The sequence below is a fragment of the Mitsuaria sp. BK041 genome, from assembly GCF_014193085.1.
Taxonomy (GTDB): domain Bacteria; phylum Pseudomonadota; class Gammaproteobacteria; order Burkholderiales; family Burkholderiaceae_C; genus Roseateles.
This window is the reverse complement of sequence record NZ_JACHYT010000002.1, coordinates 1-55,800: the sequence shown is the minus strand read 5'-3', so window position 1 is coordinate 55,800 and position 55,800 is coordinate 1. Positions and strand designations below refer to the sequence as shown.

General features: G+C 69.5%; 50 protein-coding genes (1 of these 50 only partly in view). 30 read left to right on the top strand and 20 right to left on the bottom strand.

The genetic code is table 11. From position 1 onward, the window contains the following. On the bottom strand, positions 1-441 hold the 5' portion of the coding sequence (locus FHT38_RS16125) for a DUF2975 domain-containing protein (RefSeq protein WP_091725507.1). The gene continues 111 nt to the left of window position 1, outside the view; 441 of the gene's 552 nt are visible here — the first part of the coding sequence; its start codon is at positions 439-441; its stop codon lies beyond the left edge, outside the window. A gap of 224 nt (positions 442-665) precedes the next feature. Here FHT38_RS16125 and FHT38_RS16120 point away from each other — a divergent pair, with 224 nt between their 5' ends. The 4 genes from FHT38_RS16120 (at position 666) to FHT38_RS16105 (ending at position 3,379) form a co-directional block, all read left to right on the top strand. After that, on the top strand, positions 666-1,724 hold the full coding sequence (locus FHT38_RS16120; protein ID WP_183492550.1) for an aldo/keto reductase: 1,059 nt from the start codon (positions 666-668) through the stop codon (positions 1,722-1,724). A gap of 81 nt (positions 1,725-1,805) precedes the next feature. Continuing rightward, positions 1,806-2,309: an aminoacyl-tRNA deacylase gene (locus FHT38_RS16115; RefSeq protein ID WP_183492549.1), complete on the top strand. Its 504-nt coding sequence runs from the start codon at positions 1,806-1,808 to the stop codon at positions 2,307-2,309. Between the two features lie 6 nt (positions 2,310-2,315). Further along, positions 2,316-3,032 carry a glycerol-3-phosphate 1-O-acyltransferase PlsY gene (plsY, locus tag FHT38_RS16110; protein ID WP_183492548.1) on the top strand — a complete coding sequence of 239 codons (717 nt, stop codon included), beginning with the start codon at positions 2,316-2,318 and terminating at the stop codon, positions 3,030-3,032. After that, entirely contained in the window at positions 3,029-3,379 is a 351-nt protein-coding gene (locus tag FHT38_RS16105) for a RidA family protein (RefSeq protein WP_091725488.1), read from the top strand. Before plsY ends, FHT38_RS16105 begins: the two co-directional genes overlap by 4 nt. A gap of 121 nt (positions 3,380-3,500) precedes the next feature. Here FHT38_RS16105 and FHT38_RS16100 read toward each other — a convergent pair whose 3' ends face one another. The 4 genes from FHT38_RS16100 to FHT38_RS16085 all read right to left on the bottom strand — a co-directional run bounded on the left by FHT38_RS16100 (position 3,501) and on the right by FHT38_RS16085 (position 7,594). After that, a complete protein-coding gene (locus FHT38_RS16100; protein WP_091725483.1) occupies positions 3,501-4,151 on the bottom strand; it encodes an L-threonylcarbamoyladenylate synthase in 651 nt (216 codons plus the stop codon). A 41-nt stretch (positions 4,152-4,192) separates the two neighbouring features. Beyond that, the gene (locus tag FHT38_RS16095) at positions 4,193-5,059 is read right to left on the bottom strand and encodes a 3',5'-nucleoside bisphosphate phosphatase (protein WP_091731333.1); all 867 of its coding nucleotides are present in this window, start codon (positions 5,057-5,059) and stop codon (positions 4,193-4,195) included. An 89-nt stretch (positions 5,060-5,148) separates the two neighbouring features. Further along, complete coding sequence (locus tag FHT38_RS16090) at positions 5,149-6,987, bottom strand: bifunctional diguanylate cyclase/phosphodiesterase (protein WP_183481676.1); 1,839 nt, start codon at positions 6,985-6,987, stop codon at positions 5,149-5,151. A gap of 145 nt (positions 6,988-7,132) precedes the next feature. Next, complete coding sequence (locus FHT38_RS16085) at positions 7,133-7,594, bottom strand: host attachment protein (protein WP_183492547.1); 462 nt, start codon at positions 7,592-7,594, stop codon at positions 7,133-7,135. A 169-nt stretch (positions 7,595-7,763) separates the two neighbouring features. On the opposite strand from FHT38_RS16085, the gene trxC reads away from it, so the two are divergent. Continuing rightward, positions 7,764-8,222: a thioredoxin TrxC gene (gene trxC / locus FHT38_RS16080; RefSeq protein WP_183492546.1), complete on the top strand. Its 459-nt coding sequence runs from the start codon at positions 7,764-7,766 to the stop codon at positions 8,220-8,222. A gap of 24 nt (positions 8,223-8,246) precedes the next feature. On the opposite strand, the gene recJ is transcribed toward trxC, so the two are convergent. Together recJ and FHT38_RS16070 are read right to left on the bottom strand one after the other, a co-directional pair. Then, complete coding sequence (gene recJ, locus FHT38_RS16075; RefSeq protein ID WP_183492545.1) at positions 8,247-9,995, bottom strand: single-stranded-DNA-specific exonuclease RecJ; 1,749 nt, start codon at positions 9,993-9,995, stop codon at positions 8,247-8,249. After that, a complete protein-coding gene (locus FHT38_RS16070; protein ID WP_183492544.1) occupies positions 9,992-10,924 on the bottom strand; it encodes a hypothetical protein in 933 nt (310 codons plus the stop codon). The genes recJ and FHT38_RS16070 overlap by 4 nt, the downstream gene beginning before the upstream one ends. A gap of 103 nt (positions 10,925-11,027) precedes the next feature. On the opposite strand from FHT38_RS16070, the gene FHT38_RS16065 reads away from it, so the two are divergent. Together FHT38_RS16065 and ppk1 are read left to right on the top strand one after the other, a co-directional pair. Continuing rightward, positions 11,028-11,879, top strand: coding sequence for a UDP-2,3-diacylglucosamine diphosphatase (locus FHT38_RS16065; RefSeq protein ID WP_183493565.1), 852 nt, complete (start codon positions 11,028-11,030; stop codon positions 11,877-11,879). A 153-nt stretch (positions 11,880-12,032) separates the two neighbouring features. Further along, on the top strand, positions 12,033-14,093 hold the full coding sequence (ppk1, locus tag FHT38_RS16060) for a polyphosphate kinase 1 (protein WP_183492543.1): 2,061 nt from the start codon (positions 12,033-12,035) through the stop codon (positions 14,091-14,093). 227 nt (positions 14,094-14,320) lie between these two features. Here the strand turns inward: ppk1 and FHT38_RS16055 are convergent, their stop codons facing one another. Then, on the bottom strand, positions 14,321-15,835 hold the full coding sequence (locus FHT38_RS16055) for a Ppx/GppA phosphatase family protein (RefSeq protein WP_183492542.1): 1,515 nt from the start codon (positions 15,833-15,835) through the stop codon (positions 14,321-14,323). Between the two features lie 168 nt (positions 15,836-16,003). On the opposite strand from FHT38_RS16055, the gene FHT38_RS16050 reads away from it, so the two are divergent. Both FHT38_RS16050 and FHT38_RS16045 read left to right on the top strand, forming a co-directional pair. Next, positions 16,004-16,930, top strand: a complete 927-nt coding sequence (locus FHT38_RS16050; protein ID WP_183492541.1) for a dienelactone hydrolase family protein — start codon at positions 16,004-16,006, stop codon at positions 16,928-16,930. An 89-nt stretch (positions 16,931-17,019) separates the two neighbouring features. Further along, on the top strand, positions 17,020-17,796 hold the full coding sequence (locus tag FHT38_RS16045) for a ZIP family metal transporter (protein ID WP_091725455.1): 777 nt from the start codon (positions 17,020-17,022) through the stop codon (positions 17,794-17,796). 57 nt (positions 17,797-17,853) lie between these two features. Here the strand turns inward: FHT38_RS16045 and FHT38_RS16040 are convergent, their stop codons facing one another. The 4 genes from FHT38_RS16040 to FHT38_RS16025 form a co-directional block, all read right to left on the bottom strand. Next, entirely contained in the window at positions 17,854-18,312 is a 459-nt protein-coding gene (locus tag FHT38_RS16040; RefSeq protein ID WP_091725452.1) for a universal stress protein, read from the bottom strand. 131 nt (positions 18,313-18,443) lie between these two features. After that, entirely contained in the window at positions 18,444-19,352 is a 909-nt protein-coding gene (locus tag FHT38_RS16035) for a sulfurtransferase (RefSeq protein WP_183492540.1), read from the bottom strand. A 6-nt stretch (positions 19,353-19,358) separates the two neighbouring features. After that, on the bottom strand, positions 19,359-20,255 hold the full coding sequence (locus FHT38_RS16030) for a DMT family transporter (protein WP_183492539.1): 897 nt from the start codon (positions 20,253-20,255) through the stop codon (positions 19,359-19,361). Between the two features lie 128 nt (positions 20,256-20,383). Continuing rightward, entirely contained in the window at positions 20,384-21,502 is a 1,119-nt protein-coding gene (locus FHT38_RS16025; RefSeq protein WP_091725445.1) for an aromatic ring-hydroxylating dioxygenase subunit alpha, read from the bottom strand. Between the two features lie 390 nt (positions 21,503-21,892). Here FHT38_RS16025 and xseB point away from each other — a divergent pair, with 390 nt between their 5' ends. Genes xseB through dxs form a run of 3 tightly spaced genes read left to right on the top strand, consistent with a single transcriptional unit; the run spans position 21,893 to position 25,023 of the window. After that, a complete protein-coding gene (xseB, locus tag FHT38_RS16020) occupies positions 21,893-22,153 on the top strand; it encodes an exodeoxyribonuclease VII small subunit (protein ID WP_091725443.1) in 261 nt (86 codons plus the stop codon). Further along, positions 22,154-23,041, top strand: coding sequence for a polyprenyl synthetase family protein (locus FHT38_RS16015; RefSeq protein WP_091725440.1), 888 nt, complete (start codon positions 22,154-22,156; stop codon positions 23,039-23,041). It begins immediately after the preceding gene. A 23-nt stretch (positions 23,042-23,064) separates the two neighbouring features. Further along, positions 23,065-25,023, top strand: a complete 1,959-nt coding sequence (gene dxs / locus FHT38_RS16010; protein WP_183492538.1) for a 1-deoxy-D-xylulose-5-phosphate synthase — start codon at positions 23,065-23,067, stop codon at positions 25,021-25,023. Positions 25,024-25,106: 83 nt separating this feature from the next. Here the strand turns inward: dxs and FHT38_RS16005 are convergent, their stop codons facing one another. Continuing rightward, a complete protein-coding gene (locus tag FHT38_RS16005; RefSeq protein ID WP_183481646.1) occupies positions 25,107-26,045 on the bottom strand; it encodes a LysR family transcriptional regulator in 939 nt (312 codons plus the stop codon). A gap of 121 nt (positions 26,046-26,166) precedes the next feature. Here FHT38_RS16005 and lysA point away from each other — a divergent pair, with 121 nt between their 5' ends. The 3 genes from lysA to ahpF all read left to right on the top strand — a co-directional run bounded on the left by lysA (position 26,167) and on the right by ahpF (position 29,955). After that, positions 26,167-27,429 carry a diaminopimelate decarboxylase gene (lysA, locus tag FHT38_RS16000; protein WP_183492537.1) on the top strand — a complete coding sequence of 421 codons (1,263 nt, stop codon included), beginning with the start codon at positions 26,167-26,169 and terminating at the stop codon, positions 27,427-27,429. A 202-nt stretch (positions 27,430-27,631) separates the two neighbouring features. Beyond that, positions 27,632-28,195: an alkyl hydroperoxide reductase subunit C gene (ahpC, locus tag FHT38_RS15995; RefSeq protein ID WP_091725431.1), complete on the top strand. Its 564-nt coding sequence runs from the start codon at positions 27,632-27,634 to the stop codon at positions 28,193-28,195. A 206-nt stretch (positions 28,196-28,401) separates the two neighbouring features. Continuing rightward, positions 28,402-29,955 carry an alkyl hydroperoxide reductase subunit F gene (gene ahpF / locus FHT38_RS15990; RefSeq protein WP_183481641.1) on the top strand — a complete coding sequence of 518 codons (1,554 nt, stop codon included), beginning with the start codon at positions 28,402-28,404 and terminating at the stop codon, positions 29,953-29,955. Positions 29,956-30,034: 79 nt separating this feature from the next. On the opposite strand, the gene rarD is transcribed toward ahpF, so the two are convergent. Beyond that, positions 30,035-30,940, bottom strand: a complete 906-nt coding sequence (rarD, locus tag FHT38_RS15985; RefSeq protein ID WP_183492536.1) for an EamA family transporter RarD — start codon at positions 30,938-30,940, stop codon at positions 30,035-30,037. Positions 30,941-31,073: 133 nt separating this feature from the next. Between rarD and FHT38_RS15980 the strand changes: the two genes are divergently transcribed. Both FHT38_RS15980 and FHT38_RS15975 read left to right on the top strand, forming a co-directional pair. Continuing rightward, positions 31,074-31,343 (top strand): MoaD/ThiS family protein, encoded by a 270-nt coding sequence (locus FHT38_RS15980; protein WP_091725423.1) that lies wholly within the window; start codon positions 31,074-31,076, stop codon positions 31,341-31,343. Between the two features lie 87 nt (positions 31,344-31,430). Further along, positions 31,431-32,513, top strand: coding sequence for a sialidase family protein (locus FHT38_RS15975; RefSeq protein WP_183492535.1), 1,083 nt, complete (start codon positions 31,431-31,433; stop codon positions 32,511-32,513). 34 nt (positions 32,514-32,547) lie between these two features. Here the strand turns inward: FHT38_RS15975 and FHT38_RS15970 are convergent, their stop codons facing one another. Then, positions 32,548-33,276: a pseudouridine synthase gene (locus FHT38_RS15970; RefSeq protein ID WP_183492534.1), complete on the bottom strand. Its 729-nt coding sequence runs from the start codon at positions 33,274-33,276 to the stop codon at positions 32,548-32,550. Positions 33,277-33,567: 291 nt separating this feature from the next. Continuing rightward, positions 33,568-34,050 carry a YchJ family protein gene (locus FHT38_RS15965; RefSeq protein ID WP_183492533.1) on the bottom strand — a complete coding sequence of 161 codons (483 nt, stop codon included), beginning with the start codon at positions 34,048-34,050 and terminating at the stop codon, positions 33,568-33,570. 80 nt (positions 34,051-34,130) lie between these two features. On the opposite strand from FHT38_RS15965, the gene FHT38_RS15960 reads away from it, so the two are divergent. The 3 genes from FHT38_RS15960 to FHT38_RS15950 all read left to right on the top strand — a co-directional run bounded on the left by FHT38_RS15960 (position 34,131) and on the right by FHT38_RS15950 (position 38,324). Next, complete coding sequence (locus tag FHT38_RS15960) at positions 34,131-36,563, top strand: UvrD-helicase domain-containing protein (RefSeq protein WP_183492532.1); 2,433 nt, start codon at positions 34,131-34,133, stop codon at positions 36,561-36,563. 151 nt (positions 36,564-36,714) lie between these two features. Further along, positions 36,715-37,035 carry a helix-turn-helix domain-containing protein gene (locus FHT38_RS15955; protein ID WP_147242296.1) on the top strand — a complete coding sequence of 107 codons (321 nt, stop codon included), beginning with the start codon at positions 36,715-36,717 and terminating at the stop codon, positions 37,033-37,035. A gap of 59 nt (positions 37,036-37,094) precedes the next feature. Then, a complete protein-coding gene (locus FHT38_RS15950; protein WP_183492531.1) occupies positions 37,095-38,324 on the top strand; it encodes a HipA domain-containing protein in 1,230 nt (409 codons plus the stop codon). A 1-nt stretch (position 38,325) separates the two neighbouring features. Here FHT38_RS15950 and FHT38_RS15945 read toward each other — a convergent pair whose 3' ends face one another. The 4 genes from FHT38_RS15945 to FHT38_RS15930 all read right to left on the bottom strand — a co-directional run bounded on the left by FHT38_RS15945 (position 38,326) and on the right by FHT38_RS15930 (position 42,886). Then, entirely contained in the window at positions 38,326-40,545 is a 2,220-nt protein-coding gene (locus tag FHT38_RS15945) for a PhoX family phosphatase (RefSeq protein ID WP_183492530.1), read from the bottom strand. 125 nt (positions 40,546-40,670) lie between these two features. Beyond that, entirely contained in the window at positions 40,671-41,507 is an 837-nt protein-coding gene (locus tag FHT38_RS15940; protein WP_091725401.1) for a BPSS1780 family membrane protein, read from the bottom strand. Next, positions 41,504-42,487, bottom strand: coding sequence for a homoserine kinase (locus FHT38_RS15935; RefSeq protein WP_183492529.1), 984 nt, complete (start codon positions 42,485-42,487; stop codon positions 41,504-41,506). The genes FHT38_RS15940 and FHT38_RS15935 overlap by 4 nt, the downstream gene beginning before the upstream one ends. 54 nt (positions 42,488-42,541) lie before the next feature. Then, positions 42,542-42,886, bottom strand: a complete 345-nt coding sequence (locus FHT38_RS15930) for a hypothetical protein (RefSeq protein ID WP_091725396.1) — start codon at positions 42,884-42,886, stop codon at positions 42,542-42,544. A 114-nt stretch (positions 42,887-43,000) separates the two neighbouring features. On the opposite strand from FHT38_RS15930, the gene polA reads away from it, so the two are divergent. The 10 genes from polA (at position 43,001) to FHT38_RS15880 (ending at position 55,444) form a co-directional block, all read left to right on the top strand. After that, positions 43,001-45,778: a DNA polymerase I gene (gene polA / locus FHT38_RS15925; protein WP_183492528.1), complete on the top strand. Its 2,778-nt coding sequence runs from the start codon at positions 43,001-43,003 to the stop codon at positions 45,776-45,778. Positions 45,779-46,045: 267 nt separating this feature from the next. Further along, the gene (locus FHT38_RS15920; RefSeq protein WP_183492527.1) at positions 46,046-47,314 is read left to right on the top strand and encodes a lipoprotein-releasing ABC transporter permease subunit; all 1,269 of its coding nucleotides are present in this window, start codon (positions 46,046-46,048) and stop codon (positions 47,312-47,314) included. Between the two features lie 10 nt (positions 47,315-47,324). Beyond that, complete coding sequence (locus FHT38_RS15915; RefSeq protein WP_255488828.1) at positions 47,325-48,056, top strand: ABC transporter ATP-binding protein; 732 nt, start codon at positions 47,325-47,327, stop codon at positions 48,054-48,056. Positions 48,057-48,162: 106 nt separating this feature from the next. Further along, complete coding sequence (gene purU / locus FHT38_RS15910; protein WP_091731323.1) at positions 48,163-49,053, top strand: formyltetrahydrofolate deformylase; 891 nt, start codon at positions 48,163-48,165, stop codon at positions 49,051-49,053. Positions 49,054-49,097: 44 nt separating this feature from the next. Beyond that, positions 49,098-49,925, top strand: coding sequence for a TatD family hydrolase (locus FHT38_RS15905; protein WP_183481605.1), 828 nt, complete (start codon positions 49,098-49,100; stop codon positions 49,923-49,925). Continuing rightward, on the top strand, positions 49,918-50,445 hold the full coding sequence (locus tag FHT38_RS15900; protein WP_091731318.1) for a DNA-deoxyinosine glycosylase: 528 nt from the start codon (positions 49,918-49,920) through the stop codon (positions 50,443-50,445). The genes FHT38_RS15905 and FHT38_RS15900 overlap by 8 nt, the downstream gene beginning before the upstream one ends. Positions 50,446-50,473: 28 nt before the next feature. Next, on the top strand, positions 50,474-51,325 hold the full coding sequence (locus tag FHT38_RS15895) for a spermidine synthase (RefSeq protein ID WP_183492525.1): 852 nt from the start codon (positions 50,474-50,476) through the stop codon (positions 51,323-51,325). Between the two features lie 77 nt (positions 51,326-51,402). Next, positions 51,403-53,253 (top strand): GspE/PulE family protein, encoded by a 1,851-nt coding sequence (locus tag FHT38_RS15890; RefSeq protein WP_183493564.1) that lies wholly within the window; start codon positions 51,403-51,405, stop codon positions 53,251-53,253. Positions 53,254-53,457: 204 nt separating this feature from the next. After that, positions 53,458-53,925: a tripartite tricarboxylate transporter TctB family protein gene (locus FHT38_RS15885; protein ID WP_147241798.1), complete on the top strand. Its 468-nt coding sequence runs from the start codon at positions 53,458-53,460 to the stop codon at positions 53,923-53,925. Between the two features lie 10 nt (positions 53,926-53,935). Then, positions 53,936-55,444 carry a tripartite tricarboxylate transporter permease gene (locus FHT38_RS15880; RefSeq protein WP_091725382.1) on the top strand — a complete coding sequence of 503 codons (1,509 nt, stop codon included), beginning with the start codon at positions 53,936-53,938 and terminating at the stop codon, positions 55,442-55,444. Positions 55,445-55,800 lie beyond the last annotated feature (356 nt).

The window sequence follows — 55,800 nt, the reverse complement described above, 5'->3', positions numbered from 1 at the left end:
CTGGAACGACAGGTAGCGCTGGCCCGGCGGATTGCCCAGCGTCAGCGCGAGCACCGTGGCCGTGTCGGTGAGCGGCATCGCCACCGCGATCGCCACCACCGACTGCCCCATGCGGCGCAGCAGCCGCGTCGCGGCGTCGGTGAAGACCTCGCCGCGCAGGTAGCCGCCGAACAGGCGCCACAGGCACCACAGGGCATACAGCGTCAGCAGGGCCAGCGGCAGGTTCACCGCCAGCGCCGCGCCGCGCGAGATCACGTCGAACTGCAGCGCGTGCGACAGGTCCCACTCCTTACGCGCGGTGCGCTCGATCATGGCCGGGTGGGTCCAGAACACCGCATGGAAGCCGACCACCGTCGCCATCGCGATCAGCGCCATCGCGCGCACGCAGTGGGCGATCCAGCGAATGCGCTGCAGGCCGGCGGGGATGGGGGAAGGGCGCATGGCTAGGCGGTGGCGTTACCGTGATGTGGCAAGAAATTACTGTAAAACAATAATTTCCAGTCGGCAACCGGGAGGGAGAGCCCATTGCGGCCATGTGGCGCACGGGGCAGACGGAAGCGGTGCACATGCGGGCGAGCAGGGAACCGGTGCGCCGCCCGCGTCGGGCACACTGGCCGTTTGCCGCGGCGACGGAGCCGCGCGGCACCTTACGGAGCACGGACAAGATGGAGCGCATCACCCTCGGACAGTCGGACCTGTCGGTCACCCGCATCGGCCTGGGCACGATGACCTTCGGCGAACAGGTCGACGAGGCCGGCAGCCACGCGCTGCTGGACCGCGCGGTGGCCGCGGGCATCAACCTGCTGGACCTGGCCGAGATGTACCCGGTGCCGGCGCGCGCCGAGACCTTCGGCAGGACGGAGGAGATCGTCGGCCGCTGGCTGCAGGCGCGGCCGGGACTGCGCGAGCGCCTGGTCATCGCGACCAAGGTCGCCGGGCCCTCGCGCGGTTATGACTGGATCCGCGACGGCAGCCAGGACCTGACCGGCGCGCAGATCGTCCAGGCCTGCGAGGACAGCCTGCGGCGGCTGCGCATCGACACCATCGACCTGTTCCAGATCCACTGGCCCGCGCGGCACGTGCCGATGTTCGGCGGCGTCTACTTCGAGCCGTCCAAGGACAAGCCGGTGGCGTCGATGTTGGAGCAGTTGCAGGCGCTGGACCAGCTGCGACGCGCGGGCAAGATCCGCCACGTCGGCCTGTCCAACGAGACCGCGTACGGGGTCGGTGAATTCGTGCATCTGGCGCAGGTCCACGGCCTGCCGCGCATCGTCAGCGTGCAGAACCCCTACAGCCTGGTGAACCGCGTCGTCGAGAACGGCCTGGACGAGGCGCTCTACCGCCACCAGGTCGGCCTGCTGGCGTATTCGCCGCTGGGCTTCGGCACGCTCACCGGCAAGTACGACGCGCATGGGCTGGGCGATCCCGCCAGGCCGGGCCGGCTGGCGATCTTCGACAGCATGAAGAAGCAGCGCTGGGCGCGGCCCGAGACGCTCGAAGCCGCGCGCCGCTACAACGCGCTCGCGGCGGAACTGGGCATGACGCCGGCGACGCTGGCGATGGCCTGGGTCACTTCGCGCTGGCAGACCGGCAGCGCGCTGATCGGCGTCACGAACGCGGTGCAGCTCGACGAGAACCTCGCGGCGCTCGGCCGCACGCTCGACGCCGAGGTCAACGCGCGCATCGACCGCATCCGCTGGGAGATCCGCGACCCGGCGCAGTGAGCAGGCGGCGCGCCACGTCCACGCCGGCGCAGCAAGCTCGTACAAGCGGGCCTTCGCCGCCAGCGCCGACAATCCGCGCCCATGAGCAAGAAATCCGTCCACGTCAGCGAGACGCTCGCGACACAGATGCTGCGGCAGCACGGGGTCGCGTTTGGCGAGCATGTCTACGACTACGTCGATCACGGCGGCACCGGCGAGTCCTCCAAGCAGCTCGGCGTGCCCGAGCACGAGGTGGTCAAGACGCTGGTGATGCAGGACGAGAAGGCGCAGCCGCTGATCGTGCTGATGCATGGCGACTGCACCGTCAGCCTCAAGGAACTCGCGCGGCAGATCCCCTGCAAGAAGGTCGAGCCCTGCAAGCCGGACGTCGCCCAGCGCCACAGCGGCTACCTGGTCGGCGGCACCTCGCCGTTCGGCACCCGCAAGGCGATGCCGGTGTTCGTCGAAGCCAGCGTGCTCGCGTTGCCGCGCATCCTGATCAACGGCGGGCGGCGCGGTTATCTGGTCAGCATCGAACCCCGGGTTTTGACGGAGCTGCTGGCGGCCCGCCCGGTCGAGTGCGCGCTGAAGTCCGCGGCAGAATAGCGCCCCATGCAAAGTGTCCTGTTCCCCTTGTTGGCCGTCGTGGCTGGGTACCTGATCGGTTCGCTGTCCTTCGCGGTGATCGTCAGCCGGCTGATGGGCCTGTCCGATCCGCGCAGCTACGGCAGCGGCAATCCGGGCGCGACCAACGTGCTGCGCTCGGGCAACAAGGCCGCGGCCATCCTCACGCTGGTCTTCGACGCGCTCAAGGGCTACGTGCCGGTGCTGCTGGTGCTGAAGTTCGGCGCGCCGTATGGCCTGGAGGAGGGCGCCGCCGCGCTGGTCGGCCTGGCCGCCTTCATCGGCCACCTGTGGCCGGTCTTCTTCAAGTTCGTCGGCGGCAAGGGCGTCGCCACCGCGGCGGGCGTGCTGCTCGCCCTCAACCCCTGGCTGGGCCTGGCGGTGCTGGGCGTGTGGATCGCGATGGCGGTGGTGTTCCGCTATTCGTCGCTGGCGTCGCTGAGCGCCGCGGTGGCCGCGCCGCTGCTGCAGATGCTGGTCTGGGACGTCGGTCCCGAGCTGCCGGCCATCGCGCTGATGAGCCTGCTGCTGGTCTGGCGCCATGCGGCCAACATCAAGAAGCTGATGGCGGGCACCGAGAGCAAGCTCGGCCAGAAGGCCGCGCCCGCGGCGGCCGCGCCGGCCGTGAAGTCCCATCGCCACGAGCAGTCGCGCGAGAAGCGCGATCACAAGTCTTCCCACAAACCCAAGCAGCACAGCAAATGAGCAGCATCGAACGCTTCGACGTCGGCCCGCGTCTCTCCGAGATGGCCATCCACAACGGCGTGGTCTACCTGGCCGGCCAGGTGCCGTCGGACGCCAGCGCCGACATCCAGGGCCAGACCGAGCAGGTCCTGGCGATGATCGACCAGCTGCTGGCCCGTGCCGGCAGCGACAAAACCAAGATCCTGCGCGCGCAGCTGTACATCGCCGACGTCAAGGACCTGGCCGGCATGAACGCCGCCTGGGACGCCTGGGTGCCGGCCGGCCACACGCCGCCGCGCGCCACGGTCGAGGCCAAGCTGGCCAAGCCCGAGTGGAAGATCGAAATCGTGATCACCGCCGCGGTCTGACCCTCGACGGTGCGAGACGCACCCCCCAATGCAAAACGCCGGCTTCGCGCCGGCGTTTTGCTTGGCGCGCTGGAAGCGCCGGTGGGCGTTTGTCGCTTGTCGTTGATCGGCGGCGCCGTCGTCAGTCCTCGGCCTCCGCCTCCTCGAGTTCCAGGCCCAGGCAGGCCGGATCGCCGCAGCCGCGGCGCACCAGCACCGGCGGTTCCGCGGTGAGGTCGACGACGGTGGTCGGCTTCATCGGGCAGGCGCCCGCGTCGATGATCAGCTGGATCTGCTTGTCGTAGCGCGCGGTGATCTGCTCGGGATCGTTGAGCGGCTCGTGCTCGCCAGGCGGGATCAGCGTGGTCGCCAGCAGCGGCCCGCCCACCAGCGCGAGCAGCTCCTGCGTGACGCGGTGGTCCGGCACGCGCAGGCCTATGGTGCGGCGCGAGGGATGCGACAGCCGCCGCGGCACTTCCTTCGTCGCCTCCAGGATGAAGGTGAAGGGGCCCGGCGTGGCCGTCTTGATCATCCGGTACTGCTTGTTGTCGACGCGTGCGTAGCTGCCCAGCTCGCTGAGGTCGCGGCACAGCAGCGTCATGTGGTGCTTGTCGTCGACGCCGCGGATGCGGCGCAGCGCCTCGGCGGCGGCCTTGTCGTCGAGCTGGCACACCAGCGCGTAGCTCGAGTCCGTCGGGATCGCGCCGATGCCGCCCTGGCTCAGGATCTGCGCCGCCTGGCGCAGGAAGCGGGCCTGCGGGTTGTCGGGATGGACTTCAAAGATCTGGGCCATGGTCCTCGCCTGGGGCAATCGGTGTGCGGGCCGGGCCGGTATCAGGCCGGCCAGTGGATGCGGTACTCGAGCGCATTCCACACCGGCTTGAGTTTGCCCGAGAGGTGCTGCTCGAGCCGGCCCAGGTCGACGCGGCTTTCCTCCGGACTGTGGAAGTCGGAGCCGCGCGAGGCGAGCAGGTCGAATTCGAGCGCGGTGTCGGCGTACTGGACCATCTCCGCCGCCGTGTGGCTGCCGGTGACGACCTCGATGCCGCGACCGCCATGGGCCATGAACTCGGTGATCAGCGCATATTCCTCGGTCGGCGTGAAGCCGTAGCGCCCCGGATGCGCGATGACCGCGATGCCGCCGGCGTCGACGATCCAGCCCACCGCGTCGCGCAGCGCCGCCCAGCGGTGCGGCACGTAGCCGGGCTTGCCCTCGGTCAGGAAGCGGCGGAAGACCTCCGGCACGTCGCCGCACTGGCCGGTCTCGACCAGGAAGCGCGCGAAGTGCGTGCGCGAGATCAGCTCCGGATTGCCGGCGTGCCGGAGCGCGCCCTCGTAGGCGCCATGGATGCCGACCTTCGCCAGCCCCTCCGACATCTCCCGCGCCCGCGCGCCGCGACCGCCGCGCGTGGCGCGCAGGCCCTCGACGATGCGGGGATCGTGGTGGTCGAAGCCCAGGCCGACGATGTGCACCACCTTGCCGGCGAAGGTCACCGAGATCTCCACGCCGGTCAGGTAGGCCAGCCCCAGCGCGCGCGCGGCCTCCAGCGCCTGCTGCTGGCCGCCGACCTCGTCATGGTCGGTCAGCGCCCAGAGCTCGACCCCGTTGGCCTTGGCGCGCGCGGCCAGCGCCTGCGGCGACAGGGTGCCGTCGGAGACGGTCGAGTGGCAGTGCAGGTCCGCGTTGGTCTGCGGGTGCAGCGCGATCCGGGCCGGCACGTGCGCGGGCGCGAAACCTGGCGCGGGCGTCGGATCGGCGGGAAGGGCGGTGGTCGCGAGGGGCGGGGTGTTCACCCGGCCGATTCTAGGAGCGGCGCCATGTCCGGGATGGCAGCACTGGAACGGCGGCGGTCGACGAAGTAGCGGCTCGGGCCGGTGCCGCACTTGGCGACGTGCTTGGGTTCGGTCAGCGCGGCGGACAGCGCGCGGACGCTGTCGAAGGCGCCGGGCTGCACCTGGATCACGCCGGCGCTGAGCGTGGGCAGCGGGTTGAAGGACTCCTGGTTCTGCCGGTTCAGCGTGACGTAGCCGCCCAGCGCCTGGTGCTCGGCCGAGAAGAAGGGACGGATCTGGCGGTCGAACTCGCGGCAGACGCGGGTGATGCGCGCGGTCCAGTCCGGCGAGCCCAGCACCATCACGAAGTCGTCCCCGCCGATGTGGCCGACGAAGTCCAGCACCGGATCGGCGGCGGTCTGCAGGATCTGGGCGCAGAGCTTGATGATGTCGTCGCCGGCCGCGTAGCCGTAGACGTCGTTGAAAGGCTTGAAGTGGTCGATGTCCCAGGCGACGACGACGAACTCCCGGCCCTCGTGCAGCAGCGCGTCCAGGTGCTGGTCGGTGGGCACGTTGCCGGGCAGCAGCGTCAGCGGGTTGGCGTAGCGCGCGCTGTGGACCTGCAGGTCGGAGACGGCCTTGAGCAGGTCGGTGCTGCGGCCGGTGCCGAAATACTCGCCGCCGCGGGTGACGATGAAGCCGTCCACCATCAGGCGGTCGTCCAGGCTGGAGATCGCGTCGCTCATCTCGCGCAGCGAGGTGCCGGCGTCGAAGATCAGCGGCTGCGCATCCATCAGCGCGGTGCAGGAGCGCTTCTCGTGGATGTCCATGAAGTAGCGCTCGGCGCTGCGCTTGAGCACCTGCAGCGAGCGCAGGATGCCGATGGGCCGGTTGGCCTCGTCCAGCACCGGCATCGAGAACAGCTGCTCGTCGCGCTGGAACATGTCGGCGACGGCCTGGCAGTTGAGCTTGGGCGTGACGGTGTGGCTGCGCCGGGCCAGTTGCGCGGCGGTGGTGATGGCGTCGGGCGGCAGCCGCATCCAGTCGGCGTTGCGGCGCCGGTGCTCGGGGGCCAGCAGCGCGTCGACCTCGGCGCGCAGCGCGGCCCGCGGCGCGGCGCTCGGGCGTGCGAGCAGGTAGCCCTGGCAGACCGGCACGCCCAGGCGGCGCAGCACGGTCAGGTCGCTGAGCTGCTCCAGGCCTTCGGCCACGACGGTGCAGCCGGAGCTGGCCGCCATCTCCAGGATCGAGCGGACGAACTGCTGCTTGAGCGGCTCCTGCGCGATGCCGTCGATGAAGTGGCGGTCGATCTTGACGAAGTCGGGACGGATGTCCATCCAGCGCTTCAGGCTGGCGAAGCCCTCGCCCAGGTCGTCCAGCGCGACGACGAATCCCAGCTCGCGCAGGCTGCGCATGCTGTCCTGCAGCCGTTCGGGCTCGAGGATGGGGCGGGTCTCGGTCAGCTCGATGACCACGCGCGACGCCGGCAGGTCGAGCTGCGCGAACTCGCGGGCGATCAGCGCGCCGCGGTCGCTGGTGGCCAGCAGCGTGTCGGCGGTCAGGTTGAGGAAGAGCTGGCCGGGCAGCTTGAGTTCCTTGAAGCGGCGCAGCGCGCGGCGCACCACCAGCCGTTCCAGCTCCACCAGACGGCCGAGCCGGGCCGCGGCCTCGAACAGCACCAGCGGCGAATGCAGCGGCGTGTCCGCCGGCCCGCGCGTCAGGGCCTCGTAGCCGAGGATCTGGGCCCGCTCCACTTCGACGAGCGGCTGGAAATGGATGTCCAGCGCGCCGTCACGGATCAAGGCGGACAGGGCGATGCTCAACGGGTCGGGCGGCTGCAGGTGGGTGGTGGGCATGGGGAGGACCGCGGCGAGCGGGGCGTCGCGCGGTGTCCCCATTCTGGGCGGCCTCTATGTCATCGCTTTGACAAACAGTTACAGCATGACCTGCGCGTGAAATCCGCCGCGATCGCGGCCTGTCCAGCGCTCGATTCCTGATCGCTCAAGGCCGTTGCTTGCTGAAGTCGCGCTCGGGGAAGAGCCGCGTCGTCAGCTCGCCCAGGCTCTCGTGGACGACGTCGACGTTGGTCTCGTCGATCACCAGCTTGGCGACCTGGGGGCTGAGCGCCTTGCGCAGCAGGCCGAGGAAGCGCGGCGCGGCGACGATGCGCAGCTGCGTCACCTCGCCGTTGTTGAAGCCGTCGTCCAGCGTCCGCGCCACGCGGGTGGCGAAGCCGATGGCTTCCTGGTGCAGCTCGTCCACGCCGGCCGAGGAGGTCACGGTGTTGCCGCGCCGGCCCTCGGCGTCGCGGCGCAGGTCGGCCTTGTCCGCGTGCGCAGCGGCATCGGTGAGCGTGGTGACGTCTTCCAGGTCGCCGCCTTCCTCCGGCAGCTTGAGCAGGCGGGCCACGCCCTCGTCGGCCACCAGCACCCACAGCTTGCCGTCGTCCTTGTATGCAGGCATTTCGATTCCTTCTACAGAGTTCGCGTTGAACGGAAGGCGGCAAACGCCGTACCTTGGACCGCCCCGTCCGGTGGAGGCGCCACCCGGCGCGGTGGCACATGATTTGCCCTTTCGAAGCAGGCCGGGGCCGCTTCACCGCGCCCCGCCGGCGCCTTCACGCGAGACCGCCATGGACACCGACACCGCTTCCGCTGCCACCCATCTGCACATCGTCTGCCCGTCATGCGCGGCGAAGAACCGCGTGCCGCGCGAGCGGCTGGCCGAGTCGCCTGACTGCGGCCGCTGCGGCACGCCGCTGATGCTGCCCAGGCCGGCGGAGCTCACGCCGGAGGTCTTCGACCGGTTCATCGCGGGCACCGAGTTGCCGGTCGTCGTCGACTGCTGGGCCGACTGGTGCGGGCCCTGCAAGATGATGGCGCCGCAGTTCGAGCGGGCCGCGGCGATGCTGCCGGAACTGCGCTTCGTCAAGCTCGACACCGAGGCCGCGCCGCAGCAGAGCGCGCGCTACGGCATCCGCAGCATTCCTACGCTGCTGCTGTTCCTCGATGGACAGGAGATCGCGCGGCAGGCCGGCGCCATGCCGGCCGCGGCGATCGTCGACTGGGTGCGGCGGGAGCTCGGGGCCTAGCCCTTCTCCGTCGCCCTTCTCCGCTCAGTCCGCCATCGCCTCCACCACCATCTGCACGCGCTGCTGCCCCTGGTATTCGTCGAGGCTGAGCCGGTAGGCGAGGGTGACCTGCTCCGGTAGCTGCTCGGTCCGGCCGAACCAGATCGCGTCGCGCAGCATCGCGCCCTGGCGCAGCCGCAGCTTCAAGTGGCGATCGCCAACCAGGCGTTGGTGCACCACCTGCACGCGGTCGCAGAACAGCGGCGCCTCGAAGGCCTGGCCCCAGACCTGCGCCTCGAGCTCCTGCACCGTCTCGGCGCAGAACGCCTCCGGTGGCAAGGGGCCGTCGGTGCGCAGCGTGCGGGTCAATGCGGACTCGTCCAGCCACTCGCGCGCGACCGCCTCGAAGGCGGCGGCGAAAGCCTCGACACCGCCCGGCGCGAGCGTGCAGCCGGCCGCCATCGCGTGGCCGCCGAACTTGCGCAGCAGCTCCGGATGGCGCTTGGACACCAGGTCCAGCGCGTCGCGCAGGTGGAAGCCGGGGATCGATCGTCCCGAGCCCTTGAGCTGTCCGTCGGCGCCCTCGGCGAAGACGAACACCGGCCGGTGCAGCCGGTCCTTGATCCGCGAGGCGACGATGCCGACGACGCCTTCATGGAAGTCCGCGTCGAAGAGCGCGAGCGCCGGCGGCGGCGCGCCGTTCAGGCGCGGGTCGGTCATCAGCCGCTCCAGCAGCGCGAGCGCCTGCTCCTGCATGCCGGCCTCGATCTCGCGGCGCTCGCGGTTGATGCGGTCCAGCTCGCGGCCGAGCTCCAGCGCCTGGCCGGTGTCGTCGGTCGTCAGGCAGGTGATGCCCAGCGTCATGTCCTCGAGCCGGCCCGCCGCATTGATGCGGGGTCCGAGCGCGAAGCCCAGGTCGAAGCTGTTGGCCCGCGTCGCGTCTCGACCGGCCGCGGTGAACAGCGCCTGCACGCCGGGTTGCATGCGGCCCGCGCGCATGCGGCGCAGGCCCTGCGCGACCAGCCGCCGGTTGTTGGCGTCGAGCCGCACCACGTCGGCCACGGTCCCGAGCGCGACGAGGTCCAGCAGGCCGTCCAGCCGCGGCGGCGGGCCGTCGCCGAAGGCGCCGCGCCGGCGCAATTCGCCGCGCAGCACGGTCAGCACGTAGAACGCGACGCCCACGCCCGCGAGGCTCTTGCTCGGGAAGGGACAGCCCGGCTGGTTGGGGTTCACGAGCGCGTCGGCGTCGGGGATGGTGGGCGCGCCGTCGGGGCCGACCGCGGGCAGGTGATGGTCGGTGACCAGCACCTTCAGGCCGAGCGCGCGCGCGAAGGCGACGCCGGCGTGGCTCGCGATGCCGTTGTCGACGGTCACCAGCAGCTGGGGTTCCTGCTTGAGCGCGAGCTCCACGATGGTCGGCGTCAGGCCGTAGCCGTGCACCGCGCGATCGGGCACCACGTAGCCGAGGGTGCCCGGCCGCGCGCCCAGCAGCGCCAACCCGCGCAGCATCACCGCGCAGGCCGTGGCGCCGTCGCAGTCGTAATCGGCCACGATGCACACGCGCTCGCCCGCCGTGATCGCGTCGGCCAGCAGCGTGGCGGCCTTGTCGATGCCCAGCAGGCCTTGAGGGCCTTCGGGCGGCAGCAGGTGTTTCAGGTCCGGGTCGAGCTCGTCGTGCGACAACACGCCGCGCGCGGCGAAGAGTCGCGACAGCAGCGGCGAGAAGCCGGCCTGCTGCAGCGCATGGGCGGAGTCCGGCGGGACGTCGCGGATCAGGAGGCGGGGGCTGCTCACAGGTTCTCCAGCGCGGTGGCGACGCTGAGCCGGGGCGGGGCGAAGCGCTCCTTGAGCCGCTGCCAGCTGCCCGCGTCCTTGCGCGTCCAGGTGCGGGCCAGGCGCTCGCCGCCCAGTGTCAGCGAGACGCGGCGGCCCTCGCGCACGGCGGCCAGCGCCTGCGCGATGGGGCCGGCGTCGAGGGCCTTCCAGGCCTCGCTCCAGGCGTAGAGGTCGCCGCTGGTCATCGGGCCGCGCAGGCGGTCGTCGACCACCAGGTCCGCCGGCGGCGCGGTGCCGCGATCGCGGCCGCAGCCGCTGATCCACACCGCGTTCAGCGGACGTTGCCGGCGCTCCTCGCGGGCCTGGTTGAGCGGGTGCTCATGCAGCAGCATCTGGACCTCGTTGAGCAGCGTGCGCAGGCGGCGCGCCCGCGGGTACCAGGTCTCGACGCCGCGATTCAGGACGCGGTCGACGCTGGCGGCCTCGAGACCGTCCAGGTCGTCATGCGCGACCGCCCATTCGCCCGGCGACAACCAGGCGCTGCGCCAGCCCTGGTCGGCGGGGAACAGCGCGGTGGCGAGCACTTCGAGGAAGGCGCGCGATTCATCCTCGGACAGGTCCAGCGTGGCGGGGCCCAGCGCGGTCACCCCTTCGGTGCCGACGGCGAAGTGGGCGGGCGTCAGCAGCGCCCAGGCGGCGTCGCCGGGCTCGTGGCCGGCCGCGCGCAGGCGCCAAGCGGCCAGCGGTGGGTGGTCGTCGGTGATGCCGCGGGCTTGCGCCAGGAAACGTTCGTGGGGAGGGATCGGGGTGGTCTCGTCGGCGTCGCCGACCTCGCCGGCCGGCGCCAGCAGCCCGAGCAGGTGGCTCAGGTTGGGCAGCTCCAGCTCGCGCAGGGCCCCCTCGAAATGAGGATCCAGCGCACTGGCGAAGGGGATCATCAGGTGCATGGCGGCGGATTATCGGCGTTCCCCCGGAAGGCCCCCCATCGGGCGGTCATCAAGCTTTCATCCGGCCCCGGCAACCTGTGGGGCCATGCTGACCGACACGCTCATGGCCGCCGCTGTCTCGCAAGAACCGCCTGGGGCCGAGGCGGAAGAGGGCGGCTCGATCCGGGTGCGCACGGTGTGGATCTCCGACCTGCACCTGGGCACGCCCGGCTGCCAGGCGCGGGCCCTGCTGGACTTCCTGCGCGAGGTCGAGTGCGAGCAGCTCTTCCTGGTTGGCGACATCGTCGACGGCTGGCAGCTGCGCCGCAGCTGGTACTGGCCGCAGGCCCACAACGACGTGGTGCAGAAGCTGCTGCGCAAGGCGCGCAAGGGCACCCGGGTGATCTACGTGCCGGGCAACCATGACGAATTCGCGCGCAAGTACCTGCAGCACAGCTTCGGCGGCATCGAGGTGGCGCACGAGTGGATCCACGAGACCGCCGACGGCCGCAAGTTCTGGATCACCCACGGCGATCTCTTCGACGGCGTCATCCAGCATGCCAAGTGGCTGGCCTACGTCGGCGACAGCCTCTATGAATTCACGCTCAAGCTGAACCGCCACCTCAACTCGATGCGCGCGCGCCTGGGGCTGCCGTACTGGAGCCTGAGCAAGTACCTGAAGCTCAAGGTCAAGCGCGCCGTCTCCTTCATCAGCGAGTTCGAGGAAGCGCTGGCACGCGAGGCCCGCAAGCGCGGCGTCAACGGCGTGATCTGCGGCCATATCCACCACGCCGAGCTGCGCGACATCGACGGCATCACCTACGCCAACGACGGCGACTGGGTCGAGAGCCTCACGGCGCTGGTCGAGCACGCGGACGGGCACCTGGAAATCCTGGACTGGGCGGAGCGGCAGCGCGCCGGCGCCGAGCAGGACGCGGCGCAGGCGCTCGCCGCCGCCATGCGCCAACCCGCCTGAGGGGTCCCCTCTTCGGGCGACCCGGCCCCCGCATCGCCAACTCCGGGCGGCGCCGGACGACTCGCGGCGTCGGTCATCGGGGCCGCGCCTCGTCTGCGGACTGGCTCCAAAGAGGGTCACTGGCTTGTCATACCAGCTTCATAGAATGAGTTCATGACTTTGCCCGATGTCCCGCTGCTCAACCGCGAAAACGCGATCCTCGAGTTCAACCGGCGTGTCCTGGCGCAGGCCCAGCGCGTCGACGTGCCGCTGCTGGAGCGGCTGCGCTACATCTGCATCGTGTCCAGCAACCTCGACGAGTTCTTCGAAGTGCGCTTCGCCGACATGCTCGATGCGCAGCGGGACGGCAGCGGCCTGGTGACGCCGCGCGACGTGGAGCGCGTGGGACGCGCGGCCCATGACCTGATCGACCAGCAGTACGCGATCTTCAACGACCAGGTCATGCCCGCGCTGCGCGAGCACAACATCCAGATCCTCAACCACGCCGACCGCACCGACGAGATCCGCGCGTGGGTCAGCAGGTTCTTCGAGCGGGAAGTGCGGCCGCTGCTGGTGCCGGTGGGCCTGGACCCGGCGCATCCGTTCCCGCAGGTGGCCAACAAGTCGCTGCACTTCATCGCGCGGCTGTCGGGCAAGGACGCGCTCGGACGCGACAACCGCATCGCCATCGTCAAGGTCCCGCGCGTGCTGCCGCGCGTGATCAAGGTGCCGGCGGCGATCAGCGGCGGCAAGCAGAGCTTCGTCCTGCTCACCAGCGTCATCCGCGCCCACCTCGAGGAGCTGTTCCCCGGCCGGCATGTCGAGGCCTTCTCGCAGTTCCGCGTCACGCGGGATTCGGACCTGGAGGTCGACGAGGAAGAGATCGCCAACCTGCGGCATGCGCTGCGCTCTGGCCTCACGACGCGTCATTTCGGGCGCGCGGTGCGGCTCGAGGTGGTCAACACCTGCCCGGAGGAGCTCTCGCGCTTCCTGCTCGAGCAATTCGACCTGCCGGAGGCGGCGCTGTACCGGGTCAACGGGCCGGTCAACCTGGTGCGCCTGAATGAGCTGATCGACCAGACGGATGCCGACGACCTGCGCTTCCGGCCCTATGAACCGAGTTGGCCGACCGGGCGGCTGCCGCGGGGCAAATCGATCCTGGACAAGCTGCGGACCAAGGGCGACGTGATGCTGCATCACCCGTTCGAGAGCTTCGAGCCGGTGGTGCAGCTGCTGCGCGAGGCGGTCGAGGATCCGGACGTCCTGGCCATCAAGCAGACGATCTACCGCACCGGCAGCCAGTCGGTGCTGGCGGACCTGCTGATCGAGGCGGCGCGTCGCGGCAAGGAGGTCCTCGCGGTCGTCGAGCTGAAGGCGCGCTTCGACGAGGAGGCCAACATCAACTGGGCGGAGCGGCTGGAGGCGGTCGGCGCGCAGGTGGTGTACGGCATCGTCGGCCTGAAGACGCATGCCAAGCTGATGCTGATCACGCGCCGGGAGGGCGGCAAGCTGCGGCGTTACGGCCACTTGTCGACTGGCAACTACAACCCGAAGACGGCGCGTTTCTACACGGACCTCGGCTACCTGACGGCCGATGCCGAGATGACGGCGGACATGGATCTGGTGTTCCGCCAGTTGGCGTCGCTGTCGAAGTTCAAGGCGCCGAAGAAGCTGCTGCTCGCGCCGTTCAACCTGCACCGGACGATGGTCGAGCTGCTGTCGCAGGTGGAGGAGGCCGCGCGTCGCGGCGAGCCGGCGCGGGTGGTTCTGAAGATCAATGCGTTGACGGATGCGGAGCTCATCAACGGGATCGTGCGGGCGGGCCGCGCGGGCGCGAAGGTGGACCTGATCGTGCGTGGCGCGTGCATGTTGCCGCCGGGCCTGCCGGGCGAGACGGACAACATCCTGGTGCGCTCGGTGGTGGGTCGCTTCCTCGAGCACTCGCGGATCTTTTATTTCCGCTGGGGCAAGGAGGAGCAGGAGGCCTTGTACCTGTCGAGCGCGGACTGGATGGCGCGCAACATGTTGCGTCGCATCGAGGTGGCCTGGCCGATCACTGATCCGAAGCTGCGCCAGCGCGTCATCGACGAGGGCCTGACCCCCTACCTGCACGACAGTCTGGACGCGTGGCAACTGGGCCCGGACGGCACCTCGCAGCGCATTGGCACCGAGGATTCCCCGCTGCACGTCAGCGCGCAACAAGCCCTGATGCGCCTGTACCACGAGGACCCCTGACCAAGTCCCCGCGAGGTTCACGCCCACCTCCACGCCGTCCACCTCTGTTCCTGGACGGGCATGGCCTGGGCCGGCGACTCGTGTCGGGCTGGATGACTGACTTGGACGCCGTCTGTTTGAGCGTCGCGAACCGAAGGTGAGCAGAGCGAGTTGGCGTCCGCCCGACACGAGTCGCCGGCCCAGGCCATGCCTGTCGCGCTCGCCCGCTTGCAGTCAGCGCATTGGCCTCAAGCCTCCAACGCCAACTGCACGCGCCCGATCTTGCCCCACGCGTCCAATTCTTCGCGCAGCAGGTAATGCGCCCGCGGATGTGCTTCGGCCCAGCCCTTGCGCATTTCGATGATGACGTTCATCCCTTCGCGCCGCAGCTTGATGGCTGTCGCGTCGACCTCGCTGCGCGCGTGGCATTTGATGGCGGCGAGTCGCAACGCCAGCAGCTGCCAGATCATGGGTTCTTCCTGGAGCTGTTCTTCGAGCTTGCGGAGTCCTCCCCGCTGACCGAGCGCCAGGTCTCCGAGGCGCCGGAGCTGATTCTGGGAGAAGCCTGGCGCGTCGACGTGGGAGAGCAGGTAGGCGCTGTGGCGATGGTGGTCATGGTGGGAGACCATCATGCCGATCTCATGCAGCGCGGCGGCCCAGCCGAGTTCGCGACGATGTTCTTCCTCGGCTTTCGGCGCGAGCTGCGCATGAAGCCGCTGGGCGATCTGCTGGACGCGGCCGGCCTGATCGCGGTCGACGGCGAAGCGGCGCTGGAGTTCGGCGACGGACTGTTCGCGCATGTCGCGCCCGGCGGCGAGCAGGCGGGGATCGAGGCGCTCGGCGAGGTCGAAGATGACGCCTTGGCGCAGCGCGCCCTTGGCGGGGTGGAGGCGCTCGATGTCGAAGTGGGTGAGCAGCGTGTAGAGGATGCAGAGTCCGCCGCCGACGACGGCGCGCCGGTCGTCCTTGAGGCCGGGGAGCTTGAGCGCGTCGATGCGCCCGGCGAGCAGGCACTGCTCGATGCACCAGCGCAGGCCGTCGAGGGTGATGGAGCCGTCGGGGCTGACGTTGTTGGCCGCGAGGATCTGGGCCACCGCGCCGACGGTGCCCGACGAGCCCAGGGCCTGCTTCCAGCGCGGCTGCGCGGCCTGCCGGGAGAACTGGGTGATGGCTTCCTCGAGCTCGGCGCCGGCGGCGACCTGCGCGGCGCGGAAGGCCTCGGCGGTGAAGCGGCCGTCGGGGAAGAAGCGCATCGAGAGGCTGACGCTGCCGATCTGGAAGGATTCGGCGGCGAGCGGCTGCGGCCCGCGGCCCAGGATCATCTCGGTGGATCGGCCGCCGATGTCGATGACCAGGCGGGGGTCTTCCGCGGTCTGCAGCCGCGCCACGCCCGCGTAGATCAGGCGCGCTTCCTCGCGGCCCGAGATGACTTCGATCGGATGGCCCAGCACCTCCTGCGCCCGCGCCAGGAAGGCGTTGCGGTTGCGCGCCTCACGCAGCGTCTGCGTCGCCACCGCGCGCACCTGGCGGCCGGGCAGGTCGGCGAGCCGCTCGGCGAAGCGCCGCAGGCAGTCCAGGCCGCGCTGGGCTGCCTCTTCGGTCAGCATGCTCATCGCATCCAGGCCCGCGCCCAGCCGCACCGTTTCCTTCAGGTAGTCCAGCCGGCGGTAGTGCCCGTGCTGCAACTGGGCCAGCTCAAGCCGGAAGCTGTTGGAGCCCATGTCGATGGCGGCCAGGATCGGAGGAACTTGCGCTTGCGTCATGGGGCGCGATTGTCGCGGTCTTTGGCCCGCCCGCCGGGAACCAAGTGCTTTCATCGTGCTGTCGCGACGCCGTGGTCCGGAGCCCGGCGGCCGACCGGGATAGCATCCGGCGTTCCGTCCGGAACCTTCGGATCCATTCCACCCCGCATTCCCCACGAGGAGCTGCAGATGACGAATTCCGATTCCCGCGCCGATGCCGCCGGCCTGTCCCCTGAACTCGCCGACGCGATCCGCGACGACATCGACACGCTGGCGCCGGGCCGGGGCTTCAGTCGCCGCGCCTTCGTCGGTACCGCGGTGGGCAGCGGCTTCGCCGCGGCGGTGCTGCCGGTGACGGCGCAGACGGTCACCACCGACGCGCAGGGCCTGGATGCCGGTCCGGTCAGCATCCCGGTCGGCGACTTCAAGATGCCGGCCTATGTCGCGCAGCCGGCGGGCAAGAAGCAGGCGCCGGTGGTGCTGGTGGTCAGCGAGATCTTCGGCGTGCACGAGCACATCGCCGATGTCGCGCGCCGCTTCGCCAAGCTGGGCTACCTGGCAGTCGCGCCCGACCTGTTCGCGCGTCAAGGCGATGCGAAGGTCTATTCGGACATCGCCAAGCTGCAGACCGAGATCATCCAACGCACACCTGACGCGCAGGTCCTGAACGACCTGGACGCGGCGGTGGCCTGGGCGAAGGGAATGGGCGGCAACACCTCCAAGCTCGGGATCACCGGCTTTTGCTGGGGCGGCCGGATCGTCTGGCTGTACGCCGCCCACAGCCGCGAGCTGAAGGCCGGCGTGGCGTGGTACGGCCGCCTGCAAGGCCAGACCAATGCGATGACGCCCAAGCACCCGATCGACGTCGCGGCCCAGCTGAACGCCCCGGTGCTGGGCTTGTACGGTGCGCAGGACAACGGCATCCCGGTCTCGACCGTCGCCGCGATGCAGGAGGCGCTCAAACAAGGCAGCGCGGCGGCCAAGGCCAGCGAGTTTGTCGTCTACCCTGACGCCGGCCACGCCTTCCATGCCGATTACCGCCCCAGCTACCGGCCCGATCCCGCCAAGGATGGATGGGCGCGCTGCCAGGCCTGGTTCAAGCAGCACGGGGTGTGAACGTCCCCGGCGCAAGGGGGGCTTGACGACTCTGAGACAATTTTCGGAACCCCATCCGGCGCACCCCACGTGGTGCGCCTTTTTTATCCATGACCCTGACCTACATCCTGCTGGTGACCTTCGCTGGCGGTCTGGCCTCCGTGACGATCGCGGCGATGCTGACGGTCGGCCTGCTGAGCCGCATCGTGAAGCACCTGGTGAGCCTGTCCACCGGCGTGCTCCTGTCGACCGCGCTGCTGCATGTGCTGCCGGAGGCCTTCGAGAGCGGTGCCGATCCGCACAACCTCTTCCTGGCGCTGCTGGGCGGGCTGATGTTCTTCTTCCTGCTGGAGAAGGCCGAGCTCTACCGCCACACCCACCACCACGAGGGGGACGGGCACCACCACCATCACCATTTCGACCGGGAACAGGCCGGGCGGGGTGGGTTGTCGGTGCTGGTGGGGGATTCGATCCACAACTTCTGCGACGGGATCATCATCGCGGCCGCGTTCCTCGCGGATCATCATCTGGGCTGGGTCACCGCGATGGCGATCGTGGCGCATGAGATCCCGCAGGAGGTCGGCGACTACATCGTGCTGCTGAACGCGGGGTTCTCGCGCAAGAAGGCGCTGTTCTTCAATGCGGTGTCCGGCATGGCGGCGGTGGTCGGCGGGCTGGTCGGCTACTACATCGTCGGGCCGTGGCAGCAGCTGTTCCCCTACCTGCTGGTGGCGGCGTCCAGCAGCTTCGTTTATGTCTCGGTCGCCGATCTGATCCCGCAGCTTCAGCGCCGGCTGCCCTGGAAGGACACCGCGCTGCAGCTGCTGTGGCTGGGCGTGGGCATCGTCTTCGTGCTGATCGTCGTGGGCGGGAAGCACTCCCACTGAAGCCAGCCGGCAGCGCCCGGGAGGGCGCTGCGGTCATGTGGCGTGCCGGGGAGTGCCTTATTGGGACGGCGACGCTCCCTCGCCGTGCACCACCAGTACCGGGAAGGCGCAGTGGGTCAGCACCTTCTGCGTTTCGCTGCCGAGCAGCAGCGCCTGCAGCCCGCGCCGCCCGTGCGTGGCCATCACCAGCAGGTCGGCATCGACGCGCTTGGCGTGCTCGATGATGGCTTCCCAGGGATGCAGCGCCTCCACGCTGTGGGCTTCGATCTCCAGGCCCTGGCCGCGCGCCAGCGCCAGCACCTGTCCGAGGCGTTCCTGCGCGATGCGCTCCTGGGCGTCGAAGAACTCCTGGGGCGGCGTCGGCTGCATCTCCGACACGGCGCTGTAGGGGAAGGGTTCCTTGACGCTGATGGCGAACAGCTTGGCGCCGTGGAACTTCGCGAGCTTGACGGCGGTATCGATCGCCTTGGCGGTGATGTCGGAGCCGTCGGTGGGGATCAGGATGCGCTGGAACATGGCGAGCCTCCTTCAAACGAGCGGGTGGGCTGGGTGGGCCGGCCCCCACCGAGGTGGGGTCAGGGCTTGCCGTCGCAGTCTGAGCTTCCCATGGTGCTCGCACCATGCGCGTTGTCAATAAGGGCCGTCCGTCAGCCTTTCGCCAGCGGGAAACGCGGGTTGGCGCTCCACTCGCTCCAGGAACCGGGATAGAGCCGGCTGCCGGACAGCCCGGCATGGTGCATCGCCAGCAGGTTGTGGCAGGCCGTCACGCCCGACCCGCACTGGTGCACGGTCGCATCCGCCCCTTGGGGGCCGAGCAGCGCCGCGAACTCCTCGCGCAGCAGCGCCGGCGCCTTGAACCGGCCGTCGGCGCTCAGGTTGGACTTGAAGAAGCGGTTCGTCGCGCCCGGGATGTGGCCGGCCTGGGCATCGAGCGGCTCGACTTCGCCGCGAAAGCGCTCACCGGCACGGGCATCGATCAGCCGGACCTTGCCGAGCTGGCCGAGCAGCTCCTGCGCGCTGAGCGGTTCCTCGAGCGGAGCGCCCGGCGTGAAGGCGCCGGCCGTGGCGGTGGGCAGGTCGGTGCTCACCGCGCCCCCCGCCTGTTGCCAGGCCGCGAAGCCCCCGTCCAGCACCGCGACGTCCGCATGGCCCAGCCAGCGCAGCATCCACCAGACCCGCGCGCCGTACATGCCGTCGGCCGCGTCGTAGGCCACCAGGGTTCGGCCCGAACGCAGGCCCAGTTCCCCCAGCAGGGTGGCGAAGGCGGCCCGGTCCGGCAGCGGATGGCGGCCGCGGAAAACGCCGAAGGCGTCCTGCTTCGGGCCGCTGAGGTCGCGGTCCAGGTGGAGGTAGAAGGCGCCAGGAATGTGGCCGGCGGCGTAGGCGCGCTCGCCGGCCGAGGTGTCGGTCAGGTCGAAGCGGACATCGACGACCAGCGGCGGTGCGTCGGACGCCAGCAGCGCCTGCAACTGCCCGACGGAGATCAGGCCATCAAGGCGGGGGGGAGTGGGGGCGGAGACTGCGGAGCTGGTCGGGGTCGTCGCGGAGGTCGTCATGGCGCTTCAGGATTCCTGGACCGAGTGCTGGGCGTCCTTGGGGGTGTTCCGGGCGCGCAACAGCGTCGCCCCCAGGCCCGCGCCCACGATCAGCAGGATGCCGATCCAGGAGGCCAGGCCCAGCCGGTCGCCGAAAAGGAGCACACCATACAACGCCGAGAACACGATGCCCAGGTATTGGAGCGACGCGTTTACCAGCGGCTTGCCGGTGCCGTAGGCGCGCGTCATCAGCAGCTGTGCAGCCGTGGCCAGCACGCCGACGGCCAGCAGCAGCGCCGCGCCGGTCCAGGTGTGGTCATGCCAGCCGCCGTGCGAGGCGATGGTCGTCAGCGCGCCGGCGACCACGCCGCCCATCGAGAAGTAGAAGACGATGCGGTACTCGGGCTCGCCGGCGCGGCCCAGCGACGTCACCTGCAGGTAGGCCATCGCCGACAGCATGCCGGACGCCAGGCCCGCCAGGCCGTGCCAGACCTGCTGGTCCTCCATCGCCGGCTGCAGCACCAGGCCGACGCCGAGGAAGCCCAGCAGCACCGTGATGATCAGCCGGGGATCGACCTTGGCCGCGCCCATCAGTACCGCCCCGCCAATCAGGAACAGCGCCATCCACACCGACGACATGTAGTTGAGCGTCATCGCGGTGGCCAGCGGCAGCTTGCTGATCGCGAAGAACCACAGCGACAGCGCGATCACGCCCGACAGGCTGCGCCAGAAGTGCATCGCCGGCACGGTGGTCTTCAGCGACAGCCCCTTGACCCGCGTCATCGCGAACAGGAACAGCGTGCCGACCAGGCCGCGGTACATGACGATCTCGCCGGCGCCGTAGTAGGCCGAGGCCAGCTTGACGCAAACGCCCATGGTGGCGAACAGCAAGGTCGCCAACACCATCAGAAGGGGTGCAGACATGCGGGGGATTCTCGCGCCGAAGGCCGGCCCGCCCTGTTGTGGGGACCCGCAAAAGCGAACGCCCCGCAAGAGCGGGGCGTTGTGCGCACCGGAGGGCGATGCGGCTGGGAACGGGGGCGGGGACCGGATCAGCGCTTCATCAGCGCCCGGTACCACTCGTGGAAGTGCTTCATGCCGTCCTCCATCGGCGTCTGGTACGGGCCGACCTCGTTGTCGCCCCGCTCCATCAGCGCCTTGCGGCCGGCGTCCATGCGCAGCGCGATCTCATCGTCCTCGACACAGGTTTCCATGTAGGCCGCCTGCTGGGCTTCGACGAAGTCACGCTCGAAGGCGACGATTTCCTCGGGGTAATAGAACTCCACGATGTTGGTGGTCTTCTGCGCGCCCTTGGGGAACAGCGTCGAGACCACCAGCACGTTGGGATACCACTCCACCATGATGTTGGGGTAGTAGGTCAGCCAGATCGCGCCCTGGTCGGGCGACTGCCCGCCCGAGAAACCCAGCACCTGCTCATGCCACTTGGCGTAGACCGCGGAGCCCGGCTTTTCCAGCGCCTTGTTGACGCCGACCGTCTGCACCGAATAGTCGCGACCGAACTCCCACGCCAGGTCGTCGCAGGCGACGAACTGGCCCAGCCCCGGGTGGAACGGGCCGACGTGGTAGTCCTCCAGGTAGACCTCGATGAAGGTCTTCCAGTTGTAGTCGCACTCGTGGACATGGACCTTGTCGAGCTGGTAGCCGCTGAAGTCCAGCGCGCCGCGCGGGCCCAGCCGGGCCAGGTCGGCGGCGATGTCGCGGCCGTTGTCCTCGAACAGCAGGCCGTTCCACTCGCGGATCTTGTAGCGGTTCAGGTGCAGGCAGGGGTCCTGCTTGAAGTGGGGCGCGCCGACGAGCTCGCCCTTGAGGTCGTAGGTCCAGCGGTGCAGCGGGCAGACGATGTGGCTGCGCGTGTTGCCGCGGCCCCGCAGCATCACCGCCTGGCGGTGGCGGCAGACGTTGGAGATCAGCTCCAGGCCCTGCGGGCCGCGCACGATCGCCCGACCTTCGCCTTCCTGCGGCAGGGCGTAGTAGTCGCCGACCTCGGGCACGGCCAGCGCATGGCCGAGGTAGCGGGGACCGTGCTGGAAGATCAGTTCCTGTTCGCGGCGGAACAGGTCCTCGTCGAAGTAGGAGGTGACAGGCAGCTGGAGGTGGCTGGGGGCCGTGCTGCGTTCAAGCGGGCTGAGAGGGATGCTCAGGTCGGACATGATCCAAGAGGGTCTCCAAGACACCAATGTCAACCGTGACCGGCCGCCCCCCAGATTGGACGGGCCGGCATGTGGGACTGAGTGAAACAACGCCGGACGCTGCCGGAGCTCGGGGGCGATGGCCGCGCGGCGCCGCGAGCGAACGCGGTTGGGGCCCCGGCCGGGAAGTCGCCCCGATGACTGCCGGGCCCTTTGGGGGACAACGGAGCAGGCAAAGGAACCGGTGATTGTACCCGGACCGCCCCTTCAGGGGGAGGCAGGAGGCCGACGAAGCGGTCCGTCACCCGGAAACACCCGCTGACGCCTGTGGCGCTCGATTCACATCCCCCGACAGTCGGACCCCAGGCGGGGGAGTGCCGGTGCTTACAATCGGCCTTTTCGCGTTTTGAAATGAGCAAGCCTTCCGCCAGCGCCAAGTCGGCGCCGCCCACGTCCCAGGAGCAGGAGCCCGCCAGTTATGAATTGGCGGTCGAGGAGTTGGAACGTCTGGTGCAGGCCATGGAGGCCGGTCAACTGCCGCTGGACCAGTTACTGGCCAGTTACCAGCGGGGGGCCGCATTGCTCAACTACTGCCGCGCGCGGCTCCAGGCCGTCGAACAACAAGTACAGGTCATCGAAGGTGGCGGCGCGCAGGCTTGGGGAGAAGAGTAATTGGATGCCGGTGTCTTCGAACGTTGGGTGAAGCAGTCGCTTGAGGAAGTCGAGCAGGCGCTGGAGGCCTGGGTGCCCGCGGGCGCCCCGGCCGGCCTCGGTGAGGCCATGCGCTACGCGGTGCTGGGCGCCGGCAAGCGCCTGCGTCCGCTGCTGGTGCTGGCCGCGGCGGAAGCCGTCGGCGGGCAGCGCGAGGCGGCGTTGCGCGCGGCCTGCGCGGTGGAACTGATCCATGCCTATTCGCTGGCGCACGACGACATGCCCTGCATGGACAACGACGTGCTGCGCCGCGGCAAGCCGACGCTGCACGTGCAGTACGGCGAGGCGCAGGCCATGCTGGCCGGCGACGCGATGCAGGCGCTGGCCTTCGACGTGCTGACGCCGGACGAAGGCCTGCCGCCCGCGCTGCAGGCGAAGCTCTGCCGCCTGCTGGCGCGCGCCAGCGGCTATGACGGCATGGCCGGCGGCCAGGCGATCGACCTGGCCAGCATCGGCAAGCCGCTGGACGAGGCCGCCTTGCGCGACATGCACCGCCGCAAGACTGGCGTCCTGCTGCAGGCCAGCGTCCTGATGGGCGCGGCGAGCGGCGACCTGCCCCCCGCCGCCTGGGAGGCGCTGAGCCGCTACGGCGCCGCGATCGGCCTGGCCTTCCAGGTCGTCGACGACATCCTGGACGTCACCCAGGACAGTGACGTGCTCGGCAAGACCGCCGGCAAGGATCAGGACAACAACAAGCCGACCTACGTCAGCGTGCTGGGCCTGGAGCCCGCCCGCGCCTATGCGCTGCGCCTGCGCGACGAGGCCCATCAGGCCCTCGCCGCCAGCGGCCTGGCCGACACCGCCTGGCTCAGCCTGCTGGCTGACAAGGTGGTCGAGCGCGACAACTGAACCGGCGAGAGAGAGGCCAGGCCATGAGCGAGAACACCACCACCGCGACGGCTTCGCAGACGCTGCTCGGCGCGATCGACAGCCCCGCGGACCTGCGGCGCCTGTCGCGCAGCCAGCTGCCGCAACTGGCGGACGAGGTCCGCGCGCACATCCTGAACAGCGTGTCCAAGACCGGCGGCCACCTGTCGTCGAACCTCGGCACCGTCGAGATGACGATCGCGCTGCATTACGTCTACGACACGCCGCGCGACCGGCTGGTGTGGGACGTGGGTCACCAGACCTATCCGCACAAGATCCTCACCGGCCGCCGTGACGCGATGGCCACGCTGCGCCAGCAGGGGGGCATCTCCGGCTTCCCGCGCCGCGACGAGAGCGAGTACGACACCTTCGGCACGGCGCACTCGAGCACCTCGATCTCGGCCGCGCACGGCATGGCGATGGGCGCCAAGCTCAAGGGTGAATCGCGCCGCGTGGTGGCGATCATCGGCGACGGCGCGATGACCGCCGGCATGGCCTTCGAGGCGCTGAACAACGCCGGCGTCGCCCATGGCGGCCTGCTGGGCGACGTGCTGGTGATCCTGAACGACAACGACATGTCGATCAGCCCGCCGGTGGGCGCGCTGAACAAGTACTTCACCCGGCTGATGAGCGGCAAGTTCTACGCCGCCGCGCGCGAGGGCGCGAAGTCGGTGCTCAAGCACACGCCGCTGTATGAATTCGCGCGCCGCTTCGAGGAGCACACCAAGGGCATGTTCGTGCCCGGCACGATCTTCGAGGAATTCGGCTTCAACTACGTCGGCCCGATCGACGGCCACGACCTGGACGCGCTGATCCCCACGCTGGAGAACCTGCGCGACAAGAAGGGTCCGCAGTTCCTGCACCTGGTCACGCGCAAGGGCCAGGGCTACAAGCTGGCCGAGGCCGACCCGGTCAAGTACCACGGCCCCACGCCCTTCAACCCGGCCGAAGGCATCAAGCCGTCCACCACGCCGGCGAAGAAGACCTTCACGCAGGTCTTCGGCGACTGGCTCTGCGACATGGCCGAGGCCGATCCGACGCTGGTCGGCATCACGCCGGCGATGCGCGAGGGCTCGGGCATGGTCGAGTTCCACAAGCGCTTCCCGACGCGCTACTACGACGTCGGCATCGCCGAGCAGCACGCGATCACCTTCGCCGGTGGCCTGGCCTGTGAGGGCCTGCGGCCGGTGGTGGCGATCTACTCGACCTTCCTGCAGCGCGGCTACGACCAACTGGTCCACGACGTGGCGCTGCAGAACCTGCCGGTGCTGTTCGCGCTCGACCGCGCTGGCCTGGTCGGCGCCGACGGCGCGACGCATGCCGGCAACTACGACATCGCCTTCACGCGCTGCATTCCGAACATGAGCGTGATCACGCCGTCGGATGAGAACGAGTGCCGCCAGGCCTTGTACACCGGTCACCTGCACGACGGCCCGGTGACGGTCCGCTACCCGCGCGGTGCCGGCATCGGCGCCGAGATCAAGAAGGACATGGTCGCCTTGCCCTGGGGCAAGGGCGAGATGCGTCGTCAGTCGTCGCTGCCGCAGACCGCCGGCCGCGCCGCGCCGCGCGTGGCGATCCTGGCCTTCGGCACGCTGCTGCACCCGGCGCTGAAGGCGGCCGAGGCGCTGGACGCGAGCGTCGCCAACATGCGCTTCGTGAAGCCGCTGGACGTCCAGCTCGTCAAGGAACTGGCCCGCACGCACGATGCCCTGGTGACCGTCGAGGACGGTTGCGTCATGGGCGGTGCCGGCAGCGCGGTGCTGGAAGCGCTGCAGGCGGAAGGCCTGGCGGTGCCGGTGCTGCAGCTGGGCCTGCCCGACGAGTACGTGGAGCACGGCGAGCCCGGCAAGCTGATGGCCCAGTGCGGCCTGGACGCGGCGGGCATCGAGCAGTCGATCCGCGCGCGCTTCCTGTCGATGCCGGCAGCCGCGCCGGTGCTGCGGTCCGTCGCCAATCAGTGATCCGCCGCTGAGGCGGGCCGGTCCTTCGAGTGGACCGGCTGACCATGTCGAACCCATCCCCCTGAACGGCGCTGGCCTCGCGGTCAGCGCCGTTGTCGTTTGGCGCCGTCCGCGGCCTGCGCGGCGATGGCGGGCGCGAGGGCGCGCTTCACCGCGTCGATGAAGTCCTGCGCCAGCGCGTGGCCGGGACGGTGCAGCGCCCACAGGGCCTGGATGCGGAAGGGCACCGACACCGAGAGCGGTCGGATGTGCAGTCCCGGTCCGGCGCAGGCGCGCGCCGTCAACGGATTCACGAGCGCGATCCCCAGGTTCTCCTGGACCAGCGCGCACACGGCGATCGCGCTGTGCGTCTCCAGTTGCAGCCGGCGCTGGACGCCGGCGGCCGCGAAGATCGCGTCGAACTGGCGGCGATAGGGATCCTCCGACGACAGGCTGACGAAGCGCTCGCCGTCGAAGTCCCGCGGCGTCAGCACCGCGCGTTCGAGCAGGCGATGGCCCGCCGGCAGCACGCAGACCTCGTCGAGTTCCGCCAGCGTCTCGCTGCGCGTGCCGGGCACGGTCGCGGAGACCTCGCTCAGGCCGATGTCGAAGCGCTGCGCCGCCATCCATTCCTCGAGCAGCGGGGACTCCTGCGGCGTCAGCGTCAAGCCGGCCTGCGGATGGCGACCCGCCCAGTCGGCGCTCGCGGCGGGCAGCAGCGCATGCGCCAGCGCCGGGAGCGTCAGCACCTGCAGCCGTTCGTCCTCGGCCCGTCCCAGCGCCTGCGCGCGCGCCACCACCTGGTCCAGGCCCTGATAGGCGCGCTGGACTTCGTCGAACAGCGCCATCGCTCGCGCGGTGGGCCGCAGTCGGCCGGGCGCGCGGTCGAAGAGGACGTAACCCAGCAGCGACTCCATGCGCGCCAGGTCGCGGCTCACCGTGGGTTGGGAGGTGAAGAGCAGTTGCGCCGCGCCCGTGACGCTGCCGGCGGTCATGACGGCGCGGAAGACTTCGATATGACGATGCGTGATCGGGAGCGGCATCGGTCCAGCATATCAGTCCATATCAGGAATGAATCCGACAAGGAAAACAAAGCATTTGATTGAATGATCCGAGGCGACGATGCTTGCGGCAGTCTGAATACACCCCAAAAGGAACGCCGAGATGCCGCAAGTCCTCACCCCCGCCCGCGAACAACAGCTGCGCGCGCTCGCCGTCCGCCATGGCACGCCGCTTTGGGTGTACGACGCGGCGGTCATCCGTGAGCGCATCGCCGCGCTGAAGGGCTTCGACACCGTCCGCTTCGCCCAGAAGGCCTGCTCCAACACCCACATCCTGCGGCTGATGCGGGAGCAGGGCGTGAAGGTGGATTCGGTGTCGCGCGGCGAGGTGCTGCGCGCGCTGGCCGCCGGCTACACCGTGGGCACCGGCGCGGACGCGGTCCACTCGGACATCGTGTTCACCGCCGACCTGCTGGATCGCGAGACGCTCGCGACCGTCGTGGCGCATCGCGTCCCGGTCAATGCCGGCTCGATCGACATGCTGGAGCAGCTCGGCGAAGTCTCGCCCGGTCACCCGGTGTGGCTGCGCCTGAATCCGGGCTTCGGCCATGGTCACAGCAACAAGACGAATACTGGCGGCGAGCACAGCAAGCACGGCATCTGGCATGAGCAACTGGGCGAGGCACTGGCCGTCATCGCGCGGCGCGGGCTCACGCTGATCGGGCTGCACATGCACATCGGCTCCGGGGTGGATTACGCGCATCTGGGCCGCGTATGCGGCGCCATGGTCGAGCTGGTGCGGGTCGTCCGGGGCGCCGGCCAGGACCTGCAGGCGATCTCCGCCGGAGGGGGGCTTTCCATCCCCTATCAGGCGGGTAACGACCCGATCGACACCGCCCATTACTTCAGCCTGTGGGATGCCGCCCGCAAGGAGGCCGAAAACGTCATCGGCCATCGCCTGGCGCTCGAACTGGAACCGGGCCGCTACCTGGTCGCCGAATCGGGGGTGCTGCTCGCCGAAGTGCGCGCCGTGAAGACCCAGGGCCGCCAGCACTTCCTGCTGGTGGATGCCGGCTTCAATGAACTGATGCGCCCGGCGATGTACGGCAGCTACCACGCGATGAGCCTGCTCGCCGCGGATGGCCAGGAGCGGCCGGTGCGACCGACGGTCGTCGCCGGACCGCTGTGCGAGTCGGGTGACGTCTTCACCCAGGCCGAGGGCGGGGTGGTGCTGGCGCGGGAATTGCCGCAAGCGCGGATCGGCGACCTGCTGGTCATCCATGACACCGGCGCGTACGGCGCGTCGATGTCCAGCAACTACAACAGCCGGCCGCTGATCGCCGAGGTGCTGGTGGACGGCGACTCCGACCGCCTGATCCGCCGCCGCCAGACGGTGGAGGAACTGCTGGCGCTCGAGGCGCTGTAAGCCAATCGGTCGACAGGATCGGCAGACGCGGCCACTGCCGCGTGACTGCCGTGTGACGCTTTTGCTATCGCATAAAGCTGTTTTGATAGTTTGGCTCAATAGGGATTGGCAATAGGCTGCATTGGGGAATTCAACCCCGTCGATAGCAGCAGCCCCCTATCATTCCGTCCATCCCATCAACCCTGACTCGAGAGACCAAGCAATGTCCCTGATCAACACCCAAGTCCAACCCTTCAAGGCCCAAGCGTTCCACAACGGCAAGTTCATCGAGGTCACGGAAGAGTCGCTCAAGGGCAAGTGGTCCGTGCTGATCTTCATGCCGGCCGCCTTCACCTTCAACTGCCCGACCGAAGTCGAAGACGCCGCCGACAACTATGGCGAGTTCCAGAAGCTGGGCGCCGAGGTCTACATCGTCACCACCGACACGCACTTCTCGCACAAGGTGTGGCACGAGACCTCGCCGGCCGTCGGCAAGGCCAAGTTCCCGCTGGTCGGCGACCCGACCCACGCGCTGACCAACGCCTTCGGCGTGCACATCCCGGAAGAAGGCCTGGCGCTGCGCGGCACCTTCGTGATCAACCCGGAAGGCGTGATCAAGACCCTGGAAGTGCATGACAACGCCATCGCCCGCGACGTCAAGGAGACGCTGCGCAAGCTGAAGGCCGCCCAGTACGTCGCCAAGAACCCGGGCCAGGTCTGCCCGGCCAAGTGGAACGAAGGCGACAAGACCATCGCCCCGTCGCTGGACCTGGTCGGCAAGATCTGAGGATCTCGCCCACAGGGGTGAAGTGTCCTTCCGAAGAAGGACCTTCCCCCGACCGGTGATCCGGATGAGGACATTCCTCTCCCCCTCACTGCAGAAGCGTCGCTCGTGGACCGCGTCGGTCCGCGGGGCGGCGTTCGGCCGCCCCTTCGACCTGCAAGGGGGGCCAGTTCTCGAAGTCGCTTGAAGCAATTTGAAAGGAAGCAACGATGTTGGACGACAACCTGAAGGCGCAGCTCAAGGCCTACCTGGAGCGGGTGACGCTGCCGTTCGAGATCGAAGCCTCCTTGAGCGACTCCGCGAGCTCCGCCGAGCTGAAGCAACTGCTTCAGGACATCGCCGCGATGTCCGACAAGATCACGCTGCGCCTGGACGGCAACGATGCGCGCAAGCCCTCGTTCAGCCTCAAGCGCACGGGCACCGAGCAGAGCCTGCGTTTCGCCGGCATCCCGCTGGGCCATGAGTTCACCTCGCTGGTGCTGGCGCTGCTGTGGACCGGCGGCCACCCGCCCAAGGTCGAGCAATCGGTGATCGACCAGATCCAGGGCCTGGACGGCGACTACGCCTTCGAGGTCTACATGTCCCTGACCTGCCACAACTGCCCGGACGTCGTGCAGGCGCTGTCGCTGATGTCGGTGCTGAATCCGCGCATCAAGACGGTGATCGTCGACGGCGCGCTGTTCCAGGACGAGGTCAATGCCCGCGAGATCATGGCCGTTCCGACGGTCTACCTGAACGGCCAGGAATTCGGCTCGGGCCGCATGACGGTCGAGGAGATCGCCGCGAAGCTGGACACTGGCGCGGCGGCCAAGGACGCCGCCAAGCTGTCGGCCAAGGACCCGTATGACGTGCTGATCGTCGGCGGCGGCCCGGCTGGCGCCGCGGCGGCGGTGTACGCCGCCCGCAAGGGCATCCGCACCGGCATCGCGGCCGAGCGCTTCGGCGGCCAGGTCAACGACACGCTGGCGATCGAGAACTACATCTCCGTGCTGTCGACCGACGGCCCGAAGTTCTCGATGGCGCTGGAGTCGCACGTCAAGGATTACGGCGTCGACGTGATGAACCTGCAGCGCGCCGACAAGCTGGTGCCGGCGACGACGCCGGGCGGCCTGGTCGAGGTGCAGCTGGCCAATGGCGGGTCGCTCAAGAGCAGGACGGTCATCATTTCCACGGGCGCCCGCTGGCGCAATGTCAACGTGCCCGGCGAGCAGGAATACAAGAACAAGGGCGTGGCCTACTGCCCGCACTGTGACGGTCCGCTGTTCAAGGGCAAGCGGGTGGCGGTGATCGGCGGCGGCAACTCCGGCGTCGAGGCGGCGATCGACCTGGCCGGCATCGTGTCCCACGTGACGCTGCTGGAATTCGGCGACGCGCTGCGCGCCGATGCGGTGCTGGTCAAGAAGCTGGAAAGCCTGCCCAACGTGGTGATCCTGACGCAGGCGCAGACGACCGAGTTCACCGGCACGGCCGGCAAGCTCGACGGCCTGAACTACACCGATCGCGCCACCGGCGAAGCCCGGCGCATCGAACTGGAAGGCGTGTTCGTGCAGATCGGCCTGGTGCCCAACACCGAATGGCTGCGCGGCACGGTGGAGCTGTCCAAGCACGGCGAGATCATCGTCGACGCCAAGGGCCAGACCTCGGTGCCGGGCGTGTTCGCGGCGGGTGATGCGACGACGGTGCCGTACAAGCAGATCATCATCGCCGCCGGCGACGGCGCGAAGGCCGCGCTCAGCGCGTTCGACCATCTGATCCGCAACTGACGAGAGAGCCGCTGTCTCTCTGCTGACGCCCCTGACGGGGCGTCAGTCGTTTGAGGGTGAGCCAGCCAGCGGCCGTGGCCTAGCGCCGACTCCGCCACAGGCTCTCCGCGCTGTAGACCGCGAGCGCCGACCAGATCAGCACGAAGCCCACCAGCCGCGCGCCCGCGAGCGGCTCGTGATAGAGCCACACGCCCAGCAGGAACTGGATCGTCGGCGACAGGTATTGCACCAGTCCGAGGGTCGTCAGCGTGATGCGCCGCGCGCCGGCGGCGAACAGCAGCAGCGGGATGGCGGTGAGCGGTCCGGCCAGCAGCAGCCAGGCCGCCTGGCCGGCATCGCCGCTGGCAAAGGCGCTGCTGCCCTGCACCGTCCAGTAGATCAGCGCCCCGGCGGCGAAGGGCGACAGGATCAGCGTCTCCAGCGTCAGCCCCTCCAGCGCGCCCAGCTGCGCCGTCTTGCGCATCAGCCCGTAGAAACCGAAGCTCAGCGCGAGCACCAGCGCAATCCACGGCAGCCGCCCTGCGGTCACCGTCAGCCAGACCACGCCGGCCGCGGCCAGGCCGATCGCCAGCCATTGCACCGGCCGCAGCCGCTCGCGCAGGAACACGAATCCCAACATCACGTTGACCAGCGGGTTGATGAAGTAGCCCAGGCTGGCCTCGACCACATGGCCGTGCTGCACCGCCCACACGTACACCAGCCAGTTGCTCGACAGCAGCAGCGCCGACAGCGCGCAGGTCGCGAGCAGCCGCGGCGATCGCAGCACCGGTCGCAGCCATGCCCAGCGCCGCAGGCCGGCCAGCACCAGCGCCACGAACACCAGCGACCAGACCGTCCGATGCGCGATGACCTCGAGCGCGTTCACCTCGCTCAGGCGCTTGAAGTACAGCGGGAACAGGCCCCAGGCGATGTAGGCGAGCGCGGCGTAGAGCATGCCGGTGCGGGCATGGGCGCGGTCGGTGGGGGTCGAGGTGTCGTTGGTCATGGCGGGCTGGCCGGGAGGGCCCGCGATTCTGCCCAAGCCCACCGGCCCGCGTTGTCGAAGGGACGAGCGCCCGTTCGTCGTCCCTGGTCGCCCCTCTTTTCTTGCGACCCGCTTCGTCGCAGGATCGCCGACCATGGCCCACGTCGAATTCACCGCCCAACTGCACCGCTACGTCGATACGCCGAAGCTGGACTGCGACGCCCGCACACTGGGCGAGGCGCTGGCCCGGGCCTTCGACCGGAATCCCCGCCTGCGCGGCTACATCCTGGACGACCAGGGCCATCTGCGCACCCATGTGGCCGTCTTCATCGATGGCCACCGCGCCCAGGACCGCCTCGGGCTGACGGACGCGCTGACCGCGCAGTCCAAGGTCTACGTGCTGCAGGCCCTGTCCGGGGGATAGCCCCAGGAGCCGCGGACGCGGCGCTGTCGAGAACCGCGCCGCTCGAACGTCGTCACGGGTGACGCCAGCCATTGCAAGGAGACACCGATGATCACCACCGCCTGGGCCGCCACGCGCAAGGGCCTATTCGAACTTCGGCACGACCCCGCCTTGGGCGGTTGGTCGATCGGTCGCCACAGCTTCGTGGGGGATCCCGTCAGCATGGTGTTGCCCCCGCCGGTAGGAGGCGGACGCATGTTCGCGGCGCTGAACCTCGGCCATTTCGGCTGCAAGCTGCAGGCGTCGGACGACGGCGGCGCCACCTGGCGGGAACTGGCCGCGCCGGCCTTTCCCGAGCAGCCCGAGGGCGCCGAGGGGCCGGCCTGGAAGCTGCAGCAGATCTGGGCGCTGGAGCGCGGCGGCGACGGCCGGCTCTGGGCCGGCACGATCCCGGGCGCGCTGTTCGTCAGCGACGACCAGGGCGAAACCTGGCGACTGATCGACGCGCTCTGGCACATGCCCGAGCGGCTGGGCTGGTTCGGCGGCGGCTACGACGCACCGGGCATCCATTCGATCCACGTCGATCCGCGCGATCCCAGGCGGCTACTGCTGGGCATCTCCTGCGGCGGCGCCTGGCGCAGCGAGGACGGCGGCGCGACCTGGCGCATCAGCGCCAAGGGCATGCGGGCCGACTTCATGCCGCCGGAACAGCAGGGCGAGGAGAACACGCAGGATCCGCATCGCATCGTCGCCAGCGCGGCGGACCCGGACGTGCTCTGGTGCCAGCACCACAACGGGGTGTGGCGCTCGGTGGACGGGGGCGCGCATTGGGGGGAGATCAAGCCGCCGCTGTCCGGCTTCGGCTTCGCGGTCGCCGCCCATGCGGGCGATGCCGACACCGCGTGGTTCGTGCCCGGCGTGAAGGACGAGAAGCGGTTGCCGGTGGACGGCGCGCTGGTGGTCAATCGAACGCGCGATGGCGGAAAGACCTTCGAGACGCTACGGCAAGGCTTGCCGCAATCGCATTGCTACGACCTGATCTACCGCCACGGGCTGGCCGCGCATGACGACGGGCAGCGGCTGCTGATGGGCAGCACGACCGGCAACCTCTGGGCAACCGAGGACGCCGGCGACCGCTGGCAGCTGGTGTCGGCGCACCTGCCGCCGATCTACGCGGTGCGCTTCGGCTGATCGGGGGAGTCAGCGCCCGGCGCCGGGGCGCCTCTCAGAGGAACGGTGCCCACTCCGGGCCGGGCTTGGCTTCCAGTTGGAGCGTCTGGCCGCTGACCGGGTGCCTCAGCGTCAGCCGCTGCGCATGCAGCCACAGCCGCTGCAGGCCGAAGTGGGCCGCCAGCGCGCGGTTCAGCGGCCCCTTGCCGTGGTTGGCATCGCCGACGATCGGATGCGCGAGGTGCTTCAGGTGGCGTCGGATCTGGTGGCGCCGGCCCTGGACCGGCTCGCAGGCCATCAGCGCCAGGCGCGTGGTGGGGAAGCGGGCGTCGGTGGCGACCGGCAGCTCGAGGCGGCGCTCGCAGGACCAGGCGGTCTGCGCCTCCAGGTGCGGCTGGCCCGCGGACGGCAGCTCCGGATCGCGCGCGAGCGGGTGGTCGATGACGCCGGCGTCGCCGGTCGGCCAGCCGCGCACCAGCGCGAGGTAGCGCTTGCTCGTGAGGCGTTCCGCGAGCGCCTGGCCCAGCGCGCTGGCCACCTCGGCGCTGAGCGCGAAGACGAGCACGCCCGAGGTTCCGCGGTCGAGCCGGTGCGCCGGCCACACCGGTCGGCCGAGCTGGTCGCGCAGCCGCTGCAGCGCGGCGTCCTCCTCGTGCGCGTCGATCGCGGTGCGATGCACCAGCAGCCCGGCGGGTTTGTCGATCACCGCGAGGTGGTCGTCCAGATGGAGGAGCCGCAGCGGCGCGGTGGGCGGCGAGGGGAGGGGGGAATCAGGGGATGTCATGGCTGAAGGGGACGGCACGCGCACGCATGGAGCCGTTTTTGCCCGCTGTTCCCCGTTTCGGGGGAGCGGCTGGCAACAGGCGGGTTGGCCAAAATCCTGTCACGCCGCCTGCCCATCATCGCAGCAGGCATCCCGCGTCGCCGGCCCCGGTGGCGCGCTTCCATCCGGTCAGCAGCAGCCAGCAGGAGTCCACCATGCCCCAGGAGTTTCACGTCGGTCACCGTTCCCTCCTGGACCGGTTGCTGCTGGCGCTGGGCGGCGTGGTGCGTCGCGCGCCGGCGGTCCGGGTCGTCAGTCGATCTGCCCGTCCAGGTAGAGCCAGGCGTCGTGCACCCGCACGAAACGGCTGATCTCGTGCATCCGGTGCGCGCGGCCGCCGACCTTGCTGCGCGCGACGAACTCCACCGTCTCGTGATCCGCGTCCTGGCGGCTGTGCCGCCGCACTTCCAGGCCCAGCCACTTCAGGTCGCGCACGCCGCGCTCCAGGGTCTCGGGCCGCGTGTCCGGGTGCCAGGTCGCCAGCAGGTACTCGATCAGGTCGAGCGTGTAGGCGGTGTAACGCGAGCGCATCAGCGCCTGCGCATCCGGCGCCGTGAGCGCGCCGGTCTCAGCGAAGGCGCGGTGCAGCGCGCCGCAGCAGGCGTCGTAGCCGCGGCCGCTGCCGCAGGGACACGGGGTCGCGGCGATCCCAGCGGTGGCCGCCTTGATGGCCGCGCCGGTGGCCGCGCTGTTGGCCACGCTGGTGGCCGCGGTCTTGGTCTTTTCGGGCTTCATGGGGGCGGCATCATGCCAGCCTCCGGGCCGGACCGGTCTCCTGTCACCGGCGGGCGCGGCCCGGAACTTAGAATGGCTGGATGAATTCCCAGGATTTCGGCGACGGCCGGCCGACCCCGCCGCAAGACGACCTGTTCACACCGCGCGTGCCGCGCGGGCTGCTGGACAACCTCAACCCCGAACAGTACGCCGCGGTGACGCTGGGCCAGGAGCCCGCGCTGATCCTGGCGGGCGCCGGCTCGGGCAAGACCCGCGTGCTGACCACGCGCATCGCCTGGCTGATGAGCCAGGGCCACACCACGCCGGCCGGCGTGATGGCGGTGACCTTCACCAACAAGGCCGCCAAGGAGATGGTCACCCGCCTGTCCGCGATGCTGCCGGTGAACGTGCGCGGCATGTGGATCGGCACCTTCCACGGCCTGTGCAACCGCTTCCTGCGCGCGCACTGGAAGCTCGCCGGCCTGCCGCAGGGCTTCCAGATCCTGGACGCGGGCGACACCGTCTCCGCCATCAAGCGCGTGATCAAGGCGATGAACCTGGACGAGGAGCGCTTCGTTCCGAAGCAGGTGTCGTGGTTCATCGCCGGCGCCAAGGAAGACGGCCTGCGGCCCAAGGACATCGACCTGCGCGACGAGCAGACCCGCAAGCTGGTGGACATCTACCAGGCCTACCAGGACCAGTGCACCCGCGAAGGCGTGGTCGACTTCGCCGAGCTGATGCTGCGCTCCTACGAGCTGATGCGCGACAACCAGGCGGTGCGCGAGCATTACCAGCGCCGCTTCCAGTACGTCCTGGTCGACGAGTTCCAGGACACCAACAAGCTGCAGTACGCCTGGCTGAAGATGTTCGCGCCGCCGGGGCGCGGGCAGGGCGTGTTCGCCGTTGGCGACGACGACCAGAGCATCTACGCCTTCCGCGGCGCGCGGGTCGGCAACATGGCCGACTTCGAGCGCGAGTACCGCGTGCGCCAGGTCGTCAAGCTGGAGCAGAACTACCGCAGCTTCGGCAACATCCTGGACGCCGCCAACGCGCTGATCAGCAACAACAGCCGGCGCCTGGGCAAGAACCTGCGCACCGAGGCCGGCCCCGGCGAGCCCGTGCGCGTCCACGAGGCCAGCAGCGACTTCGCCGAGGCCCAGTGGCTGCTCGAGGAGGCGCAGGCGCTGCACCGCCAGGGCCTGCCGCGCAGCGAGATCGCGGTGCTCTACCGCAGCAACGCGCAGTCGCGGGTGATCGAGTCGGCGCTGTTCAACGCCGGCATCCCGTACCGCGTCTATGGCGGCCTGCGCTTCTTCGAGCGCGCGGAGGTCAAGCACGCGCTGGCCTACCTGCGTTTGCTCGAGAACCCCAACGACGACACCAGCTTCCTGCGCGTCGTCAACTTCCCGGCGCGCGGCATCGGCGCGCGCACCATCGAGCAGCTGCAGGACGCCGCGCGGCCGAGCGGGCGCTCGCTGGTGCAGAGCGTGGGCGCCGTCGGCGGCCGCGGCGGCGCGAGCCTGGGCAACTTCGTCGCGCTGATCGACGCGCTGCGCGAGGCCACCACCGGCCTGACGCTGCGCGAGATCATCGAGCACGTCATCGAGCATTCCGGCCTGGCCGAGTTCTATCGCGCCGAGAAGGAAGGCGAGGAGCGGCTGGAGAACCTGGGCGAACTGGTCAACGCCGCCGAGGCCTTCGTGACGCAGGAGGGCTTCGGCAAGGACGCCGTGGCGCTGCCGGTGGACGAGCATTCCCCCGGCGCGATCGCCGACGGGCTGCCGGCCGCCGTGGCGCCGGCGGCGCCGGCCACGCCCGACGCCGAGACCGGCGAGATCATCTCGCCGCTGGCGGCCTTCCTGACGCATGCCTCGCTGGAAGCGGGCGACAACCAGGCCCAGGCCGGGCAGGATGCGATCCAGCTGATGACGGTCCACTCGGCCAAAGGCCTGGAGTTCGACGCGGTGTTCATCACCGGCCTGGAGGAGGGCCTGTTCCCGCATGAGAACTCGCTGTCCGACGCGGACGGCCTCGAGGAAGAGCGCCGGCTGATGTACGTGGCCATCACCCGCGCGCGGCAGCGGCTGTACATCAGCTTCTGCCAGACGCGCATGCTGCACGGCCAGACCCGCTACAACATCAAGAGCCGCTTCATGGAGGAGCTGCCCGAGGAAACGCTGAAGTGGCTGACGCCCCGCAACCAGGGCTTCGGTTCGGGCTTCGCGCGGGACTACCAGCAGGCCTGGCAGCGCGGCTCGGGACTGAAGTCCATGGTGGGGGCGGGCCGCGTCGATCCGGGCGCTTTCCCCCAGGCGCCGGTGCCCAGCGCGATGAAGCAGTCCGCCGCCGAGAAGACCGGCGACGAGCACGGCGGCCTGCGCGTGGGCAAGGGCGTGTTCCACACCAAGTTCGGCGAGGGCGTGCTGCTGACGCTCGAGGGCAGCGGGCCCGACGCGCGGGCGCAGGTCAACTTCGGCCGCCATGGCACGAAGTGGCTGGCGCTCAGCGTGGCCAAGCTGACGCCGATCGATTGAACCGGGGGCGTCCGGCGGCCGGCATGCCCTGCGGGATGCCGTGCTGGCCGGATGAGCGCAGAATGCGCGGGGCATCAAAGATTCCAGCAAACAGGAATCACGATTGCCGGGAGGGAGATCCGATGACTGTGTTTTTGATTCTGGAATCTCCATGCGTACTGTCGTACCGATCGATCCCCCGGACGATCCGATGATTGAAGACGCGGTCGCGCTCGGCAATGCCGTGCGCGCCGCGCGGACCACGGCGCGCCTGCCGCTGGTCGAAGCCGCCGAGGCGCTGGGCATGTCGCGCCAGACGCTGATCAATATCGAGACCGGCCAAGGCGGCGTGAGCCTGTCCACCGTGCTCAAGGCCGCCAGAGCGCTGGGCGTGAGCCTCTTCGCCGTGCCCTCGCAGCAGCGGGAAGTCGTGCGGCGCGCGATCCGCACCGCGCGCGACTCGAAGTTCTCCGACCTCGACGAGAGCGCATGAGCCCGACGGCTGCTGGCCCTCACCCCTTCCCTCTCCCGCAAGCGGGAGAGGGAGTCGGCATGCGGCGGGCTGGGCTGGAGGTCTGGCTCGACGAGCATGAGATCGGGTGGCTGCGCCCGGTCGGAACGGACGAGCCGGGCTCGCCGCAGGGCTTGTCCTTCGCCTACCTGGCGCGCTGGACCGCCGAGGTCCTGGCGTATCCGCTGGCGCCGTCGCTGCCCTTGCCGGCGCGCGGCGGGCCGGGCAGCGAGTCGCAGGACGACGCCGTGCTGCGCTGCTTCGACCGCCTGCTGCCGGACGGGGCGCTCCGGCGCGCCACCTTCTCGGCGCTCGGCCTGGCGGCGGACGACCGGGTCGGCGCGCTGCGGCGGCTCGGACACGACCTGGCGGGCGCGGTCCGGCTGGTCGACACGCAGCGCGAGCGCAGCGCCGGCCCGTCGCAGCGGCTCGTCGCGCGCGAGGAGCTGTCCGAGCGCCTGCGCCACCCGGACGCGTCGCCGCTGGCCGCTTGGGACGGGCAGGTGCGCGGCGCGCTGCCGGGGCGCCGCGACAAGCTCGGGGTGTACGTCGAGCCGGATGGCGGCTGGTACCTCGTCGATGGGCCGCAGATGGCGTCGACGCATGTGCTCAAGCCGGCGCCGGCTGACGAGCCCGATCGGCCGTTCAACGAATACTTCTGCATGCGCCTGGCCGCGCGCGCGGGCCTGGACGTTGCCGCCGTGCAGCTGCACCGCGTGCCGGAGCCGCTCCTGCTGGTCGAGCGCTTCGACCGCCAGCGGCTGGACGACGGCCGGGTGCGGCGGCTGCACGCGATCGACGCCCGGCAGGCGCTGGACCAGCCGGCGGTGTCCTTGCCGGCGCTGTTCTCGCTGCTGCGGCACAGTCCGACGCCGCTGGTCGACAGCCGCTCGCTGCTGCGCTGGGTCGTGTTCCGTCAGCTCATCGGCAGCGGTCCGGCCTCGCTGGACAACGTGTGCTTCCTCGTCGACCACGGCGGGCTGCGCCTGGCGCCGGCGCACGGACTCACCGGCGCGGCGCCGGACGCCGAGGCCTTCGGCGCCGACGAGTGGGCCGCGCTCGCCCGCGACGCCGACATCGCTCCCCGCGCGCTCGCGCTGGAGCTCAAGCGAATGAGCGAGGCCCTGCGCATGCATGCGCAGGGCCTCGCTGAAGAGATGACGCGGGAGTGGTCCGGCGAACTGCCGCGATCGGCGATCGACGGCGTCCTGGCGGTGGTGCAGGCGCAGGGCGACCGCCAGGCCGCCCTCGCGCCGGAGATCGCGCGCTAGCTCAGATGCCGATCTCGCCGCCGTCCTTGCGGGTGATCACGACCGTCGCGGAGCGGGGACGCTTCTTCACCGTGGCGTCGGCCTGGTTGGCCGGCCAGTAGCTGCCGAAGGTCTTGGCCGCCCAGTCCGGCGTCGTTTCCTCGCCCGGGTGCTGGACGTTGAAGAACAGCGTCTTGTGGTCCGGCGTCATCGCGATGCCGGTGATCTCGCACTCCTTCGGGCCGACCAGGAAGCGGCGCAGCGTGTCCGCCGAGGCCTTGGCGCCGGCGCGGGTCTGCGTGCCGCCCGCGGCCGTGGCCACGCCGCCGTCGCCGACCTTGCCCGGCAGCGCCGCCAGCATCATGCAGTTGGTCACGTCGGTGTAGGCGCCGTCGTCGGTCTGGATCCACAGCATGCCGCGCTTGTCGAAGTACAGGCCGTCGGGGCTGGAGAAGTCGTTGACATCGGTGAGCGAGGACAGGTTGACGTCCGCCGCCGCGTCGGCCTGCGCGCCGAACAGGTAGACGTCCCACGTCATCTTGGTCACGTCGGCCGCGTCTTCCTTCCAGCGGATGATGTGGCCGTTCGGGTTGCCCTTCTGCGAGCTGGCGCCCTTCAGGTCCTCGTAGTAGCGCGGGTTCGCGGCGTCCGGCTTGAGCTGGCTGCCAGTCGGCGTCGCGGTGTTGGCCACGCGGTTGCTGTTGTTGGTCAGGGTCATGTAGACCTCGCCATTGGTCGGGTGCACCGCGCCCCATTCCGGCCGGTCCATCTTCGTGGCGCCGACGACGTCGCCCGCCAGGCGCGCGTTGATCAGCACGTCGCCCTGGTCGGCGAAGGCGTAGGTCGCGTTGGTCCCGTCCAGGCCGTTCTTGCCGAAGCTCAGTTCCACCCAGGTGCCGGTGCCGTCGGCATTGAACTTGGCGACGTACAGCGTGCCTTCGTCCAGGTACTTGGCGCCGGCGGCCATGCCCTTGCCGATGTCGGCCGCGTCCCAGTTGGCCTTGGAGACGAACTTGTAGATGTACTCGTTGCGCGAGTCGTCGCCCATGTAGATCACGATCGGCTTGCCGGCGACGGCTTCCGCCGGCCAGGCGCCTTCATGGTTGAAGCGGCCCAGCGCGGTGCGCTTGGCCGGCGTCGAGTCCGGCGCGAACGGGTCGATCTCCACCACCCAGCCGAAGGTGTTGATCGTATTGCGGTAGTCGGCCGCGGCGGACGCGCCGGTCACCGACGAGTTCCAGCGCGCAAACAGGTCGGCCGTGCCCGCGGTGTCCCACAGGTAGGGGCTCTTGCGGTTCTGCGGCAGGCCGTAGCGGTTGAGGCTGGACACCTCCTTGGCGCCGCCCGCCCGCAGCGCGTCATCGCCGGCGGCCCGGCTGATCACGTTGAGGTAGTTCTCCTCGCAGGTCAGGTAGGTCCCCCACGGCGTGTAGCCATTGGCGCAGTTGTTGTTGGTGCCGCGGGTCTGCACGCCGGTCGGGCTGAACAGCGTCTGCAGCAGCAGGTGGCCCTTGGCCGGGCCGGTGATGTCCATCGTCGTGGCCGAGGTCACGCGGCGGTTGTAGCGCGAGCCGCGCACCATCGTCGTGTTGGCGCCGTCGCGCTTGACCTCGACGACGCTGACGCCGTGCGCGTAGATCTCCTTCTCGACCTCGGTGGCGTTGCGCGTGGCGCCCGCGGCGCGGCCGGCGGGGTGCAGGCCGTAGGGCGCGACGACGTACTCGTGGTTCACCGCCAGCAGGCCGCGGTCCGAGCGCTTGGCGTCGAAGGCGCCGGCGTCGCTCATGCCGAACCAGTACATGCCGTCGTGGCCGTCGCCGATGCGGCGGTTGTAGGAGTCGGCGGCCTCGGAGCCATCGTCCTTCCAGGACTCGTCGCCGAAGTGCATCGGATCGCCCAGCGCGTGCAGGATGCTGACGTTGTAGCCCTCGGGAACCGTCACCAGGTCGTTCTTGTTCTTGGCGACCGCGGTGAAGCCGATCTTCAGCGCGGCCGGAGCGGGTGCCGGGGCGGGCGCAGGAGCCGGGGTGCTGTCATCGTCGCTGCCGCAGGCGCTCAGGAGCGAGCCGCCGAGCAGCGCCGCCGCGGTGGTGCTGATGCCACCCTTCAGGGCGACGCGGCGCGACAGGCGCGCGGCGAGGATGTCCTCGAAATGGGGATTGGCGGACGGGTTGAGGACGGCATCCTCGTCGTACTCGTTGACGTCGGACTGGCTGGCCACGAGGTCGTGCTGCTTGCTCATTCTTGAAGGCTCCGCTGCAAATGAAAAGGCGGGCGGATTCTGCGAAGAGCAAGTGACGATGCTGTGAAATCGTCGTGAGGACGCTGTCCGGGGGAACGCGCGGGCGCAGGGCGCCCGGCGGGGGGTCAGCCGGGCGTGCCCGGGGTACCGGGAGACTCCGGCAGGTCGCGGGGCGCGCCGAACATGAAGCAGTCGATGAACACGAAATACATGGAGCAGAACTGGGCCGTGGCCAGCGCCATCACCAGCGGCACCGCCAGCACCTGCGCCAGGCCCGGCTGTCCCAGCAGCACGGCGAACAGGGTCAGCACGATCAGGCCGGCGAAGCTCAGCCCGATCCAGGCCACGCCGAACAGCGCATAGGCGCCCTTGTTGCGCCACAGGCCCAGCACCGACGAGAACAGCGACTGCATGACGCCCTGGCCGCCCCAGTGGATCAGCGCCGGGGCCAGGGTGAAGGGCACCAGCACCGCCATCAGCAGGACCATGCGCAGCAGCCCGCCGAAGAAGAGCATCGGATTGGCGGCCATGGCGGCCTCGATCGCGGCGTCGCTCTGGCCGCTCTGGCGCATCTCGAGCAGCGTCAGCAGTGCGCCGCCGTCCACCAGCAGCGACAGCGCGCCGGCGGCCATCAGGGACAGCGCGCAGGCCAGGCCCAGCAGCAGCTGCGCGCGCCGCCGCTCGGGCGTGAGCCGCAGCGGCTGCAGGAACACCGAGGCGGTGGGCGTCTGCGCCTGCAGCACCTGGTGGGCGGCCAGCATGAAGCCCAGCGACATCAGCGGCAGCGAGCCCGCCGACAGCACCTGCCCGATCAGCGGCACGAAGTTGATGGCGATGTTGAACAGCGCGAACAGGCCGAACAGGCCGATCAGCGCGATCGGTTTGCGCTGCAGCACCTTCAGTCCATGGCGCACCCACAGCAGGCCGTTGCGCGGCGGGACCGATTGGAGGTGCAGGATCATGGGAGGGACTCCAGCGCATGCCACGGCTTGGCGATGCGCTCGCGCAGGACGCGCTCGAAATGGGTGGGATCGTGGGGCTTGAGCAGGCTGGCCTCGCGGGGCAAATGGAAGTCCCACAGGCGGGAGATCCAGAAGCGCAGCGCGGCGGCGCGCAGCAGGCCCGGCAGCAGGCGGTGCTCGGCGCCGCTCAGCGGGCGCACCGACTCGTAGGCCTTGACGAAGGCGGTGGCGCGCTGCTCGTCCAGGCGGCCGCTGTCCAGGTCGATGCACCAGTCGTTCAGGCAGACGCACAGGTCGAACAGGAAGCTGTCGACGCCGGCGAAGTAGAAGTCGAAGAAGCCGCTGAGCATCTCCCGGCCGGGCAGGCCGTCGAACATGACGTTGTCGCGGAACAGGTCGGCATGGATGGGGCCGCGCGGCAGCGCCGCGGCGCTGGGCGCGAGCTGTTCCTGGAAGGCGAGCTCGGCCTTGAGCAGCGCGGCCTGGTCCGGCGCCAGGTGCGGCAGCACCAGCGGCACGGTCTCGCGCCACCAGGGCAGGCCGCGCAGGTTGTCCTGGTGCAGCGGGAAATCGTGGCCGGCCAGGTGCATCCGGGCCAGGCCGGCGCCGACCTGCTCGCAGTGGAACTGGTCCGGCGCGAGCTGGTGGCCGCCGCGCAGCTTGTCCACGACCGCGGCCGGCTTGCCGGCGATCGTGTGCAGGATGCGGTCCTGCGCGTCGGGCTGGGGCGCGGGCACCGGCACGCCCTTTCGCGCCAGGTGCCGCATCAGCTCCAGGTAGAAGGGCAGCTGCTCGAAGCTCAGGCGCTCGAAGATCGTCAGCACGTACTCGTGCGACTCGCCACCGCGGACCGTGGTGACGAAGTAGTTGGTGTTCTCGATGCCGGCGGTGATGCCTTTGAGCGCCTGCAGCTCGCCTAGGGCCAGGGTGTCCAGCAGCGCTTGCGCCTGCTCGGTCGAGACGTCGGTGAATACGGCCATGAAAGGGGAGAAGGAACGGACCGGGGCCGACCCGAGCGGGTCGCGCCGGGGCGGTCAGAAATTGAAGAGGCGCCAGACCCGCGAGCCCGCGTTGCCGCGGTCGGCGCCCTGGCGGGTGGGGATGTCGCGACCGCCGTCGCCGAGCAGGATCTCGTACTCGGGCGCCTTGCTGTCCTTGTTCTTGACCACGACCTTTTGGGTCAGGCCCCGCACCCGGGTCTCCTCGATGCGGACCTTGTCGTCCTCGTTGACGAGCTGCTCGACCTTCACCTCGGGCACGTCGCGGAACTTCACCGTTTCGGCGGGCGCCGGGGCCGGGGGCGGCGCGTCGGCCGCGTGGACCTGGAGCGCGGTGGCGGCCAGGAGGGCGAACAGGGCGGCGAGGCGGGTGGTTTTCATGGTGGCGCCGATTCTATGCCCGCCTCCTCGAAAACCCTGTTCCCCTGGGCGAGGGGCCGCGTCAGGCGCAGGCTGCTGACATCGCGGATGGCGCGCGCCTGCAACAATGGCGGGATGAGCAAACCTCTGATGCTGCTGGTCGACGGTTCCAGCTACCTCTATCGCGCCTATCACGCCATGCCCGACCTGCGCGGGCCCGAGGGCCAGCCCACCGGCGCCATCCACGGCATGGTGGCGATGCTGAAGAAGCTGCGCGACGACTACGGCGCCGAGCACGCCGCCTGCGTCTTCGACGCCTCCGGCCCGACCTTCCGCGACGAGTGGTACCCCGAGTACAAGGCCCAGCGCGCTCCGATGCCCGACGACCTGCGGGCGCAGATCGAGCCGATCCATGAAGTGGTGAAGCTGCTGGGCTGGCCGGTGCTGACCGTGCCCGGCATCGAGGCGGACGACTGCATCGGCACGCTGTCGCGGGTGGCGGCGCAGGCGGGTCATCAGGTGGTGATCTCGACCGGCGACAAGGACCTGGCGCAGCTGGTGACGCCGGATGTCTCGCTGATCAACACGATGAGCAACGAGAAACTGGACGAAGCCGGCGTGGTGGCCAAGTTCGGCGTGCCGCCGGATCGGATCATTGACTACCTGACGCTGATGGGCGACACGGTCGACAACGTGCCCGGCGTCGAGAAGGTCGGCCCCAAGACCGCGGCCAAGTGGATCGGCGAGCACGGCTCGCTGGACGGCGTCATCGCCAACGCCGACAAGATCAAGGGCGTGGCCGGCGACAACCTGCGCAAGGCGCTGGACTGGCTGCCGATGGGCCGCAAGCTGGTGACCGTCAAGGTCGATTGCGACCTGTGCCTGCACGTGACCGGCTGGCCGGCGCTGGAGGCGCTCGCCTTCAATCCGGTCGACGAGGCGGGCCTGCTGGAGTTCTACGCGCGCAACGGCTTCAAGACCTGGAAGCGTGACCTGGAAGCCCGTCTCGGCGGTGAGGCGCCCAAGCGCGTCGCGCCCGAGGCGGACCTGGGCGGCGCGACTGCGCCCGACGCGTTCGCGCAGCATGCCCATCCGGCGATCCCCGTGGACAAGCGCTACGAGACCATCGTCGACCTGTCGCGCCTGGACGCCTGGATCGAGCAGCTGAACGCGGCCGAGCTGGCCGCCTTCGACACCGAGACCGATTCGCTCGACCCGATGCAGGCGCGCATCGTCGGCATCAGCTTCAGCGTCAAGCCGGGCGAGGCGGCCTACATTCCGCTGCGCCACGAAGGCCCCGACGCGCCCGAGCAACTGCCGATGGACGAGGTGCTCGCCCGCCTGAAGCCGTGGTTCGAGGATCCACTGAAGAAGAAGGTCGCCCAGAACGTCAAGTACGACACCCACGTGCTGGCCAACCACGGCATCGCCGTGCAGGGCACGGCCTACGACACGATGCTCGAGAGCTATGTGCTGGAGGCGCATCGCAGCCATGGCCTGGAGGCGCTGGCCGACCGCGTGCTGGGCCGCAAGGGGCTGAGCTACGAGGACCTGTGCGGCAAGGGCGCGCACCAGATCCCGTTCGCGCAGGTCGAGGTGGCGAAGGCGTCGGAGTACTCCTGCGAGGACTCCGAGATGTGCCTGCACGTGCACCAGACGCTGCTGCCGCGGCTGGAGGCGGATGCGGGACTGAAGTTCATCTACGAGCAGGTCGAGATGCCGGTGTCGGCGCTGCTGGCGCGCATCGAGCGCACCGGCGTGCTGATCGACGCCGCCAAGCTGCAGGCGCAGAGCGCCGACCTGGGCCAGCGCATGGTGGCCGCCGAGCAGGCGGCCTACGAGATCGCCGGCCAGCCGTTCAACATCGGCTCGCCCAAGCAGATCGGCGAGATCCTGTTCAACCGCCTGGGCCTGCCGGTGGTCAAGCGCACCGCCACCGGCGCGCCGTCCACCGACGAGGAGGTGCTGGAGAAGCTGTCGGCGGACTTCCCGCTGCCGGCCAAGATTCTCGAGTACCGCGCGCTGTCCAAGCTCAAGAGCACCTACACCGACAAGCTGCCGCTGATGGTCAACGCGAAGACGGGGCGGGTGCACACGACCTACTCGCAGGCGGTGGCGGTGACGGGCCGGCTGTCGAGCAACGAGCCCAACCTGCAGAACATCCCCATCCGCACGGCGGACGGCCGTCGCGTGCGCGAGGCCTTCATCGCGCCGCCGGGCCATGTGATCGTGTCGGCGGACTACTCGCAGATCGAGCTGCGGATCATGGCGCACATGAGCGAGGACCCGGGCCTGCTCAAGGCTTTCCAGGAGGGCCAGGACGTGCACCGGGCGACGGCGGCGGAGGTCTTCGGGGGCGGGCTGGACGGGGTCACGCCGGAGCAGCGCCGTTATGCCAAGACGATCAATTTCGGCCTGATCTACGGCATGGGCGCCTTCGGGCTGGCGCAATCGCTGGGCATCGAGCAGAAGGCCGCGAAGGATTACATCGACCGCTACTTCACCCGTTTCGCCGGCGTGCGCCAGTACATGGACGACACCAAGCAATTCGCCAAGGCGAAGGGCTATGTGGAGACGGTCTTCGGTCGCCGGCTGTGGCTGCCGGAGATCAATTCGGGCAACGGACCGCGCCGCAGCGGCGCCGAGCGCCAGGCGATCAACGCGCCGATGCAGGGCACGGCGGCGGATCTGATCAAGCTGGCGATGATCGCGGTGCAGCAGGCGCTGGACGAGCAGGGGAAGAAGACGCGCATCGTGATGCAGGTGCATGACGAGCTGGTCTTCGAAGTGCCGGATGAGGAGCTGGACTGGGTGAAGTCCGAGGTCCCGACGCTGATGGCTGGCGTCGCCGCGCTGAAGGTGCCGCTGCTGGCCGAAGTGGGTGTCGGCGCCAACTGGGACGAGGCGCACTGACGGGGAGCGCTGACGACGCGCCCTGCCGACGCAGGGGGTGGCGACTCGGTGCATCGCGGGTTGCGGAACAGGCCCGAGGCCGTTGGTGCTGCGAGCTTCCAGAACTGACTGGGGCGCCGTCTGTCCGAGCAAAGCGAACCGCAGGTGAGCGGAGCGAGTTGGCGCCCTGCGAGCGGCGCCGGCGGCCTCGGGCCTGTTCCGCAAGCCGTCGCTCATCAGCCTCCCCTAAGTGCTCAGCCGAAAGGGAGCGGTTAGCATCCACCCCCTATGAATTGGCCCTATGAGTTGCAGATCGGCTGGCGCTACACGCGAGCTGGGCGAGGGGGGCGCCGCAACCGCTTCATCTCCTTCATTTCTGGCGTGTCGATGTTGGGCATCGCGCTGGGTGTTGCTGCGTTGATCATCGTGCTCTCGGTGATGAACGGCTTCCAGAAGGAGGTGCGTTCGCGGATGTTGTCGGTGATCGCGCACGTGGAGTTGCTGAACGACAGCGGCGAGGGTTTGCCGGACTGGCGCTCCGTCGCCGACGCTGCAAAGAAGAATCCCGAGGTGGTTGCCGCCGCGCCGTTCGTCGCGGGCCAGGCGTTGATTGCGCGCGGTTCCGACATGCGCGGGACGATCGTGCGTGGCATCGACCCGGCCTTCGAGCCGGGGGTGACGCCGATCGCGGCGGAGCTGGCGAAGGAGGGTTTGCTGGCGCGCCTGGTGCCTGGCCAGTGGAACGTGATCCTGGGCGTGGAACTCGCGCGTCAATTGGGCGTGCAGCGGGGCGACAAGATCACGCTGGCGATTCCTTCGGGCCAGGTGACGCCGCTGGGCGTGCAGCCGACGCTGCGCCAGTTCACGCTGGTGGGTGTCTTCGAGGCGGGTCACTACGAGTACGACAGCGGCCTGGCGCTGATCCATGTGGCCGACGCCGCCAAGGTCTTCCGCACCGGCACGCCGAGCGGCGTGCAGCTGAAGCTGCGCGACGTCCAGCAGGCGCGCGAGGTCGGCGCCCAGTTGCAGCGCCAGATGCTGCAGGACGGCCGCGCCATCTACGTGCGCGACTGGACCCGCACCAACGCGAACTGGTACGACGCGGTCCAGGTCGAGAAGCGGATGATGGGCATCATCCTGACCCTGATCGTGGCGGTCGCGGCCTTCAACCTGGTGTCGACGCTGGTGATGACGGTGACCGACAAGCAGGCTGACATCGCGATCCTGCGCACGCTGGGCGCGAGTCCGCGCTCGATCATGGGCGTGTTCATGATCCAGGGCGCGCTGGCCGGCGTGATCGGCACGCTGGGCGGCCTGGGCCTGGGCCTGGTGGTCGCGCACAACCTGGACGTGATCGTCCCCTTCATCGAGCGGCTGCTGCACACCACCTTCCTGCCGGCCAGCATCTACGTGATCAGCCACATGCCGAGCGATCCGCAGTGGTCGGACATCGTGCCGATCACCGTGACCTCGCTGATCCTGGCGTTCGTCGCGACGCTGTACCCGAGCTGGCGCGCCAGCCGCGTCCAACCGGCGGAGGCGCTGCGTTATGAATGAGGGGAAGGACATGAAGCCGGCAGTGGCCGCCGCCGCGCGGATTCCCGCCGGGCAGGTGGTGCTGCAGGGCCTGGGCCTGGGCAAGCGCTTCGTCGAGGGACCGCTCGACGTGCAGGTCTTCCACGGCCTGGATCTCAGGGTGAAGGCCGGCGAGACGCTGGCGGTGCTGGGCGCGTCGGGCTCCGGCAAGAGCACGCTGCTGCACCTGCTCGGCGGGCTGGACAAGCCGTCCGCCGGCCGGGTCGAGCTGATGGGGCGCGACCTGGGCTCGCTCGGCGAGCAGGCGCGCGGCGAGTGGCGCAACCAGCACCTGGGATTCATCTACCAATTCCACCACCTGCTGCCGGAATTCAGCGCGCTGGACAACGTCGCGATGCCGCTGCGCATCCGCCGGGTGCCGCAGGAGCAGGCGCGGGAGCAGGCGGCCCGGGTGCTGTCGCGCGTCGGCCTGGGCGCGCGGGTGCAGCACCGGCCCGGCGAACTGTCCGGCGGCGAGCGCCAGCGCGTGGCCATCGCCCGCGCGCTGGTCACCGGCCCGGCCTGCGTGCTGGCCGACGAGCCCACCGGCAACCTGGACCGCAGCACCGCGGCGACGGTCTTCGACCTGATGCTGGAGATGGCCCGTGAGCTGGGCACCGCCTTCGTGATGGTCACGCACGACCAGGACCTGGCGATGCGCTGCGAGCACCAGCGCCGCCTGGTGGGCGGCGCGCTGCAGCCGCTGCAGCCGACGACAACCTGAGCCGGGCGACGCAGCCCGGCATCGAGGCTGGGTTGCCCGATCGCGAGGCATGCGGCCCGGGGCCGCCCCGGGCCGCGGCGGCCGCTGGATTACGATGCGCGGCATCATGACCGCCTCGACGCATTCCCCTGACGCCCCGTCCACCCGCTTCATCCTGAAGCTCAGTTGCCCCGACCAGGCCGGCATCGTCCACGCCGTCACCGGTGTCCTGCTGGAGCAGGGCGCCAACATCCTGACCTCGGCCCAGCACGGCGACGCCGACCACCGCCGCTTCTTCATGCGGATCGAGTTCGAGTGCGCCACGCCCCGTCCCGCCGCCGCCCTGCGCGAGGCCTTCGCCCCGCTGGCCGGCCGGCTGGCGATGGACTGGGAACTGGTCGACGCGCAGCGCAAGACGCGCGTGCTGCTGCTGGTGTCCAAGCTCGGACACTGCCTGAACGACCTGCTGTTCCGCGTGCAGACCGGCCACCTGGCGATCGAGATCCCGGCCATCGTCTCCAACCATCGCGACTTCTATCAGCTGGCCGCCTCGCACGACATCCCCTTCCACCACCTGCCGCTGCTGCACGCGACCGACGAGCAGAAGCAGGCCCAGGAGCGCAAGATCCGCGATCTGATCGAGGAGCAGCAGATCGACCTGGTCGTGCTGGCGCGCTACATGCAGATCCTGTCGCCGGAGATGTGCCGCTTCCTGGAAGGCCGGGCGATCAACATCCATCACAGCTTCCTGCCCAGCTTCAAGGGCGCGCGCCCGTACCACCAGGCCCATGAGCGCGGCGTCAAGCTGATCGGCGCGACCGCGCACTACGTGACCTCCGACCTCGACGAGGGCCCGATCATCGAGCAGGACGTGGCCCGCATCGACCACTCGATGACGCCGGACCAGCTGGTGGCCATCGGCCGCGACACCGAGTGCGTGACGCTCGCCCGAGCGATCCAGTGGCATGCCGAACACCGCGTGCTGCTCAACGGCCACCGCACGGTGGTCTTCCGCTGAGCGGTCCCCGGACCGCGCCGCCGTCGGTGGAGCCCCGCGGACCCATGTGGACCGACACCCATTGCCACCTCGACGCGTCGGAGTTCGACGCGGATCGTGACGCCGTCGTGGCGCGCGCCCGCGCGGCCGGGGTGTCGCAGATCGTGATCCCGGCGGTGGTCGCCGGCAACTTCGAGCGGGTGAGGGCGTTGGCGCACGCGCAGGGGTTCAGCTACGCGCTCGGGATCCATCCGCTCTACGTGATGCAGGCGCGCGAGGACGACCTCGGGCGGCTCGACCGGATGCTCGCCGAGTGCCGCGACGATCCGCGGCTGGTCGGCATCGGCGAGATCGGGCTGGACTTCTTCGTCAAGGACCTGGACGAGGCCAGGCAGCGGTTCTTCTACCTGGAGCAGCTGAAGCTCGCGAAGCGCCACGGGCTGCCGGTCATCCTGCATGTGCGCCGCAGCGCGGACCCGCTGCTTGCCGGCTTGCGCCGCATCGGCCTGGAGACCGGCGGCATCGGCCATGCCTTCAACGGCAGCCGGCAGCAGGCGGACGCCTTCCTCGCGCTGGGCTTCAAGCTGGGCTTCGGCGGCACGGTGACCTTCGACCGCTCGCTGCAGATCCGCCGCCTGGCGGCCGAGCTGCCGGAAGAAGCGCTCGTCGTCGAGACCGACGCGCCCGACATCCCGCCGCACTGGCTGTATCGCACCGCCGAGGAGCGCGCCGCCGGCGCGAGCTCGCGCAACGAGCCGGGCGAGCTGCCGCGCATCGGTGCGTGCCTGGCCGGGTTGCGCGGCTGGACGCCAGAGCAGGCCGCCGCGATCACCACGCGCAATGCGCACGCCGCGCTGCCGCGGCTGGCCGCGCTCCTGCCATCCAATGGCTGACGCGGGCGCCGCCTTCGACGCGACACGCTGGCAGGGCCTGGCGCCGGTGCATGCGCCCGACGCCGAATGGCTGCTGCTGGGCAGCTTTCCCGGCGTGGCCTCGCTGCGCGCGCAGCAGTACTACGGCCATCCGCGCAACCAGTTCTGGCGCCTGGTCGGCGAGGTCTTCGGCGTCGACCTCGTCGCCATGGGCTACGCGGAACGCCTGGCCGCGCTGCGCGCGCATCGCATCGCCGTCTGGGACGTCATCACCGAGACGGAGCGCGCCGGCAGCCTCGACAGCGCGATCCGCAACCCCTTCGCCAGCGACCTGGGGCGATTGATCGCGCAGCTGCCGGCGCTGCGCACGATCGGCTTCAATGGCGGCACCGCGTTGCGTTTCGGGCTCCGGCAGCTCGGCCCGCTTGCAGCCCGTTACCGCGTCCTGGGGCTGCCCAGCTCCAGCCCCGCCTACACGATGCCCTACGATGACAAGCTTCGCGCCTGGCGGGAACTCGCCGGGCCTTCGAACGACACCTGAGCACAGCGCGGGCCTCCGAGGACCCGGCATGGGAACGACAGCCGTGAGCAAGCACCGGGACCCGAAGAACAACAAGGGCGGCAGGAAGACCGAGTGGGTCGAGGCGACGCTGAGCGAATTCGACGGCGTGCGCTTCCTGCATCTGGACTCGATCTGGGTCCAGGGCGCGATGCGGATCAAGAAGCCGGAGAAGCTGGAGCTGGAATACGTCCAGCGCATGATGGCCTGGATGCTCTGGCGCGACACCCGCGAGATGACCCAGGGCCAGGCGGTGCAGCTGGGCCTGGGCGCCGGCGCGCTGACGCGTTTCTGCCGCAAGCAGCTGAAGATGAAGACCACCGCGGTCGAGATCAACCCGACCGTCATCAGCGCCAACCGGCACTGGTTCCACCTGCCCGACGACGACGAGCGGCTGCGGGTGCTCAACGAGGACGCCGGCCAGTGGGTGGCCGACGCGGCGAACTGGGGCATGGCGCAGGTGCTGAACGTCGACCTCTACGACCACGAGGCGGCGGCGCCGGTGCTGGACGATGAAGCCTTCTACGCGGACTGCCGTCGCGTGCTGGCCGACGGCGGGCTCATGACGGTGAACCTGTTCGGCCGCAGCGCCAGCTTCACGCGCAGCGCGGCGCGGATCGCCAAGGTGTTCGGCACCGACCAGGTCTGGCACCTGACGCCGACCCGTGAGGGCAACACCATCGTCGTGGCCGCGCGCGGCGTCGAGGTGCCGACCCGCGAGGTGCTCGAGCAGCGCGCCGACCACATCGAGGCCAGACACGAGCTGCCGGCGCGCAAATGGCTGAAGCTGGTCCGGCCGCTGCCGATGAACGTGATCCAGCAACTCCACGCGGCTTCCGCCGCCGCGGACTCCGGCGAGTGACCATGAAGCACACCCCGTCGACCAGCGCCAAGGACAAGGGCGCGCCGGCCGTCAGCCCGGCGCCATCCACCGCGCCAATGACTGCGACAACAAGCGCGCCAACGAGCGCGCCAACGAGCGTGCCGCGCCCGCCGGCGAGCGCCCCCGGGCCCGCCAAGCCCAAGGCCGCCGAGGGCGGCGGCCAGCGCCTCGAGTGGCGCCAGCTGCTGCACTGGCTCGCGGAGGATGGCGTCATCGACGCCGAGCAGGTCCAGCGCACCGAGGCCCGCTTCGGCGCGAGCCACAGCGCGCAGCATCCGCTGATCCGGCTGGGCAACGCCGGCCTGACCCGCGCGGCCAACGGCCGGCCGCTGGACATCGAGGCGCTCACCGAATGGCTGGCCGGCCGCCTGAAGCTGCCCTATGTCCGCATCGACCCGCTCAAGGTCGACGTGGGCCGCGTCGCCGACGTCATGTCCGCCAGCTACGCCGAGGCCCGGCGCTGCCTGCCCATCCTGGTCGGCCTGACTGACGTGACCATCGCCACCGCGGAGCCGCTGGAGGCCGGCTGGGTGCCGCAGATCGAGTCCCACACCCGCAAGCGGGTGAAGCTGGTGCTGGCCAATCCGCAGGAGATCGCGCGCTTCACGACCGAGTTCTTCACGCTGGCCCGGTCGGTGCGCGCGGCGACGAAGAGCGGGGAGGTCAACCAGCCGGCCAGCTTCGAGCAACTGGTCGAGCTGGGCCGCAGCAATCGCCAGCTCGACGCCAACGACCAGGGCGTGGTGCAGGTCGTGGACTGGCTCTGGCAGTACGCCTTCGACCAGCGCGCCAGCGACATCCACCTGGAACCGCGCCGCGAGATGGGCGTGATCCGCTTCCGCATCGACGGCGTGCTGCACACCGTCTACCAGCTGCCGCCCTCGGTGATGAGCGCGATGACCGCGCGCATCAAGCTGCTCGGCCGCATGGACGTGGTGGAGAAGCGCCGCCCGCTCGACGGCCGCATCAAGACGCGCAATCCGGCCGGCGAGGAAGTGGAAATGCGGCTGTCGACCCTGCCCACGGCCTTCGGCGAAAAGATGGTGATGCGGATCTTCGACCCCGACACGGCGGTCAAGGATTTGGCCCAGCTCGGGTTCTCCGGCCACGACGCCGAGCGCTGGACCCGCCTGACGGCGCGTCCGCACGGGATCATCCTGGTCACCGGCCCGACGGGCAGCGGCAAGACCTCGACGCTGTATTCGACGCTCAAGCGCCTGGCCACCGAGGAGGTCAACGTCTGCACCGTCGAGGACCCGATCGAGATGATCGAGCCGGCGTTCAACCAGTCGCAGGTGCAGCCCGCCATCGATTTCAATTTCGCCGAGGGCCTGCGCGCGCTGATGCGCCAGGATCCGGACATCATCATGGTCGGCGAGATCCGCGACCTGGAGACGGCCGAGATGGCGATCCAGGCTTCGCTGACCGGCCACCTGGTGTTCTCGACGCTGCACACCAACGATTCCGCGTCGGCCATCACCCGGATGGTGGACCTGGGCGTGCCGAACTACCTGATCGACGCGACGGTGATCGGCGTGCTGGCCCAGCGCCTGGTGCGTACCCTGTGCCCCAGCTGCAAGGCGCCGGATCCCGAGGTCACGCGGGAGTCGCTCAACGAGATGCTCAAGCCGTGGCGCCTGAACGGCGGCGTCAAGCCGTACCGGCCGGTCGGCTGCCTGGATTGCCGCAACACCGGCTACCGCGGCCGCGCCGGCCTGTACGAGCTGCTGCTGATGTCCGACAGCGTGCGCAAGCATCTGCACCCCAATACCGACATGTCGGCGCTGCGCCGGCAGGCGCTCCAGGAAGGCCTGCGTCCGCTGCGCCTGGCCGGCGCCATGAAGGTCGCGGAAGGCCTCACCACGATGGAAGAGGTCCTGCGCAGCACGCCCACCTGGGAAAACTGAGCGGCGGACGTCGCGCGGACGCCCCTCGCTCATGGGGCGGGTAAGTCCCCGCAGACAGCGCGCGGGCCCCATGCCTACGGGGGTGTGAAGCTCCCCGCATGGGCGGGGCGAGGGGCGGTGTGGTCCATTACGTGATAACCACAGAGCCTGGAGGGGGCCCGATTCCTAGAATCGCCGCCATTCATGCCGCTAGAGGTTCCCTCGATGAAGATCAAGAGTCAACGCGACTTCTGGTCAGGGCTGATGTTCGTGGTCGTTGGCGTCGCGTTCGCGTGGGGCTCGGCAGTGAACTACAGCTTTGGCTCCTCGGCCCGCCCCGGGCCCGCCTACTTCCCGTTCGGATTGGGCATCCTGCTCGCGCTGCTTGGCGCGGTGGTGCTGTTCAAGGCGCTGACGATCGAGTCGGAGGGCGGCCAGCCGGTCGGCGCCTTCGCCTGGAAGCCGCTGCTGATCGTGGTGGGCTCGATCGTGCTGTTCGGCTTCGCGCTGCCGCGGCTGGGCATGGTCGTCACGCTGCCGCTGCTCATCACCTGCGTCTCCTTCGCCAGCGATGAATTCCACTGGCGCGACGCGCTGCTCAGCAGCGTGGTCCTGACCATCGGCAGCTGGGGCATCTTTGTTTGGGGTCTGAACCTGGTGATCCCTGTCTGGCCCACCTTCCTGGGCGGCTGAGGAGACCCACATGGATCTGATCAACAACCTGATACTGGGGTTCGGCACCGCGTTCACGCTGCAGAACCTGCTTTATGCCTTCGGCGGCGCGGTGCTGGGCACGCTGATCGGCGTGCTGCCCGGCCTCGGCCCGGTCGCGACGATCGCGATGCTGCTGCCCTCGATCTATTCGCTGGACGCGACGCCGGCGCTGATCATGCTTGCCGGCATCTACTACGGCGCGCAGTACGGCGGCTCCACCACCGCGATCCTGATCAACGTGCCCGGCGAATCGTCGTCCGTGGTGACCGCGATCGACGGCTACCAGATGGCCCGCCAGGGCCGGGCGGGCGCCGCGCTGGCGGCCGCCGGCCTGGGGTCGTTCTTCGCCGGCTGCGTGGGCACGGTGGTCATCGCGGCCTTCGCGCCGCCGCTGACCGAGCTGGCCTTCAAGTTCGGTCCCGCCGAGTACTTCTCGCTGATGGTGCTGGGCCTGATCGGTGCGGTCGTGCTGGCTTCGGGCTCGCTGGTCAAGGCGATCGCGATGATCCTGCTGGGCCTGCTGCTCGGACAGATCAACACCGACGTCATTTCCGGCACGCCGCGCTTCTCGTTCGACATCCCCGAGCTGACCGACGGCATCAACTTCGTCGTGATCGCCATGGGCATCTTCGGCTTCGGCGAGATCATCGCGAACCTGGGCCAGCCGGCCGAGCATCGCGAGGTCTTCACCAAGAGCGTGAAGGGCCTGTGGCCGACCAAGCAGGACTTCCACGACGCCTGGCCGGCGGTGCTGCGCGGCACCACGCTGGGCTCGGTGCTGGGCGTGCTGCCGGGTGGCGGCGCGCTGCTGTCCTCGTTCGCGGCCTACACGCTGGAGAAGAAGCTCTCCAAGCACCCGGAGAAGTTCGGCAAGGGCGCCATCCAGGGTGTAGCGGGTCCGGAGTCGGCCAACAACGCCGGCGCGCAGACCTCCTTCATCCCCATGCTGACGCTGGGCATCCCGCCCAACGCGGTGATGGCGCTGATGGTGGGCGCGATGACCATCAAGGGCATCCAGCCCGGCCCGCAGGTCATGACCAGCAACCCGGAACTGTTCTGGGGCCTGATCGCCTCGATGTGGGTCGGCAACCTGATGCTGGTGATCCTGAACCTGCCGCTGATCGGCATCTGGATCAAGCTGCTGACGGTGCCCTACCGCTTCCTGTTCCCGGCCATCGTCGTTTTCTGCTGCATCGGCACCTACACGCTGAACAACAACAACTTCGACGTGTTCATGACGGCGGCCTTCGCGGTGGTGGGCTACATCTTCTACAAGCTGAGCTGCGAACCCGCGCCGCTGCTGCTGGGCTTCATCCTCGGCCCGATGATGGAGGAGAACCTGCGCCGCGCGCTGCTGCTGTCGCGGGGCGACTGGAGCACCTTCCTGTCCCGGCCGTTGTCCGCCGGCTTGCTGATCGCGGCGGCGCTGATGGTGGTCGTCGTGATGCTGCCTTCCATCAAGAACAAGCGCGAGGAAGCGTTCCAGGACGCGGACTGAGTTCCGCTTCCGACATTGCCTCCTTGGAAAGACCCGCTTCGGCGGGTCTTTTTCATTGAGCGGTGAGGGCTCGGCACGGTGCGACAAGGACTTGGCGGCGATTCGTGCGAGACGCGGCCAGTCGTCAACAACTTTCCTTTGTAGTCCTTGTGAGCCGTTCTTTTGCTGTGCTACAGTCGCGGTCTTCGCTGCACAGACATCTGTCTCGCAGCGAATCCCCCGGAGGAACTGCTGGGGATGTCGGATGAATGGCCGGGCTTGTCCCGGTTTTCATTTGGCGGCGAGATTCTCGCAGTCGACGCTGAAAATAATTTCGCAGACTGCTTGACGGATTCAAAAAGAATCGTTCATAATCT

Coding starts and splice junctions, on each gene's coding strand:
- FHT38_RS16120 (WP_183492550.1), top strand. CDS start 666: ATGGAGCGCATCACCCTCGGACAGTCGGACCTGTCGGTCACCCGCATC.
- FHT38_RS16115 (WP_183492549.1), top strand. CDS start 1,806: ATGAGCAAGAAATCCGTCCACGTCAGCGAGACGCTCGCGACACAGATG.
- plsY (WP_183492548.1), top strand. CDS start 2,316: ATGCAAAGTGTCCTGTTCCCCTTGTTGGCCGTCGTGGCTGGGTACCTG.
- FHT38_RS16105 (WP_091725488.1), top strand. CDS start 3,029: ATGAGCAGCATCGAACGCTTCGACGTCGGCCCGCGTCTCTCCGAGATG.
- FHT38_RS16100 (WP_091725483.1), bottom strand. CDS start 4,151: ATGGCCCAGATCTTTGAAGTCCATCCCGACAACCCGCAGGCCCGCTTC.
- FHT38_RS16090 (WP_183481676.1), bottom strand. CDS start 6,987: ATGCCCACCACCCACCTGCAGCCGCCCGACCCGTTGAGCATCGCCCTG.
- FHT38_RS16085 (WP_183492547.1), bottom strand. CDS start 7,594: ATGCCTGCATACAAGGACGACGGCAAGCTGTGGGTGCTGGTGGCCGAC.
- trxC (WP_183492546.1), top strand. CDS start 7,764: ATGGACACCGACACCGCTTCCGCTGCCACCCATCTGCACATCGTCTGC.
- FHT38_RS16070 (WP_183492544.1), bottom strand. CDS start 10,924: ATGCACCTGATGATCCCCTTCGCCAGTGCGCTGGATCCTCATTTCGAG.
- FHT38_RS16065 (WP_183493565.1), top strand. CDS start 11,028: ATGGCCGCCGCTGTCTCGCAAGAACCGCCTGGGGCCGAGGCGGAAGAG.
- ppk1 (WP_183492543.1), top strand. CDS start 12,033: ATGACTTTGCCCGATGTCCCGCTGCTCAACCGCGAAAACGCGATCCTC.
- FHT38_RS16055 (WP_183492542.1), bottom strand. CDS start 15,835: ATGACGCAAGCGCAAGTTCCTCCGATCCTGGCCGCCATCGACATGGGC.
- FHT38_RS16050 (WP_183492541.1), top strand. CDS start 16,004: ATGACGAATTCCGATTCCCGCGCCGATGCCGCCGGCCTGTCCCCTGAA.
- FHT38_RS16045 (WP_091725455.1), top strand. CDS start 17,020: ATGACCCTGACCTACATCCTGCTGGTGACCTTCGCTGGCGGTCTGGCC.
- FHT38_RS16040 (WP_091725452.1), bottom strand. CDS start 18,312: ATGTTCCAGCGCATCCTGATCCCCACCGACGGCTCCGACATCACCGCC.
- FHT38_RS16035 (WP_183492540.1), bottom strand. CDS start 19,352: ATGACGACCTCCGCGACGACCCCGACCAGCTCCGCAGTCTCCGCCCCC.
- FHT38_RS16030 (WP_183492539.1), bottom strand. CDS start 20,255: ATGTCTGCACCCCTTCTGATGGTGTTGGCGACCTTGCTGTTCGCCACC.
- FHT38_RS16025 (WP_091725445.1), bottom strand. CDS start 21,502: ATGTCCGACCTGAGCATCCCTCTCAGCCCGCTTGAACGCAGCACGGCC.
- xseB (WP_091725443.1), top strand. CDS start 21,893: ATGAGCAAGCCTTCCGCCAGCGCCAAGTCGGCGCCGCCCACGTCCCAG.
- dxs (WP_183492538.1), top strand. CDS start 23,065: ATGAGCGAGAACACCACCACCGCGACGGCTTCGCAGACGCTGCTCGGC.
- FHT38_RS16005 (WP_183481646.1), bottom strand. CDS start 26,045: ATGCCGCTCCCGATCACGCATCGTCATATCGAAGTCTTCCGCGCCGTC.
- lysA (WP_183492537.1), top strand. CDS start 26,167: ATGCCGCAAGTCCTCACCCCCGCCCGCGAACAACAGCTGCGCGCGCTC.
- ahpC (WP_091725431.1), top strand. CDS start 27,632: ATGTCCCTGATCAACACCCAAGTCCAACCCTTCAAGGCCCAAGCGTTC.
- ahpF (WP_183481641.1), top strand. CDS start 28,402: ATGTTGGACGACAACCTGAAGGCGCAGCTCAAGGCCTACCTGGAGCGG.
- rarD (WP_183492536.1), bottom strand. CDS start 30,940: ATGACCAACGACACCTCGACCCCCACCGACCGCGCCCATGCCCGCACC.
- FHT38_RS15980 (WP_091725423.1), top strand. CDS start 31,074: ATGGCCCACGTCGAATTCACCGCCCAACTGCACCGCTACGTCGATACG.
- FHT38_RS15975 (WP_183492535.1), top strand. CDS start 31,431: ATGATCACCACCGCCTGGGCCGCCACGCGCAAGGGCCTATTCGAACTT.
- FHT38_RS15970 (WP_183492534.1), bottom strand. CDS start 33,276: ATGACATCCCCTGATTCCCCCCTCCCCTCGCCGCCCACCGCGCCGCTG.
- FHT38_RS15965 (WP_183492533.1), bottom strand. CDS start 34,050: ATGAAGCCCGAAAAGACCAAGACCGCGGCCACCAGCGTGGCCAACAGC.
- FHT38_RS15960 (WP_183492532.1), top strand. CDS start 34,131: ATGAATTCCCAGGATTTCGGCGACGGCCGGCCGACCCCGCCGCAAGAC.
- FHT38_RS15955 (WP_147242296.1), top strand. CDS start 36,715: ATGCGTACTGTCGTACCGATCGATCCCCCGGACGATCCGATGATTGAA.
- FHT38_RS15950 (WP_183492531.1), top strand. CDS start 37,095: ATGCGGCGGGCTGGGCTGGAGGTCTGGCTCGACGAGCATGAGATCGGG.
- FHT38_RS15945 (WP_183492530.1), bottom strand. CDS start 40,545: ATGAGCAAGCAGCACGACCTCGTGGCCAGCCAGTCCGACGTCAACGAG.
- FHT38_RS15940 (WP_091725401.1), bottom strand. CDS start 41,507: ATGATCCTGCACCTCCAATCGGTCCCGCCGCGCAACGGCCTGCTGTGG.
- FHT38_RS15935 (WP_183492529.1), bottom strand. CDS start 42,487: ATGGCCGTATTCACCGACGTCTCGACCGAGCAGGCGCAAGCGCTGCTG.
- FHT38_RS15930 (WP_091725396.1), bottom strand. CDS start 42,886: ATGAAAACCACCCGCCTCGCCGCCCTGTTCGCCCTCCTGGCCGCCACC.
- polA (WP_183492528.1), top strand. CDS start 43,001: ATGAGCAAACCTCTGATGCTGCTGGTCGACGGTTCCAGCTACCTCTAT.
- FHT38_RS15920 (WP_183492527.1), top strand. CDS start 46,046: ATGAATTGGCCCTATGAGTTGCAGATCGGCTGGCGCTACACGCGAGCT.
- FHT38_RS15915 (WP_255488828.1), top strand. CDS start 47,325: ATGAAGCCGGCAGTGGCCGCCGCCGCGCGGATTCCCGCCGGGCAGGTG.
- purU (WP_091731323.1), top strand. CDS start 48,163: ATGACCGCCTCGACGCATTCCCCTGACGCCCCGTCCACCCGCTTCATC.
- FHT38_RS15905 (WP_183481605.1), top strand. CDS start 49,098: ATGTGGACCGACACCCATTGCCACCTCGACGCGTCGGAGTTCGACGCG.
- FHT38_RS15900 (WP_091731318.1), top strand. CDS start 49,918: ATGGCTGACGCGGGCGCCGCCTTCGACGCGACACGCTGGCAGGGCCTG.
- FHT38_RS15895 (WP_183492525.1), top strand. CDS start 50,474: ATGGGAACGACAGCCGTGAGCAAGCACCGGGACCCGAAGAACAACAAG.
- FHT38_RS15890 (WP_183493564.1), top strand. CDS start 51,403: ATGACTGCGACAACAAGCGCGCCAACGAGCGCGCCAACGAGCGTGCCG.
- FHT38_RS15885 (WP_147241798.1), top strand. CDS start 53,458: ATGAAGATCAAGAGTCAACGCGACTTCTGGTCAGGGCTGATGTTCGTG.
- FHT38_RS15880 (WP_091725382.1), top strand. CDS start 53,936: ATGGATCTGATCAACAACCTGATACTGGGGTTCGGCACCGCGTTCACG.